Below are 57,671 nucleotides of genomic sequence, written 5' to 3'. Positions count from 1 at the left end.
CCAAATCCGTCTCGACGGGATTCATCGTTTACTGGCTTTCCATTGCAATCGGTTTAAGCACAAAGCTTGTGCACCCTGCAACCTCAAAAATGAAAAACTGCCCTGGCTATTTAGCCCCGGTTGCAGCGTTACCCTGCAGCGAGGAGGTATGACGAAGCGAAGCGTAAAAGCGTAAAACGGGAGGACATTTATTGATTTGCACAGGCACTGCGCTCCACATGTAAGCTGTGAATTTCCCTAAATAATATCATATGCAAAGACGATGACCAGGATTCGCATTTGCAATTCGGCTAAGTTGTATTTATGGCGATAAAATCGCCTTTCTCCTCCATTCTCGTTACAAACGAGGACGATGAATAAGTTTTTCAGCCTATCGCTCATTGTAAACTGAAAACTACCACATTTTAATATACGATGGTACTTTATAGATATTGTTCAACAATAAACCCAAAACAATTTCATGACTGCCGTTACTCACTTGATTTAGCTGTGAAGTGGTAAAATCGTAAGAATAAGTTAAATTAACCATTTTCCCGACATTGAAACCTGCCATTGCTGCAAACGAATCATCTTTACGATAACTCCCCCCTAACCAGATTTTGTCTTTAAAAGCCAGTTTCAGGTTTACATCAACAGAAACCGGTGCCGGCGATACATACTTTACCATTACCGATGGCACAGCGGCAATTTCATCATCTAAGAAAAACTTATATCCTGCGGTAGCAAAGTAATGTGGAGCTTCTTTGCCTAAATTATAACTATTATCACCTGTAAAGCTTAATTTCTGAGGTAAAATCTGCTGTACCGATAAACCAGCAAACAACCTGGCGCCATATAACCATAAACCGATGCTTAAATCGGGTTTCACCTGGTTAATCAATGCCCTGTTCATAATCGGATCTATCGGTGTATCGAAAGTAAGCGAATTTACATCTAACGAGATACTCGAAATACCTGCAGCAACACCTGCCGATAAATTGAAATTATTACTTAGCTGTAAATGATAAGCATAGGTAACATTGGCATCCAATCTTTTTATCGGCCCAGTTTTATCCAACACGGCCGTTACCCCCATTCCATGATGCGATGGCGACGACATGTAGTTTTGCATATAATTACGGTCCATCGGATTACCTGTTTGCTCAGGGAAAGAGGTTAGCGCATTACTCCACAATTGATTATCGCCCAAGGCCCAATGTGCCGATACAAATGAAGTTTGAGGCGCATCGGTAATACCCGACCATTGTTTACGGTAACCAGCTTTAAAATCGAGGTAATTTTCGATTCCTGAGAGCGCCGGATTTAGCAGATACTGATTAAAAATGTATTGGGTATACTGTGGCTTTTGTTGTGCAAAAGCCTTAAATGTTGCAAAAAGGGCAAATATGATGATGAGCTTCTTCAATTTATCTGATTATAGTGAGCGGTCCTGTTATTGTTTTACGTCCGTTACGCGGGTTAATGATATAATAATAAACACCTACCGGAAGCGGTTCATTTTGGTAATTCCCATCAAAAGGAATTTTATATCCAGTGCTAAAAAATACCTTATTCCCGTTTCTGTTAAAAATTTCGACAGTAGCGTTTGGATAAGATTCTAAGTATTTAATGATCCAGGTATCGTTTACATTATCGCCATTTGGTGTAAAGGTATTAGGTGGATTTAATACTTGCAAAACTTTTACCAATACTGTCGATGTTGTGGCACATCCGTCAGGCTGTGTGGTTGCTGTAAGCGTATATTCGGTATCGTTATCTGGTGATGCAATTGGATTTAATACATCTGTTTTATTCAAGCCTATAGCAGGCGACCATTTATATTTCAAATTAGTACCTTCTGCAGTTGCAGGGATCTCGATCTGTCCACCTGCCAGGATATAAATCAATGTACCTGCATCAGCGACAGGCGATTTGTACACCTCAATTGTATTGCTAATGGAACTAGAGCAGCCATTATCTCCTGTAAATGTATAAGTAATGATATGCGGCCCAAGTCCGGCAATTTTAGGATTAAAAGTACCATCTTCCTTTATACCATCTCCAGAATATTTGCCATCACCTCCCGTCACTTCTTCTTCAGCTTTTTGTTTGGCCTGTGTAATTAAAACAGTGCCATCGGCCTCGCAAACGGGAGCCATCTCATCAAACACCAATTGCGGAACCGGTTTTAACGTAAGCCTTTTATCTAAAAATTTAGCACAGTTTTCTCCGGAATAAGCAACAAGCCTGATGTTAAATGTTCGGTCGGTGGTGCCGCCAAAAGTATCATACTTTATCACAAAAACTTCGTTATTACCGGGATAAGGGATGGTTTTATAAATAGAAGTTTCTCTGCCAAAATCTCTATATATCTCAATTTTTGTAATATTACCCGTAAATACGGTAGACGTATTTTTAATCATGATGTCCTCACTTACGCAGCTATGATCGTTTAAAATTTCAAAATCTGCTGCTTTAACATCACCATTAACCGTAAATGGTTTTGACGTAAACCTTTCGCAACCATCCGGATTCTTCACAATCAGCGTTACATTATAATTACCCGTGGCTGCAGGCGTAAAAGCACCATCAATACCTGTTGTTGTAGCGATTACATTATTGTTATTATCCATGTATTGCCATAAAAAAGTTAATCCGGTTGTACTTCCATCTGCATTTTTGGAGGTATTTTTAAATCTGGCCACACCATCATTCAAACAAAAATCAGGAAGCTCGAAATCAGCCGATTGTGGATCAATTACAGTTACTGTTTTAGATTTCACTATACTCAAACATCCTTTATCGCTTTCGGTTGTTAGCGTAATGGTATAAGAACCAATAGCGGTGTATTGATGAGTAGGTTGCCGTTCAGTAGAAGAGGTACTTCCATCCCCGAAATCCCAGGTCCATTTCACAATAGTTCCGGGGTTTTCTATTGTTGATTTTTCAGTTAAAATAATTGGTTTGCCCACACATAAACCTTTCACATCAAAATCAGATAAAGGTTGTGGATTAATCAAAATTGGAAATGCTGAAGATGTTTCTGAACATTTCGAATCTGTTATGGCCGTTAAAACCACATTATATGTACCTGGGAGATCGTAAACATGAATAGGGTTCTGCTCAGGAGATGTTTTTCCGTCGCCAAAATCCCACAACCATTCTGTAATGCTCCGCGAATTTGAATTTGAAACACTTTTATCGGTAAATTGAACACCGCTGGCCTGACAACCTGTTTCAGGAACTACCCCAATGGCAGTAGGCTGATTATCAACCGAAAAATCAATAATCAATTCTTCTGTATTACCACAATTATCGGCGTTGGGCTTAGTTGCAATTACTTTAAATTGATAATCACCAGGATTTGGATAATTCAGGTCGTTAGGATACTTGTAGGTATAATACGTATTATTGTCATTTGGCCTGGTAAAGGTATTTATTGCCACAGGGCTATTATCCGTAAAGTTTGCCGCTCCCTGAATCTCCCAATCTAATTTAATGGCCTGGTATGGTAAATTTATCGTTAAACTGATGGGTTCTCCCAAACAACCGCTGCTAATAGGTTGTCCCGTAACCGTACTAGTGGGCTGAAAAGTAAAGTTCTGAATATTTGCTCCAGCTAGGTATGCATAAGACTCTACCGTTCCATAACCGTATGAAATTGCCGAAAAACCACCTGCTGCAGATAATCTGTGTTGAGGCTGAGTGTTAGTCACATCAATTATAGCATAACTAAATACATTATCAATAGCAGTGAAATTATTCACCGGGTTACCATCCAGCCTAAATGAGGCAATATCTGCTGTTTTAATAATTACATTCAGATAATATTTAGTGATCTGAGTAGGCAATTTTACCGATCCCAAATCTGATACCGATCCCAAATCTGAAAAAACCGTAATATTATTTAGTGTTTGCTCAACAGGATTAAGCACGGTTATTTCAGGATCGCCTGGAAATTGCGCTTGGTTTGTATTGGTTCCATTGTTTTGATTACAAGTTTGCGAAGTTTGGTATTGTGCCACAGCAATTGGTTTCGAACCAGAAATTACGTTTGCCGAAGTAGAAAAAAAGGTAACTACCGCTCCTTTGTTGTATGGATTTGAAAGCGGAGTTCCATTGGCATCTGTAGTACTCCCATTAACGGTTAAAACCGTATTATCGTCAGCCACAATGATCCTCATAATATCGGTATTACCATGAAGGGTATTATAAAAAGGTGCGGTTACAAAATTTCTCCCCCATGCAGAAACCGGAAAAACCTGCTGATACAGGTTATCGCCACCACTCGGATTGCGGCTATTACCTTCATTACAAAATGCTGCCCAGGTATTACCCGTAAATACGGCCACAGGATTACAGTTTAAGGCTTTAATGTGGCTTCCTGTTAAATCACCAACTGATTGATATTGATAAACATCGCCTCTATTTAACTTAATGGTAAAAGTTGTATTGGCGGTTCTTCCTCCATATCTTTCGTTTTGTTTAGGTGTAATTTCTACATCTGTATTATCAACTGTTGCTACAATTGTAAATTGAGAAAAGCCTTGTTGATTTCCATGGTTTTCATAACTAAAAGCATAGTATTCTTGTCCTAAAGTATTGGTAGGCAACACTAAAGTACCGCCCGTACGGGCATTATTAGAAATAATGCTATACAATGATATCGCTTTAGTGGTAACCACGTGAATGGCTTTATTGGGCTCTATTAAATTGGAGCTGCTCATTAACACGGTGTAGACTGTAGGATTGATTACAAATGGCAAACAGGTATTGGCCGGAATAGTAGCACCAACCGGAGATACCAAAATACCACCAATATAAACTTCATATCCGGTAGCCTGATCTGCAGATAGAAATAAAGTTAACCTCGACCTATCCCCATCGATATGGCCGGCATAAGGAATAAAAAAATCTTTTCCTTTATTTGATGTATTTTGAGCAAAAGATATGGATGTTGCAAAAAGCAAAAAAAACAAAACCAATAACCAATGCCTCTTCATTACCTATCAGTTTATTTTGAAAACGTTATACATGTTTGTTTGATTTGATATGCAATATACTATTAATCAAATCACAAGAAAAAAGAATTATTAGAATTTTAACAATTTTACGCAGAAAAAGAGCCTTTCGTGTAATAATCTTAAAGAGTAGTGTAAAAAAATTTCACATATAAATATAATTCGTATTGAAAAGCAGAAGTGGAAGCGATGAATACAGGCAGGCAAAATAAAAAATCCGCCTATTAAAAGTGGCTATAGGATAAAGGTTCAGTTACTACCCTGATCGGACTGATCGCCGCTCCCGTATTTTGCGGAGAAATCTTTGGCCTTCTCATCTGCAATACTATCGTTATGGTCTTCAGGCTCCAGATTTTGATCCAAGCGGTCGTTCCAATCATTTAATCCCTTTTCAGGGTGCTTTGCATTTTCTGCTGTAAAATCAGATTTTGATTTGGCTAGATCTTCTTTTTTATTTTCCATCTTGGCGTTTATTTTAATTAAAACAGCGCCATTAACAGAAAGTTTTATTTAGTGCAATTATTTAACAGGAGGCTCATCTTTGGCATCCTTAAATTCTTTCACACTTCTCCCTATCCCCCGCATCAACTCTGGCAATTTTTTGCCACCAAAAATAAGCAGGATCACTACTCCTATTAAAATAATTTCTATTGCAGACATGTCTTTATATTTTTCACAATATACGTTAATTCTTCTGAAACGGTTTGTTGGTTCGTTAGCCCTCGGCATATATTTAAACAGAAAGATCCTGAAACGAGTTCAGGATGACGAAACGAGAGCGATAACTGTACATAATAATTCATGACAAAATATAACCAAGCCTGGGTATGGTAAAACAAGTCCAGAAAGATCCTGAAACAAGTCCAGGAGGACGAAACGAGAGCGATAAACTGTACATAAAATTCGTGACAAAATATAACCAAGCCTGGGTATGGTAAAACAAGTCCAGAAAGATCCTGAAACAAGTTCAGGAGGACGAAACGAGAGCGATAAACTGTACATAATAATTCGTGACAAAATATAACCAAACCTGGGTATGGTAAAACAAGTCCAGAAAGACTCTGAAACAAGTTTAGGAGGACGAAACGAGAGCGATAAATAATAATTCGCGACAAAATATAACCAAGCCTGGCGTGGTAAAAACAAATTCAGAAGGGCGAAATGAAGAGGATAATCGACGTTAAACACCTACTCTTAATCGCTAAACCAGAAGCGCATTCAAAGTTCTTGTTTTTATCTTTGGCACCGCTCCATGACGCATAAATTCAGCGAAACCTTTCAACTGTTTGATCGACTTAATGGCTTCATATCCTTCATAAGAAGTTCTGATTTTGTTTAGCAACATGGTGTCTGTTTTAAACAGATCACTTTCAACCAATACCCCTTTATTCAGAAATTTCTTAATTAATTCGGCCATTTTGCCGTTGGCGTAAAGGTGAAGCGGTAATTTAAACACCTCGTTATTCAGTTTTTCAAAAGCTTCATTAATCCAAGCCACCTCAGTTTCTGCATTCACCGCTATTTTCCCATCTTTCAACACAATAGATGTTAAAAACTCGCGGGCGCGCTGACGGGAAATTACCCCACCATGAATACCATCACGTAAAGTGTAGTCTAAACGATCAGCACAGAGCGCTGGCAATGGCTGTTCTAAAATATTAAATGTACCATACAAAATCTGGTTAACATTATATCCATAATTTAACAGCACATCAGGCACTTCGGATCTGCATAAAACTTCGGCAAAAACCTTTTCATGATAATCTTCTTCTGTATTGTCGAAAACATAATCGCCCACATGAGAAAAAGCGGTATGCGAAATATCGTGTAGCAAGCCGGCAATTTGCTCCAACTCTGAGCCACCAAGCATCCTGATCAACATCGTAACTCCGATAGCATGCTCCAAACGTGAATGGCAGATATCTGGATTAACCAAAAATATAGCACCGCTTTGATGAATCCCACCTAACCTTTTTAAAGCATCAGTATTTAACAGATCAGAGAATACCATTGGCAGTTCCATTCTGCCGTATAAAAAATCGTTCACCTGGACCATATTGCTGTGTTTTAGTTAAAAGAAATATCAACAACAAAAATACTAAATATTTTAGTTTTAATTTTAAAAATTATCAACATTCAAACTTAATTAAACTAAAATAATTAGCCAAAAACTATCTTTCAAATATTTTGAAAGCTATTATTACAATTTCATGATCAACAAAAAACCTACTGTAAAAACAAGCCCATAAATTAAACGTTATACTTGTAAAAAACAGGTGTATGGCAACTGCTCAGCAAATTAGAAAAGCATATTTAGATTATGTTTTAACAAACAATGAAAAACCAAAATCGGTTTATGTTTTTGTAAAGAAGCTTAAAATTACCGAGGCCGATTTTTATCAGTTTTTCTCTTCTTTTGAAAGCATAGAAAAAACAATCTGGTTTGAACTTACTTTCGAAACCATTAACAAAATTAAAGAGCAGGAAGTTTGGCTCCAGTATACAGCCAGAGAAAAAATGCTTTCTTTCTTTTACAGTTACCTCGAAAACCTGAAGAACGAACGCAGTTTTGTGATTTACAGCTTAAAGAATCACCGTGGTAAATTTTCTACTCCTGATGTACTGGCTGGTGTAAAACCTATTTTCGAAAACTTTGCACAAGAAATTATTGAAGAGGGTTTAGGTAGCGGGGAGCTTGCCGAGCGCCGCTTTCTAAGCAAAAGGTATAAAGATGCCTTATGGATCCAGTTTGCTTTTATTGTTAATTTTTGGATCAATGATGATAGTGAAGGTTTCGAAAAAAGCGATGAGGCCATAGAAAAAGGCATTAATGTAACTTTCGATCTTTTTCAGCATTCGCCAATTGATAATTTATTGGAATACGGGAAGTTTTTAAGCAGGAATGGGAAGTTTGCAGATAAGATGAGGTTTTAACATACCAGATGAAAACACAAAAAAGTATTCCAACCACAAAAGTAGAACGTTCGGCAAAATTTGTTAAAACAGGTATTCAGATCGGGGGTAATTACATTAAACATTACTCGAAAAAGCTATTTAACCCTGATATGGACCGCGAGCAGCTTAACGAGGACAATGCAACCGACATATATAAATCGCTGAGCGAATTAAAGGGCAGTGCCTTAAAAATTGCACAGATGCTGAGTATGGATAAAAATATCCTGCCAAAATCGTATGTCGATAAATTTACCCAGTCTCAATACAATGCCCCGCCCCTTTCGGGTCCATTAATTGTTCGGACTTTCACGAAAAATTTCGGTAAAACACCCGAAAATATTTTCGATAGTTTCAACTTAAGCTCCAGCAATGCTGCATCTATTGGCCAGGTGCATCAAGCAATGCTTAATGGTAAAAAACTCGCCATTAAAATTCAATACCCTGGTGTTGGAGACAGTATTTCTTCTGATCTGAAACTGGTAAAACCTTTCGCTTTCCGTTTATTGGGCATGTCGGAAAGGGAATTGAATATCTATATAAAAGAAGTTGAAGAACGTTTGCTTGAAGAAACCGATTACGAACTGGAAGTTAAACGCTCTATAGAATTTTCAGAAGCCTGTAAAAACCTCGATCATGTTGTATTTCCAAAGTACTATCCAGAATTATCTGGAAAGCGAATTATCACTATGGATTGGATTGAAGGTTTGCATTTAAAAGAATTTTTACAAACGAATCCTTCTCAGGAATTACGGAATAAAATCGGACAGGCGCTGTGGGATTTCTATAATTTCCAGCAGCATGAGCTAAGGGCTGTGCACGCTGATCCACATCCTGGAAATTTTATGATTACGCCAGATGAAAAGCTTGGCGTAATTGATTTTGGATGTATAAAAGAAATGCCTGATGATTTCTATTACCCGTTTTTCGCCCTAATTTCTACTGATATCATTAATGATAAAAACAAAACGATAGATGCATTCAGGAAACTGGATATGATCCATGCCGACGATTCTCCTGAGCAGGTTGAGTTTTACCATAAATCGTACAGGGAGATGATCAGTCTGTTTGCCAAACCTTATATCAGTGAATCGTTCGACTTTAGCAAACCAGATTTTTTTGAGCAATTGTATATGTACGGCGAAAAAATCTCAAAAATGCCAGAATTTAAGCAAGCGCGTGGTGTAAAACATTTTATTTATGTTAACCGGACTAATTTTGGGCTGTATACGATATTACATGAATTAAAAGCAACGGTTAAAACAGATACTTATAAGCCAAATGTATAATGCATAGTTGTCATTTCAACCTCGAGGCTTCGAGAAGAAATTTATATTGCTTTGATATTAGCCCTTCCTTCCTGGAAGAATACTAACCACTAAGGAATTAAGAAAATTAAGTTTTTTTTAAGATGTTGTAGAGGAAGTTATCCTTTAGGAAAGGTCCGTCATTTCGAGTGTAGCCGAGAAATCTATTAGTAAAATTCTGAATAATATAACTTATAGATTTCTCTCCCGAAAGTTCGGGATTACGCTCCATCCGATAGCTATCGGATCGAAATGATGACCATTCGTTCGAATAAAATATTTTAAGAATTTTTCTTTACCACTTCAACCATGTGATCGATATCAAACGGTTTTTCGATAAAATCATCAGCTTTGCATTCTTCTGCCTGCTGAGGTAAATTATTTGATGTGGAAGTTAACACAGCCGATACATCTTCTGTTTCAGGGTCAGATTTAAGTTCTTTAATCACCTGCGATCCTCTCTTTTTCCCCTTAATGTGATCATCCACAATCACGACATCTGGTTCAATTTGGTCTATTTTATCTATAGGCTCGGTTGTCAATGATGCCGTAACATCAAATCCCTCCTCCTCCAATACATGGTCCATTATATCTAGGATATCTTTATTATCCTGAACAAGCACAACCTTTTTTTTCATAAATAAAACAGACTAAAATTCTCATTAAATATAAAGAAAAAGACGAGATCAATAAAAGATCTTTAAATATTTTACAAATGCTTGGTAAAAGTTTCAAGTTTTCGTCTTGAATTAATGCCTGTTCGTCGAGTATTACCTATCACTTGTATAAAAACGCAACATGGCCTGCAACGTTTTTTATTTCGCAGCGTCTTATCATCAAAACTATAACAAAAAGACTTAAACATTTAAATAACAACTAATTAACATTTAATTATTAAATAAAAATATTATGAAAACCTCAATCAAAACCCTAATCGCCTCTTCATTAACAGCAATCGTTATATCATCAGCGATATTTACTACAAGCGTTTCTGCAACAGAAAAAGAGCCAGATGCAATTTTAAAAATATCGGCTTTTAAAAGAATTTCTGTAAAAGGAAATGTAGAAGTAACCATTATCCAGCGAAATAACCCAGGCATTTCTTATACTGATGATAACACAGGAACAGCAAAAGTGATGCAGGACGGTGATAATTTAAAAATCACTTCAACCAGCACCGAAAAAGCAAAACTAACTGTTTATGTGAACGATTTTTACAGAATTGAAGCATCAGAAAATGCAGTTGTTAAAACTGAAGGAAAACTAAGAACCAAATATCTTCAGATCTTTTTAAAAGGAAATGCACATGCCGAAATCAATACCAGCTCAGAAGGTTTATATACTGTAATTGCTGATCAGGCAGATTTAAAATTAAGTGGTTCGACTGATCAACATACTTTGGTTATGGGTAAATCACAAAAATTAACCATCGATAGATTTGCAGCTTTAAAAACCAACATCAGCGCTGTAGAAACTTCTGCAATTGAAAAAGAAATTGCTGCAATCAAATAATAAAAAAACACACAAATGAAATAAAAAAGGCTTTCTGATCAGGATCAGAAAGCCTTTTTTTTGCACGGAAAATGTAAGATGGACGATGGATGCGCAAAATTAATGATATGCTAAACCTTCAGCAGCAAATCCGTCATCTCGACTGGAACGCAGTGGAATGTTCCAAAGGAACTCCTTCGGAGGAGAGATCTATCTAAATAGCTTTCGCTGAACACTTCGTGGTTCTCAACTACGTTGCTCTCCGCTCGAAATGACGACCTGTTACGGTTTATTAGTGCTGTAGTACCTTCGCGATTTCCTTCTCAATGGATTTAATCTCTTTAGGTTTAAGTTTTTTAGCAGCATCTGTTTTACCTGCTACTTTACTTTCCAGGTATTTTACGCCTACCCTTAAAGCTTTTAACCCTGAAACACCCTGAAGTTCATCTAGTTCAAGCTGCTCTAAATCGTCGTTTAAATAACCTTGAACCTGCATATATTTAATATACTCCATATATTCTTTGGCTTCTTCAGGATTGAAATAAACCATTGCGATTTTATGGGGCTGCGTTAAACGTTCGGTTGTACCTTTAACCAATACTTTATCAATACGTTTTTTAACTACTTCGTAACGGATGTTGTAAGCACCTTCTACATCAAATCGACGTTCGTCGTTCCTAAAGCTAATATCAATTGCATTAGAGTGGATAAAGATCAATTGTGTGGTTTCTAATGCACGGGGCATTTCGCCAATTAATCCTTTTGATAAACGCGCAATATCGACCATTGAAGTTAACTGCCAAAGGCGGATATTTTTTAGGTACAACAGATCAAATGGACGATCTGGTGCAATTTCCTGTCCGATGTAAATATCGTACTCCACTCCATCAGTTCTGAATTTGGCAAAATAACAAGGGTATGAAGCCTGTAAATTAGCCTGCGATTTCTCCAGGTACTGACTCACTTCTGTATTAATCAGCTGCATCGAAATTTCCAGTTGCCTGCGATTTGCAAAAGCAGCACCTGTTTCTGGAACGATAACTTCGAAATAACGATCTACAAACTCAGCTGTTATCGGGTAGTTTCCTTTAATAATCGATAAGAAAGGATAAACCTCTATTTCTAAAAACTCGTTCAGTTTGTTTTCTTCGTTTGATGAAGCAAAATCGCCGATGCGTTTAATCCAGTCTTTACAATTGAACAATAGTTTATCGGTAAGTTCTAAAGAAACGTGCTTACGGATGGCTTTTAAAGTCTCAATTAAACTATTTAACTGTACTTCCATGTCATCTTTTAAAGCTTTATTACGCTCTATGGTAGAATTACGGATATCGATTGCGCCAAACAGCGGATACATATGTTTAAAGGTGATCGTTTCGATTTCCTTTAATTTATGGTAACTGTTATTTTGCTGAAGAAAATGCCAAACAGCTTCGTTAAACTTCCATTGTACTGATGGTTGTAAAGCGGTAAATTTATCCATCAACACTTCGTCCATTTTCGCATCAAATTCTTCGATACTGTATTGGAAAAGCTGACCGATTAAAGGCATTGCCGGACGTAACCTCGATAAAAGTTTATCGTCAACCAATACTTCCTCGCTCGAATAAACTTCTAAAACACCGGCCAACTGCGTATTGTAGTATACAGGCAGTACTGAATAAGAGCAAACACCGGCAGCTTTTAAAACCCTTAAAAAAGGATCTTTATCAATCTGATCGTCATTGATTGAGCTTACAAAAATGGCCCTGGGATTTTCTTTATATTTATCAACCAATGAATAGAAAACTTCTTCTTCCAGATTGGATGTTTTTGCCGAATTAATCAGCATACTTTGTGAAAACTCCTGATTATCGAAAACGAGCTTATTGTTAACGGTTAAAAAAGGCATTAAACCAAATTCGAGTTTTCCGTTTCCACTAAGTGTTTTTAAAGCGTGAATTACATGCGTATAGGCTTCAGTTTGATAATTGTGATTAACAAGCGCATCGCGGATGCCATCTATAGCATGTTGCAGGGTTACATCTGTTATTGAGATGATGCTGAATCCTTCAAAGTGAAAATCTTGTAAAGGCAGGTGTTTTACCAGGTATTCCAGTTCGGTTTCGTCTTGAAAATGCTTGCCCAGTTCTTCAAAATTAAGTTCAGGTAAATCGCCCTTATGCATAATATCTACAAACTTAGTATCGGTTTGAATATTGTAGTATTGTGTCAGTTTTGTTTCCTGATTAATATGAGCATAAATAATCTCATTTTTCAGTACCGAATTAAAATTATAAAAACGGCCTAAAATAACATTGTAGATAAACTTAAGTTGTTTTTTCTCAATAGGCTCGTTGTCTTTCGTTACCTTATTTTTAGGATCATGATCCTTAAAAAAATTATAGAATGCATTGGTGCTGAAGAAAATCTGATCTGGAATTGGGGTACTTAAAGCCCAAAACAAATCATCTTCATTATCCATTAAAGGGGTTAGAATAGTAAAAATTAATTCTAAAGTATCTTTATATTGGGATAAATCTTCGGCGCTGATGTTGCCAAGCAGCACATCGTCTTTTTCAATTTTTTGAAGTAAAAACCTGTAAAACTCAGATTTTACCGATTTTTCTGTTTTCAATCTGCCTTTTAAATACTCCACAAGTGGGCGAAAAGACAGAGATGATTCTACCTGGCAATGTATACATTCATTCTTATGTAGTTGTATTACATTGGTATTCATTGTATAAGTTTTGCTATAGTGTAAATTTTATAGTTATCTATTTAATTATTAATTCATTGCAAAGATACATACTCGTTAAAGTAATGTTCGTCTGCTGAACGTAATACTTGGATATTACATCTATTAATATGTTACACAAATTTAGTACCTAAAATTAAGCGAGACGTATGGATACCAGCCATCAGACGAGTGCCCCATTACAAATCGCACAACTGTAAGTGATGCCGGAGCGAAATAAACGCCCCCTCCTACACCGTGGTGCCATAATGTAGAAGTTTCGTCACGTTTCCAAACCCTGCCTACATCATAAAAACCCAATAAGCCAATCTGTCCGGGTAAAACATAACTAACCAGATCGCCAAGTTTGGCCCTAAGCTCTAAGTTGTTATAAAAAGTATGTTCGCCGGCAAACCTAAACTGGCGGTAACCTAAGAGATTTCCCTGCCCGCCCAGATATAAGGCCTGATAAAAAGCTGGTTTACCAATGGTTATCCCTCCACCAAAACGATCTGCCAAAATGAAGTTTTTTCTGCCATCGAGGTTTTTGTACAAAGCAATACTTGCCGTAAACTGTCCGTAAGAATTGGAGTATTTGTTAACGCCTTTGTAGCCCAAAAGTTTAAAATCGACATAACTGCCCAAGGTTGGTAACAGATCATTATCGCGGGTATTGTTGGTGAAATTTACAAATGCACCTGCAAACATCTTTTCGTTTCGTACCGTTATCGAATCAGATGAATGTAAGAGTGATGGATTTTCGATAAAACGGCCATCGTTATCTTCCTGATTATATTTATAATATTGATATGACGGACCAACGCTGAAGGTAGATTTCGGACGGCGCCACCTGATTGACGCATCAACCTGATAAAGGTTGAAACGTGCACGGTAGTACCTAATGTTGTCTCCATCATTGAAAGGTGTTTCGTTGCCCAAGCCAAAGAAATTCTGTGTGTTATTTGGCGCGAAAGCATCAGCTTTTACAACAAAATCGCCTTTACCCAAAGCTTTTAACCACTCTCCTTTATAGTTAAACCTAAAAGCTTTCGTAGAAAACGAATGCAGAAATGAAACGGTCTGTGAATTGCCATAAGGCTGTTTCCTGAAACCAGGGTTAGTTTGCCTGAAGATTAAACCTAATAAAAGGCCATCATCTTGATTGTAACCGGCATTTAGCAACCACGAATTACGGCGGTACATATCTTTTGGGATATAGCTGAAATTCGAGGTATCATTAGAAATAATTTTTCTGATTTTATTGGCATCCTCTCCATTATAAGCTGCCTTATCGGTTCTACCGTATAACTTTACAGATCCGTTGCTGTTTGCAAAATCGTAAACTTTAGTGCCCTTGCCACCGATAATCCGCAATTTAATATTCGAGTTTTTATTGTTCAGAATCAAGCTGTCGTTACCGTTGTGCATGTACACCCTGATTTCTTTGGTTACTTTGGGATCGAATTTCCGATCGAAAAGTTCGTCTTTGATATTACCTTCTTTAGAAATTTTATTGATTTTTACGCGTAATCCATCGTTTTCAGCATCGGTAATCTGAATCAGTTCATTTTTATTGGTCACCTCAATATCCACAATACGGTTAAAGAAATGATAATACTGGTTCATTAACTTTGGCAAAGTGGCTATCCGGTTACGCATCTGGGCCAAAAAGGCATCATGATGTAATGAGTAACTTGGTTCAGGGAGTTTTTTTAGTGCTTTCTCGAAAACGGCATCGTTATAGTTTGCGCAGAAATCTTTCACAATTTTATCAAACTCCTCCTCGTCAATATTGGCGGTCCAACGGCTGCTGATTTCTCTTCCTTCCCATAAAAACCAATTGATATCTTTTATACCACGTTCGTAACCCTGCATCATAGGTAATAATGACGAAGATTGCGTGTAGCGCTGTAAAAGGCCGTCAGATCTGAAAAATACCTGGTCACGATCTCTTGGTACCGGCGAATATAGCGAACCATCTTTAGTTTTGGTTTCTTTCCAGCGCCACTGGTCTTCATGCCTGTCCCAATCGCCCAATAACACATCAAATGCCCTTGCTTTTACCCAGGCTGGTCCGTCTAATCTATTATCGTTATCGTCTGTTAGTTTTTTATCCATTTTAGGAGAACTGTCTGATTCTCCAGTGGGTTCTCTTTCTTCGAACAAACACAAAGTATTGGCAAATGCCGATTCAAATTCGCCTAAGTTGTCATCAGGAGAAACCCAGCCAATAATCGGGTTGCTGTGTGGGATACCGCCGGCCTTGGCAAGTTCGGGAACTACCAGTGCCGAAAACGGATGCTGCGCTGACATATTATCTTTTATAATATCTTTAGCAAAAGTTTCGCGCAGTGCGGCAGGCAAAAGCACTTCAGGGTATTTCTCCACGCTGCGCAATACATATTCTTTACCGTTTTTATCCTCTAACCGTAATGAACGAGATTGATTGCCCCCGCCGCGTTGTGTCGCTTTTAAACCACCCATCATTTGGGAAACCCTTAGTACCGGAACCTTTGTTTTTGCAGCATATTCTTTACGGTAATTTTCGCCAAAAATAGTCCGGTGAAAACGGCCAACGCTGTCATATTCGGGTTTAATGCGTACAAAAATACTATCTGCGGTAATCGGTTTATCTCTATTTCTTACTATTTGAGGGATGGTTTCGAACTTTTTAATGTAACTATAAACTCTTTTAACGCTCGTATCTGAATAAATGTAATATTCATAGCGCATATCGTTGTTTTTCAACTGATCGGCAACCACATAACCTTGCTGCATTTCGTGAAATAAAGATGTTTTTCCTTCTTTATTTGGCGATACTTTTGAACCAGATCCACTAATAATCTGCAGCTGTTTTCCTTTGATTAATTGTAAACCATGTTCATGCCCAGCAACATAGGTTACATTTGGGTAATCGCCAAATACTCCGGTTATTGATTTAATCATATCCTTATAGGCCGGATGGTTTAAATCTTCAGGACTTAACAAGGTTGAGCGTAATAACGGATAAACAGAGCCTAAAACAGGCAAAGGGACATATAGATTTTTATTTAACGATGTGAGTGGAAAAATGTGGTTCCTCAAATTGAAATAACCGCCATGTGGCCCGTAACTCTGAAATGGGTGGTGCGAGGCTAAAAGAATAACCTTGTCTTTATTCTCTTCTAGCAACTGTTCCATCTTTACTAAAACCTCATCTTTGGTACGGCATTCGCATTCGCCATTAGGGTTCGATTTATTGTATGGAAAAACCCACCATTCGCTATCGTAAGCAATAATGGTTAATTTATCAGTTAATTTAATGGCAACAGGATCAGGGCATCCGTTTTCTGGTATTAACCTCAGTAATGGATCGTTCTGTGCTTTAAGGAAATCATCCTGTGCTTTGATTTTGGCCAAACCTTTGGGGCCAGATTTATCCCAATCGTGGTTGCCGGGAACAAAATAAACCGCAGCCCCCATTTTACGCATAGGCTTGAACTGTGAGCGTAAGATCTTTTTGGTCTCCTCTTCTTCTATACTACCCGGCAGGCCCATTCCGGTTGGGTAAATATTATCACCCAAATATACAACAGTTGTTTTTTTGGGAAGGATCTGCTTTGCAGCATTTTTTAAATCCTGCATTTGAGCAGGGTTCATTTCGCCGGCATCGCCAAAAAGAATTACACGATATTTTACATCATCTTGCGCAAAGGCAATGAAGTTAATTAAAAATAAAAGGGTAAAAAGGGTAAATCTTTTTATCATAGACTAAGCGTTTGTATAAAGGTAGTGATTTTAAAATTTATTTTGTTCGGAAGAAAAGTCGTCATCTCGACTGAAGCGTAGCGAAATGGAGAGATCTATATTAGATTTCTCGACTGCGTTGCACTTCGCTCGAAATGACGACCTTTTGCGGGACTGCCACTTTATTATAATTCTATTGCTTAGCATCAACATGATAAAACAAATACGAATATTTACTTTTTCAATTTAAACATTAAAATGTTTCCTGCCGATAAAGTACCACCCTCGTTAGAAATATAAAGGTTGTTATCGCGATCAAATGCGATACCTTCTGGTTGGTTAAAGAAGTCTCCTTTTAGCGGATATGTTGCTTTAATTTTGAAGTTTGCATCGGTAACGACCAATAATTTATTCATTGACGAAAGCACATACCACTCGTTAGTTGAGGGATTTTTAGCCAAAGCAGACGGACGGAACTTAATTTTGGCTTCGCCAGATAAGTCAGCTATTTCTTTATAAGACAAAGCAAAAGTTCCACTTGCAGTAAATTTGCCATCGGCATATTTAAAGGCATAAATATCGGTCTGATCGCTTTTATTTTTCTTAATTTCTTTAGTTAAAACATACACGAGACCTGTTTTTTCGTCAGCGGCTAAGCCTTCGTATTCGGCTTTAGGAACTAAGTCTTTGGTTTTAACCACATTTGCAACTTCTGGTTTATTGATCTCGCTAATGGGAAAGCTATGCAGTTCGCCATTACTTTTTAACACGATTACGGTATTATTTAAGATAGCCAGATCTTCATAATCGCCTTTACCTCCAAATTTGGTGAACTTCGATTCTTTATCGGTTAAGCCCAGATGAAACAAATCGCCGTCTTCGTCCTGTATCGCAAATACTTCTTTAGGGTCGTCATTATGAAATACAATTCCAGAAATTTCGAAGAGATTTTGGGGCATATTATACTTTACCGGGTTTGCTAAATCGTAAGGAAGACTTGATTTTTCTGCTCCTCCTGTTGAAACAGTTTCTGTTGAATCGTTATTTTTATCATCGCGATTACCATTTACGCACGAAATGCATAAAAAGGCAACTGAAATTAGTAAGCTAGAGGCCAGGAAAGTTTTATTGTATTTCATAAGGGGTAAATTTAATGTCCATGGTCTGTGTCCCCACAGACCATCAATAAGTAAAATCATGTGGTCTGTGAGGACACAGACCACGGGTTATTTATTTTTTAATAATTGATAAATATCGTGTTGAGACTCTACAGGAGTCCCGCTACTTTTAACAGGAATATTATCCATGTTTTCATCTATACAAACGGCCTGAACGTTATCTTGTTTTTGAATTTCGATAATATCTATCATCTCTTGTTTAATCTGCTCGTTATAAATCGGGAAGCAAACTTCAATTCTTCGATAAATATTCCGGTTCATCCAATCGGCAGAGCCCAGGTATACATCGTTTTTACCTAAATTATGAAAAATAAAAACACGCCCATGTTCTAAATAACGGTCTACAATACGGGTAACCTTAATATTTTCGCTCATCCCTGTTACGCCAGGAATTAAGCGGCAAATGCTCCGGACAATCAGTTCGATCTTTACACCTGCCGATGATGCCTCGTAAAGTTTATTGATCAATACTTTTTCTTCCAGATTATTCATTTTAATGGTAATACCCGATGGTTTACCTTGTTTGGCATGTTCAATTTCGCGATCTATCAAATCAAGAAAAACTTGCTGTAAATTAAACTGTGCTACCAATAAATGGTTGAATTTAATCAGATCGGACGAGGTAGGCTTAACCCTTTTGGCCAGAAAAATAAAAAGCAGCTCCACTTCACGCAGCATTTCTTTATTAGCCGTCATTAAAATATGATCGGTATAAAAAGCGGCTGTACTTTCGTTAAAGTTTCCGGTAGAAAACAAACCAGAATAACGCATTCTATCGCCTACCTGGCGTTTTACCAGGGCTACTTTGGCATGAACTTTTAAAGCAGTTACGCTATAAATAATATCAACGCCTACCTCTTTCATTTTCTTGGCCCATTTGATGTTGTTGGCCTCATCAAAACGGGCTTTAAGCTCTACCAAAACGGTAACTTTTTTGCCATTTTTTGCAGCGCTGATTAAAGCATTAACAATTTTCGAATCGCTGGCTACACGATAAAGCGTAACATAGATTTCCCGAACATCAGCATCAATAGCAGCTTCGTTAAAAAAACGCAATACACTATCGTAACTCTGGTAAGGCGTATGTACGATAATATCGTTTTTATAAATGGCCTCAGTTAATGATCCATCTATGAGGTCGGTATTGCAGATTTTTGGCCAGTTTTGGTTGGATAATTTTGGCGAATTTACAGGGAAGCCCATGAAATCTTTCAGGTTATGGTACTGTCCGCCTTCCATCCTATTCGCCTTTTTAAGGTTGAAAAGCTTTTTGAGCAGTTCAAAAACGTTTGCCGGTATGCCTGGTTGATGGAGAAAACGTGTAGCTAAACCAGAATCGCGTTTGAGCAACTGCTTCTCTAATTGTTCGGATAAACTGCCCGAATATTCATCTTTCAGGTCAATTTCGGCATCTCTGGTAATTTTGAAACTATAACATCCGGTAACTTCGGCTTCAGGAAAAATACGGTCTAAATGAAAACGAACGATATCATCCAGAAAAACAATGAAGGTTTCATCACCTGATTCTACTTTATAAAAACGGGCTAACTGGTTGGAAGGAATATTTAAAATAACAACTTCTGCATCTTCTTTCTTTTTTAACGTAATCAGAAAGTACAGTTCATTATTTGAGGGAAAAAAATTGGTATCAGCATTTATGTAAACCGGCTGCAAAAAGGCCATTACCTGACTCAAAAAATATCGGGTTATATTTTTCTGAATTTCTGCAGGGAATGGCTGTCCGTAAATTAAGTTTATCTTATTCTCTTTAAGTAAGGGAATAAGATCTGATTTAAGTACTTTCCCGTAACGCTGTTGCTGTTCTGAAATAAGCTGATTTGCCGTATTGAGCAAATTATCATCAATCCGGATATCGGTATTTTCCTTATTGCTCAATTTCTCTAAAGCGAGTAACACTGGCATCCTTACACGATAAAACTCGTCGAGGTTGGAAGAGAATATCGACAAAAACTTAATGCGTTCTAAAAGTGGAACAGTATTTCGCTCGGCTTCCATTAAAATACGCTCGTTAAATTTTAACCAGCTTAAATCTCTATTAAAAAAAGAGGTTTCTACAATCTGTTCCATTAAAGTTTACCGTAAGCTGCGTAAGCAATTACAAAGGCAAATACTGCAGCAATTAAACCAAACATGAAAATATTATAAGCCAGGCGGATCAGTTTATATTTTCTGCCCAAAACTACGCCTTGCGAGTATACATCGGTGATTAAGGTCCCATATAAAAAGTCTTTGTCGTTCATCACCTTAATCATTCCATCGGTATAACTGGGCAAACTCATTTTATAAAAGTTACCAAAAAACAATAAGTTTACTTTTTTCTTATCCATATCTTCCTGCGTAAACTCTCCCTTGGGGATAGATGGGCGGGTTGATAAAATGGAAACCACCACACAGGTTAAACTCACTACCAATAAAATAAATGTGGGTATAATCAGGTTGCCATGGTCTTCCAATCGCCTTAGCAACAAACTCACGATCAAGGAAAGCATGATCGAATTTACGGTGATCAGAATATGGGCCTTGTTATCGGCCATGTCGCTCAACCTTTGGTTATTGGCAGAGGTAATCCTAAACATGGTTTCGATACCTTTATCAGGCCGATCGTCTTTACCTTTTTTCTTTTTATCTTTATCTTTCTCAATAACAGGGGCAAAATTTACAGGTTCTGCCAATTCGGTACTAATTTCTTCCTGCGCTGTTAATTTACTTTTCAGTTTGCTGATATTTTTCTGTTTTTGATCGCTCAACAACAGATTGGCATAATCGGTATGGTAATGATGCGATTCCATAAACTGGATATCTCTTTTACGCCAATCAAGCTTACTGATATCTTTTTTATAGATTAATTCATTTTCCTTGTGCATCAATTTCCCTTTTGCACGAAAATCGGGCAACCCCAAATGGAACAGATCCGCATCGCAAAGGATTTTATCGATTTCATTTTTAGGCTTCTGTGGAATTTTAGTCGCCAGTATTGCACCTTTAACATGGTCACGGATTTCTTGATTGACCTGATGTTTCGCTAAAAAATCATCAGCCAGTTCTGCTCCTTTTGCTTCGTGGTTTAGTGCATCTTCAAAATATCCTGTATCGTGAAAATAAGCCGCAACAGTTACGGAGAAAAAATCCTGTTCATTAAGCTGGTAATGATTGGCGATTTGCTGCGCAGCATTTACCACTTCTTGCGTATGTTCGAGGTTATGATAAACCAGGCGAGGATCGTTATGGGTATGGAAGTAATCGCCAACGTGCTTTTCTACATCTTCCTGCAATTTTTTATAGTTCATGAGCGTATTAGGGGTTGCGATAATTTATTGTAACGAAGGAAATGCATTTCTTGAAAATGTTTAAAGATGAAAACTGTAATATTTTTTTATGATTATAAAATTACGCTAATTTTTTAAAAACAACGCTGATCTCCCCTTAACAATAATAATGCCCAGTTTATTTTACAATTAGATTTAAAAATGCGAGAGTTTTAGCACTATAATCTCCTGCAGTCGCATTAATTTTTGTTAAAAAAAGATAATAATCTGGTATAAATGGCACATTCATTGGCTTCAGAAAAATCTAATTTGCAATATTAGCTTATGGTTGATAATACCATCTAAACTTTACCCAAATAAATAATGAAAAGAAAAAACACACTTTTTTTTTTACTCTCAATGGCAGTAGGTCTAAACAGCTTTGCACAGAAAACGATAGAAATTACTACAAAAAGTAATGTGCTGATCTTGGAAACAGATCGTGATAACACCTTATTATCGACCTACCTTGGCAAAAAACTAGACAATGCGAGCGAATACCCAAGCATACAAGCATTAGATAAATACAAACCCGGCTCTGATGACCTTTTAAATAAACGTGAAGCTTATATTGCTTCTGGCTCACTTAATTTATTAGAACCTGCCTTAACTGTAACCCATGCTGATGGAAATAAATCTACCGTTTTAACATTTTCGGATGTAAAAACCGAACAGCTAGATCAGAACAGAAAATTAACCAGCGTAATCCTCAAAGATTTAAAATACAATTTTCAGGTTACCTTAAAATACCTGGCCTATTTTAATGAAAATGTAATTGAGCAATGGGCTGAAATTGAACATAAAGAAAAAGGCACAGTAGTATTAAACAAATATGCTTCGGCAAATCTTACCCTGAGCGGAAAAAAATTCTTCCTTAAAAACCAGTATAGTGGTGCCACACGCGAAATGCGATCGGAAGAACAGCAATTGCTACATGGCATAAAAACAATCGATTCTAAATTAGGAACCAGAACAAACCTGCTTCATTCTTCTTCTTTTATGGTTTCGATAGACCAGCCTGCCACCGAGGATATGGGCGAAGTAATTGCCGGATCGTTAGCATGGACAGGAAACTTTAAATTAGATTTTGAAACTTTCGACGAATATTACCTCCGCGTAACTGCCGGGAATAATAATTTTTCGTCGAACTATACTTTAAAGGCTGGCGAAAATTTCGTTACCCCGCGCTTTATTTATACTTATTCATCGGCAGGAAAAGGTTTAGCCAGCAGAAATTTGCATGATTGGGCAAGAAATTATCAAATATTAGACGGAAAAGGCCAAAGATCTACCATCTTAAACAACTGGGAAACCACTTATTTCGATTTTAATGATGAAAAATTAAATGAATTAACAAAGGATACCAAAAAGTTAGGGGTTGATGTTTTTTTATTGGATGATGGCTGGTTTGGAAATAAATACCCACGCAATGGATCTACTTCCGGCCTCGGAGATTGGCAGTATAACAAGCAAAAATTAAAAAATGGCATCAGTACTTTGGGTAAAGAAGCCACAGCAAGTGGTGTAAAATTTGGTATCTGGATAGAACCCGAAATGGTTAACCCTAAAAGTGAACTTTATGAGAATCATCCCGATTGGATTATCAGACAGCCTGAAAGAAAAGAATATTACATGCGCAACCAGTTGGTGTTGGATTTAACCAACCCTAAGGTTCAGGATTTTATATATAAAACAGTAGATGATCTTTTTAAGGAAGTGCCAGAAATAGCCTTCATTAAATGGGATTGTAACTCCTTAATATACAACGCTAACTCTCCTACCTTAAAAAACCAGGATCATTTTTATCTTGAATATATCAGGGGACTGAATAGCGTATTGGATAGGATTAGAAAAAAATATCCTAAAACACCAATGATGCTGTGTGCCGGAGGCGGTTCGAGGGTAGACTATGCTGCGCTACAACATTTCACCGAATTTTGGCCTAGCGATAATACGAATCCCTACGACCGCATCTTTATTCAGTGGGAATATTCGTATTATTTCCCTTCTATTGCTGTAGATAACCACATTACCGATATGGGTAAACAGCCTATTAAATTTAAAACAGATGTGGCCATGATGGGGAAACTCGGTTATGATGTACGTGTAAATGAGTTAAGTAAAAATGATTTGCTTTTTAGTCAGAATGCCGTTAAAACCTATAATAGCTTTAAAGATATTATCTGGCATGGCCAGCAATACCGTTTACAGGATCCTTACGAAAATAAAATAGCTTCAATTGCCTACGTAAACGAAGCAAAAGACCAGGCTATTGTTTTTAACTATCATGTGGCCACCCTTTTCACCAATGGTGTGATATTACCGATTAAACTAAAAGGGTTAGATCCCGCCAAAAAGTATAAAATAGAAGAAATTAACCTTTACCCTGGTGCTAAATCGCCAATTGACAGTTCTAAAGTTTACTCTGGCGACTTTTTAATGAAGGTAGGCTTTAATCCGGAAGCCAATGCTTACAGAACCAGCGTGGTTTTAAAGGTACAGGCGGTATAAACTATTTAAAAAAACATAACCTTCTCATGTTAAGGGTGGCTTTTCGCCTCCCTTTTTTTATATAGCCCCATAATACATTTTTATGAAAAAAAATACGTCTTTAGCATTTGCAGCATTGTTTTTATTCGTGAAGCTGCCTTATCATTTAAAAACAAAAAAAGAACAATCGCCTGAGCGGCAGAACATTTTTTTTTGCCATTATGGATATTATATCAACTAGCGCTCCATTTTATCTTCCTTGGCTAAGTATTCACTAGGCATACAACCATAGTACTGTTTAAATGCAGTAGAAAAATAAGAAGGAGAATTGAATCCACACATATAGGTAATCTGTGCAATGGTATATCGTTTGCTCTGCATTAGTTCAACAGCCTTACTAAACCTGATCCTTTTAATAAAATCGGTTGCTGATTCTCCAGTAATTGCCTTAAATTTTAGATAAAGATTTGATCTGCTCATGCCAATTTCCCGACTGAATTTATCCACTGAAAAATCAGAATCCGAAAGGTACTTTTCTACAATCGCTATCGCTTCTTTCAAGAATTCTTCATCTAATGTATTAAATGCTAGATTTTGAGGAACGATTTCATTACTTCCGCCGTAATATTCTTTTAATCGTTTACGCGATTTTAACAAACTGGCTATTTTAGCGCCAAGCATATCTATAGAAAATGGTTTGGTAATGTAATCGTCGGCCCCCATTTCTAAACCCTTAATCTGCTGATTTACTTCTGTTTTAGCGGTTAACAGGATCACTGGAATATGGGAAGTATTAATATTTTGTTTCAGCCTTTTACAAAAATGCAAACCGTCTAGTTCGGGCATCATCACATCGCTTACAACCAAATCAAATTGCTCTTTTTCTAAAATATCCAATGCCATTTTACCATCAAAAGCAATCGTAACTTCATAAGTTTCTTTAAAATAATCTTGCAGGTAATCTAAAATTTCTTTGTTATCATCAACCAAGAGCAGTTTACTTCTTTGCCCGTCATTTAAATTGGATTCAGTTATCAAAGATTGCTCGGTATACATCAGGTTATTTTCGGCTATCGCCTCCTCTTCAGGCACTATCGAAAGCTCATAACGCATACTTTCGGTCTGTAGATCCTCTTTGTAAACAGCATCTGCCATTGGGATGGAAACTGTAAATTTACTGCCTTTTCCAAGTTCACTTTCTGCTTTAATTGATCCGTGATGAAGTTCTATCAGTCTTTTGGTAAAGGCTAAGCCGACACCCGAGCCTAAATTCATTTCCTGATTATTAACCTGATAAAAGCGATCAAAAACCTTTGCGATATCATCTTCTGAAATACCCACCCCCGTATCGGTTACGGTGATAATGGCGAAATTGTTCAGCGTGGATAATTCGACACTGATCTTATTATATGTACTGGTATATTTAAATGCATTTGATAAGAGGTTGAACAATATTTTCTCCATGGCATCATTATCAAAATAGAAAGATAATTTTGCTTCGCTTGAATGGTAGGTATATTGTATCTGGTTTTTATCAGATAGTGGTTTAAACGATTCGTAAACCTCATGGATAAAACTTACGATATCACTTTTGCTAACTTTTAGCTTTCTTATGCCTGTTTCCGTTTTTCTAAATTCAAATAATTGATCAACAAGGTTGTATAAACGTTTCGCGTTAATCAACATCATTTCGTGCCGTTTGTTAATCAATTTATCTTCTGAAGGCTTTTTAATCAACTCTTCTAATGGAGCCAGGATAAGCGTAAGCGGCGTTCTTAACTCGTGTGACACATTGGTAAAGAAATCCATTTTAACCTGATTGATATAGCGTACTTTTTCTTTATCAACCCGTTCTAGCTTAAGCTGATGTAAGGCCTTAATTCTTTCGGCAATAATTCTATATGCAATATAACCACCAACTACAAAGGCAACAAACATTAACAAATAAAACCAGGTAGCGTTATACCATGGTGGCAATATTATAATTTTTAAGGTTCTTACCGCACTGGTTTCGCCATTTGGTCCTACCGCTTTAATTAAAAAAGTATAACTGCCTGCCCTAAGGTTATTATAGGTTATTTTTAAATCTTCGGTATGTTGCCAGTCTTTATCAAAACCATCTAACTTGTACAGGTATTTGGTTCTATTTGCAGAAATATAATTGAAGGTATTGAAATGGATGGTAAATTGTTTATACTCTGCCGCAAATTCGAGTTGGCTGCTTTGATCGATATGGTTCTCGAGTATTTTGGTTTCATCGCCACTGGTTACACTGTTATTAAATACCTCGAGGCCTGTAAAAGTTAATTTCAAAGGTAAGGGTTGTTGTTTAATATTAGATGGGTAGAAATAAGAAAGCCCTTTAATTCCTCCGAATAATAACATGCCATCGCTGGCTTTGCAAAAAGCATAATCATTAAACTGGTTGTTCTGTAATCCATCAGTTTCATCAAAAGCTTGCGAAGTTTTCGTATCAGGGTTGTAACGGATGAGCCCCCTGTTGGTAGAAACCCAAATATTGCCTTCATTATCGGGTTGCAAACCATAAATGGTTCCTTTTATAAAGTCTTTCCGGTTTTTATAAGTCACAAACGATTGCTGGTTCTCATCATATAAAATTAGTCCTTCCCTCGAACCAATCCATATCCGCCCATTTTTATCTTCTGCAATACAACTAATTACATCATCACGCAGCTGATTATTGAGATCATTACCAAATAACATGTTATCCGGATAAAACAGGGTAACGCCATTGGTTGTACCAATCCATATCCGATGTTTACTATCTTCAAAAAGGTAGGTTATGTCATCTGAACTGGGCCTTTTCCCTGCCTTGTCTAAATGAATATGTGTAAAAGTCTGACTTTGAGGATTAAACTGATCTAAGCCAGAGCGTGTTCCGATCCAGATCCTGTTTTTATAATCTTTCAATATACTATAAACCAGATCGCCCGCTAGACTATTCGGATCGCTTTCGCTATGGCGGTACCGCTTTACGTTACCGGTATTCGGATTTAAGATATTTAATCCACCATTGTGCATCCCAACCAAAAGATTCTGATCATTATCAAAAGCAATGGCTTTAATGTTGTTTGCGCTTAAGCTGTTGGCATTGTTCTCGTTATTGGAAAAATAGCTAATGCTATTGGTGGCCCTGTTCCAATAATTTAAGCCTTTATCGTTCGTTCCGATCCAAAAATTACCTTTCGAATCTTCCTTAATGGCACTTACTACTTCATCATTTAACGATAGCCTACCTGTATTCTGGCTCAGCAGGTTAAATTTGATATCGTTTTTATGGTAATAGTTAATACCACCGTAATAGGTACCCAACCAAATGCCATTTTGTTTGTCTTTAAAAAAACAGCGCACCGAATTTTGGCTGATGGTATAAGGTTGAGAAATTTGGTGAAAATAATTTTCGAAAGTATTGGTATTGGGATCGAAAATAGACAAACCTCGAAAAGTACCCAACCATAAATTACCATCCGTATCTTTCCCTACGCACCTGATATTGTTATCGGCTATACTTTTAGTGCCTGGCGAATGAAGGAAAATATTTTTCTTTTCAGTTTCGAAATTATATTGAATAAGTCCTTTACCTTCGGTAGCTACCCAAAAAACATCTCCATCGATATACACATCGTTAATAGCGGGTTTATCGGTTCCCAAATCAATTTTTACCAGTTTATTTTTCGAACCCGTCATTTTAAAAAGGCCAACTTCGGTACCGATTAGAATGTTTTGTTTCCAGCTTCCAACATAAACAACTCTTTTAATGCCTGTATTAAAAGAATCGTAATTAACCTGTTTAAACTGCGATTCGCCCATAGCCAGTTTAAAAATACCTCCAACAACAGAAGTAGCCCAAATATTATGCTGTGGATCTTCAGTAATAGAGGAAACATACCATTCGCCCAAACTACGGGGCAGTTTATAATTGATAAAACTATCGGTAGCATAATTATAGCGGCTTACCCCTTGGTTGCCACCTATCCACAAAGTACCTGTATGATCTATAAAAAGCGTACGAGTATAATAAGACTGTATGCTTTTAGGATCTGATTTTATTGGCCGGTAAACCTTAAAGCCTTTACTGTCGTAACGGTTAAGCCCGTCTTGTGTTCCTATCCATACGAAACCTAGCGTATCTTGTTTAATGGCAAAAACAGTACTTTGTGATAAACCCTTTTCTACAGAAATATTTCTAAAATGCCGACCGTTTATCTGCGCACCAGCTTCATAGAAAATGCAAAAAGCAAAAATCACGATGAAAAATAACTTACTCAACAGCGCTAATTGTTTAGTGAACTTCTTGTTTTCTAAAATATCTTTCCGCAATATCATACCTCGTCTTTTATCTGGATTGGATTAAGCCCTTCAAGTTAATAATTTCTTAACAAAAGTTTAGTAACGAAAAGGTTAAACTGGCAAAAAACAAGTTTTAATGCATGTGCAACATAAACGTAACGCCAGCTATAATCAATTAAAAATCAGCAGAAATAAAACCCAAAACACAGCTAAAACCGTTACATTTCTTAGTTAAAACGCTCTGGCAAAAAAACACACAAAGTTTAGTTAAAATAAACAGCTACATCAGGTAATATCCTGGTTGACCTAGCTGTTAATGTTGAGCTGTTATTTTAATTCGGGATCGAACTTAACCACATCCGGCAGTTCATCCACTACTTCTTGTTTGTTCATTTTAGCACCCTCCATTTCCAATAATAAACTGCTGTTCTTAATTTGATTACGATATGCTTTATTGTGATACACAACAGGCAGGTTTCCGTAATTAAACAAGGACGCTAATTGTTGATCAAAAACCTGCAGGGCAGCTGCTTTATTTCCATCCAGTTGTGCCTGTATATCCCAGTTGCCAACTTTTAAACGACTCAGGCCATTGACAGATGAAATGGTTTTAATTATTTCCGGTTTACCGTCTTTAATTTGTATAATGGTTAAGTACCTGAATTTTTGGGCTGGTAAAGAAGTGATGCCTGCATGCCATTGGTTAGTGTATTCGATGAGTTTTCCATCAGCGTCAGTTAGTTTGTTCCAATTTATTGGCTGTTCGTAAAATTTATCATGTACATCCATTTTTAAGGCACTATTTGCAAATATACTGGCCGTTACGTTACCCATGTTGTTTGTTACGGTAAAGTTTTGGCGGTTCGCATTATCGCTTTTATCCGCTTTGATAACATCATATGGTGTGTGGAACTGCGTTGTCCATTTTACAGGCTTATTAGCTTCCAGTTCATCATAAAGCAAAATATAACCACCATCTAACTGCAACATGTGCCTGCGGTACAGGGTCACCCCACTTTCGCCGTAGCCATTGGCCTTATTAGGTTTTAGGTTGATTTGCTCAAACCGGTTTAACCAAAATTCGCTTTTAATATCGCCATAGGCATTGCTGGCATCGCCCAAAGCGTACTGAATATGATTGCCAGAAATGGCACGGGGTATCCAGCCATAACCTTCTTCACCCAGTTTTTGGTTCAGGCTATCGGCCAGAATGGTATTATAAGATTTTGTTGAACGGTAGTTAAGCAAGTTATGTTTATCACTGAAATTGCTGTAATATCCGGCACCGCCGAAAATAATTTTGCCTTTATAATTAATGGTGAAGGCATTTTGAGAGGCGTGGCCGTGGCCCGAAGAACCAAATGGATTGCTCAACAAGAAACTGCTTAAACTTTTATCGGGATTTGCCAAATCCTGGTACATCGCCACCACACCCACATCAGCAAATTTGCGGGTTTTGGGCAAATTTGCTGGCGAAGTTGCTTGCAATTTCCGATCAGGCTTATAATTCAGCAATCGATATAAAAGATATTCGTCAGTACCGGTAAAATATTTGGGGTTGCGTTTTTTAGCTTCATCAACGTACCAGTTTAAATAAGGGTTATCCATCCTGAAAGTTAGCGCATCGGTAAACCAGGCCTGCCCCCTGCCACCGGCTGGGTATTTCTCCCACATATCGCCGGTGGCCGTATTACCAGCACCCACCGGATTTGTGTACAGCATATAATACGGCAGGTTTTGCATCCATGGCAGGTTAAAATAATTTACGCCGCTAAAATCGCCAAACATTTGCGACAGATAAATAATAGACCTGAAGTTTACCATAAAATAGCCATTGGCCTCATGCCAGCCACCATCAGTAGTGCCTAAAACTGGGAACCTTGCCGTCCAAACTTCGTACAGATAAGTTAACCATTCTTTGGCTTCGGGTACATCGTTTATTACCGCTACGGTAGCAATGGCAAGATTGGCCATGGTAATTTGCCATACGTGGTTATCGCTGACATGAAGTTCGAAACGATTGGGCAGACGATCGTACACCAGTTTAGCACGTATGGTAATCGCCTTTTTGAACATTTCTTTTTCTTGTGGCGATAAAAAATCATAACCAGCATCGTAAAACCAGCCCAACGACTCTAACACTACTCCGTTGTTAAAATCGCTACCCGTGGCTGGGGCACTGGGGTCCATATTGATGATGTTCAAAGCCCTGCGTTTGGCATCCAGAATAAAACGTTTGTCTTTACTTAGTTGATAAGCGATACACAGATTACTGATCGGCTTGCCTACCAAATCGCCAAAACCGTGATACATACGCTCTACCAATATTTTTTTCTCCAAAGGACTTTTACCAGTGGTATCAATTACCCGCATCGGTTTTTCGGCAGGCAGGGGTACATTCATCAGCTTTGTGGCAAAAACGATAAATTTTTTGGCCTCAGGGTTTTGGAGGTTATTTTTATAAAAATCTTCGCCAATGCGATGCATGCCCCACAGTAAGGGATGCTGGCCTTCGTTACGCTTTAAAACCTCGCTTATTGGTGGCGATACCTCCTGATTGGCATATTTGGCATCAACCACAAAATTATAAACTGGCGACCAGTTCCATCTATTATTTCCTTTTAAAGCATAACCATATTTCCAGAACCATTTACCAGGTTTTAATGCCTGATGTAAAGGATAAACTGCCCAACGCTGTTCGTCACTGACAATTATATTATTTTTAAAATCTTTATCGGTGGCTAACATCACTTTATAGCGCACATTGCCAATGCCTGGATCTTCGGGCACTTCGCTCCCACTCTCCATTGGGGTAACCATATTTTTGCCATTGGTGCTCGGCCACAATAAAGCGGGTGCATTAGTAGGAACGGTAATTCCGTTTGCCGGATAAGGCCACTCGCGAACACGGGCGTGTAACTTCTCAGCGCTTAGTTTTATAATAGCTGAATGTTGCTGAGCTAAAATATTTTGTGAGAGTAATGATAAGATTAGGATAATTATTTTTTTCATCAGTTGTGGTGCTGAGTTTAATATTGCATTCTTTTTTATTTGGGCGTGTCCCTGCGGGTCAGGCTATTCGCTACAAGTCCTCGCTTCGTCATTCTTCCTCGCTCTGGGCTTTCCGCTGCTATCCCTCACGCAGACTAACCGCCTGCTGCAAACAGTTTACTATCAAATCTACAAGCCTGCAGTAAATTTATCACCGTTTGTTTTGCACCATTTTTTTAGATAGGTACGCATGTTCATCAGTTTCTTTTTGTATTGGGTATTAACTGCCAAATTGGTTATTTCTCCAGGGTCTTTGGTTAAATCGAACAATTGTTCTTTAATTTCTCCTTTATTATAAACAATGTATTTAAAATCTTTAGTAATTACCGCCCTGCCGCTAATGCCCAAAAGTTCTTCGTTATCGGCAAAATCAGTTTCAATTACCAAGGTGTCCCGTAAATTATTCGAGGGCTTTGTTAATTGTTTACCAAGATCAATACCTTTTAAACAACCCGGTTTTTGCACACTGGTTAAGCCACAAATGGTAGGAATTATATCGGTACCGTTACACACCAGCATATCGTCTGTTCGGCTTTTTATAGAACCATCCATTTTCGCTATAATGAAAGGTATTTTAGCCGATTCTTCGTACAAAATCTGCTTTTGGTTCCAGCTGTGGCCGGCATAACCATCGCCATGGTCGGCCGTGAAAATGATGATGGTATTTTTCTCTACATCATATTTTTTGAGTGATGCCATTACCATTTCGATGTACTTATCTACTTTTTCTACCAATCGGTTATAGGCCCATCGGTATTGGCGCCATTTCTCTGGCGTATAGTTTACTGAGGGGTAGGTACGTAAGCCGACCGTTTTTTGCTGCTCTCGAACAATTTCAGGTTCATTAGCTGGAATTTTCCAGTTGGCTGGTAATTGTGGACATTGATCAACAGGGGGAACATCTTCCAGCACATCCATTTTTAAAGCTTCACCCCTTGCCCATTCGCAAATATCGTGTGGATTTAAAAAAGAGGCCACTAACAAAAATGGCTTGTCTTTATTTTCTTTAATAAAACGGGCGCAGTAAGAAGGGGTAGCACCATCATTATAATCTAAAAAATTGGTATTCTCTATATATTCAAAGCCGTGTTGACTTACTTTGGTTGTAGGCACAGGCAAATGCCACTTGCCTACATAACCTGTTTTATAACCTCCATTTTGTAAGATTTTGCCCATCATCAGCAAGCTATCAGGCCATTGACCGTCTTTTTCGGCGGCATTACCTACAAAGCCCGTTTCGAAAGGCATTTTACCACTAAAAATAGCAGTGCGCGAGGGTGTGCACAATGGCTGTGCGCAGTAAGCTTTAGTAAAACGAACCCCGTTTTTTGCCAGCTTATCCATAGCTGGGGTATGCAGATCTTTATTACCGGCAATACTCATCGCATCAGCAGTTTGCTGATCGGTCATGATGATGAGGATATTGGGTTTATTGGTGCTTTGGGCGTTGGCTACTGCAGCTAAAAAAAACAACAGGCTAAGGATGTTATATTTCATTTCTCGGATTATTTCTGATAACGAATTTAGCTATCCATCTCCAAAGTGAGTTTAGGATATGGTTAAAACAAATGCAGTTTTGACGAAAGGCCAAGTGTAAGTATCATCATGGGTTCTTTAGTTGCGGTTAACCAAAATTCTTAGTTTTGATGCTTACTTTCTTTTTTATATATTAAATAACAACTTGCGTTAATTAATTGCAAAAGCCAATGCTGGTGATGTTTGGCCAACCAGTTCTTTAGGTATAGTAACCACTACCACATCACCCTCTTTTTTCCATTGTACCTTCTTACCATTAGCCAATAATTTTATTTTACCATTGATTTTGGGTACATTACCTTTCCAATTTAAAGTTGCGGGCACTGCTGTTCCTTCTTTTATACCTACAATAGCATATTTCGTTTTACCATCTTTCGCTTGCGTAAACCAGGTTAGGCCATCATTATAATTTTTGGTAATTCGGGTACCATAAATGGCAGCTCCGTTTGTTTTAAGCCACTCCCCTACCTCTGCTAAAGGTTTTTCTACCTCCTTAGGGAAAGTACCCTCTGGTGTTGGACCAAAACCCAACAGCATATTACCGCCTTTGGCCACAATTTCGGCTAAACTTTGTATCACCCATGTGCTCGATTTAGTTTTTTCATCACTTCTATAACTCCAGCTTTTGGTTAAGGTAATGCAAGTTTCCCAAGGTTCTTTCATTTGGCTTTTAGGGATAGATTGCTCTGGTGTTTTAAAGTTTTCGTAAGGGCCATGTACGGTTCTATCGGCTACTAAAATACCGGGTTGTGCTTCACGTGCCATTTTAGCAATTTTAGGCATGTCAACTTCCTGATTAAAGTTAGGATAATTTGCACGTCCCCTTTGATTAAGTCCCCACTCCTGGCGCGCTAATTCTGTCTTTGTAGCAGGGCGTACCCAACCACCATCAAACTAAAGCACATCTATTTTACCGTAGCTGTGCATCAACTCAGCAATTTGATTATAAGTAAAATCCTTATATTTTTGCCAGCGTTCCGGAAAGTTGTTTATATTGTAATTGGCGTTGCGGGTAGGCGTAGGTTGGCGGTCCCACCAAAAATATGGTGAATGCCAATCGGGTTTAGAAAAATACGCACCAATCATCATTCCCTCTTTACGGTAAGCATCAAAAATATATTTTGTCACATCGGCCTTAGGGTTATTCTTAAATGGCCCGTTGGTAATTTTATAATCGCTCTGCTTGGTATCGAACATATTAAAGCCATCATGATGTTTGGTGGTAAATACAATATATTTCATCCCGGCATTTTTCGAAATTTCGGCCCAACGTTCAGGGTTAAATTTAATAGGATTAAATTTATCGGCCTGTGCCCAATACCATTTTTTATAGTTCTCGTAACTCAGGGTGGTATCTCGTTTCGGCCATGGCTCGCCACAGATTGGCCAGCTTTCAGGTATTCCGTTAACCGAATAAACACCCCAATGGAGGATTACCCCGAATTTCAAATCTTGCCATTGGTCTAATTTTTTTCGCACCAACGGATCTGTTGGGTATTCGTATTGTGCTGAAGGATCGTAAATGTCTTCCTGAGCATCAACCATTACTGGAATTACTAGTGCGAGAAACAGTATGATTTCTTTTAACATTGTATAAATTAAAATCCTGGATTTTGTCTGGTTATTTTTTTATTTACATCCATTTCGTTTGATGGAAAAGGATATAGTTCGTGTTTCCCTTTTTTGAAATTTGTTGCAGCTTCGTAAGCATACTGTGTACGAATAGCTTTAACGGCATCCTGCGTGGCTTTAATTTTATCGCCCAATAAATTCCATCTGATTAAATCGGCACGGCGCATTCCCTCAAAACATAATTCCCAGGCCCTTTCATTCTGTATTCTCTGTAAAAAAGCATCTTTGCTCAATCCGGTAGGTAAATCAACATCAACGTTGTTTTTCTTTGGCAAAAGCGTTGCAGTAGCAGTAGCTCCTGTACCTTTTCCTTTAACATCGGTAATGGTAATGGTTGGTGCCGATGTATAACCACCACCCTGGTTAAGCACCGTTATTGCAGTAACTTTATCCCCAACTACTGTTGGTACTGCGTAAGCATCTGTACCTCCGCCTCCGCTAATGGTGATAGTGGTATTACTTAGCGCAGTGGTACTGAGTGAGTATCCTGTTCCACCAGTGGCGAGTGTAATGTTAATTCTGCTTCCAGCGGTATTAGTGCCGTAAGCCCTTCTTCTTACTGTATTTATGGCATCGTAAGCTTCAGCTGTAGGCCCATTGTTCAGTTCATTTTCAATTTCGGCTTTCATCAACAGCACGTCGGCATAGCGCATGGCTACATAATTAATATTGGTGTATGTTTTTTCCAATGTCGAATTGTTCTGATATTCCCTGCTCCATTTTCCCGGGCCCCACCGTTCATCGTCTCTATTGGTTAACAATGGTAATTTATTCCCGTTAGCATCTAAAATATATCTTGCTATAGAAAAATCGCGCCTTAAATCTCCGTCTGCAAAGCTGCTATAAAACGAAGAGGGTACAAAAACGCGGTTTAATGTACTGCCAAAAACTCCCGCATTGGTAGGTGGGGCATTAAAAGTACCCCAGCTAGAATTACTGGTATTAGTAACTGTAGGTGTATAAAAAGACATTTCGAACAAACTTTCTTTTGGTTCGAATACTTGCTGTGATTGGTTTTTGAAAACCTGGCTATAGCTATCATTCAGTTTATACAAACCTGAAGTTAGCACATCGTTTACGTGTGTTTGCGCTAGCTGATAGTATTTGGTATAATCAGTTGCCCTTTGCATCGTTCCATCTGGTCTTAAAGAATATCCACCTGCAAACAGGGCTACACGAGCCAACATCGCCTTCGCGCCAAACTTATTTATTCTTTCATTGGTAGCAATGGTTGCCGGCAAAACCGCAATGGCCTCCTGCATATCTTTAATTACCTGCTCGTAAATCGTAAATCTATCGGTTAGTGGCAAACTCAGGTCATCACCGGGGGCTGAGCTTTTGGTTTTAAAAGGCACATCACCCCACAAGCGTACCAGTTCTGAATAAAAAAATCCGCGGAGAAATTTAGCCTCGCCAAGCATACGGTTTAAATCGGTTTTTTCTGCTGCATTACCATTGGTATATTGGGTCATTTGTGGTATCCGCTCAATAACTAAATTGGCCCGGTCTATACCGCTATATAAGGTAGTCCACGTACTGTAAAAATATGAATTGCCCGCCAGGTAATAATAGTGTGAAACCTCTCTAAAATCGTTTGTGGTAGTTCCTGCACTTAAAAATTCTACGTCAGTATCGGCATCATAAACCAATGGAACATACCAGGCGTAGGTATTTGGGCTTTTTAGTGTTTCGTAAACACCCAAGGTTGCCGCATAAGCCTCTGGCAATGATTTGAAAAAGTTATCGGTCGTAAATGAAGAGTAAGGGTCGGTTTCGACTGTTTTTTTACAAGAAACAAGTGTTGCTAGTATGATTAAGCCAACAAAAGTTGCGTTTTTCATATATATAAACTTAGCTTTCATATTGATTTTTTTATAACGATAAATTTAAACCAGCAATAAAAGACTTCCCTCTTGGGTAAGCACTAAAATCGACTCCTGGGGTTAAAGGGTTATTAATTACACTTACTTCTGGATCGTAGCCAGCGTATTTGGTAAATACATGTAGATTATATGCTGTAAAATAAATACGGGCATTGCTGATTTTTACTGCACTTAACCATTTTTTCGGCAAGGTATAACCTAAGCTGATGTTATTTAACCTTAAAAAGGACCCGTCTTCGATTGCAAAACGTGTTAACCGGCCTGTAGTGGTACCACCTATGGATGCAATGGTATTTTTTCCCTGATTTAATGCAGCAAGTTCTACCGGACTGGTTGTTAATTGCCCCGTAGCATTCACATTTGTCCACCTGTTTGCCTGAAAAGCCAGGTTACTGTTAAAATCGCCTGAAATACCCAGGTTATTTTGCACATTGGCATTATAAATATCGTTGCCATAAGTGAAATCTAAAAACACACTTAAATCAACCCCTTTATAACTAAAAGTATTATTGATACCTCCTGTAAATTTAGGGTTTGCATTGCCAATAGCCGTTCGGTCGAAATCATTGATCAGGCCATCTGGTGTACCACTAGGACCACTGATATCTTTGTATTTGGCATAACCGGGTTGCGCTACGTTACCATTATTAACCACTCCTGGTTTTAATGTATAAGCATTGCTGGTTGGGTTATAGTTAAAATCGCTAACCTGATATAAACCATCGCTAATGTAACCATACATGATGCCTACTGGCTGTCCTACCTGTAGTATATAATCGTTAAATGCAGAATTATAACTGCTAGCCAGCAAAGAACTTTCTCCACTGCTTAACTTAAGTACTTTTGTTCTGTTAAACGCAATATTGAAATTGGTGTTCCATAAAAAATTGCTGTTTTTAATGTTAATGGTACTTAGCGTAAGCTCTACCCCTTTGCTAGAGGTTTCGCCTACATTTTGTAGCTGATTGCTAAAGCCCGAACTTGCAGGAATCCTGGTATTATAAAGCAAATCTTTTGATCTGTTATCATATAGTTCGGCGGTTAACATAATCCTTTGTTTAAACAAGCCAATGTCTAAGCCGACATTGCGTTGTACCACTGTTTCCCATTTTAAAAAAGGATTTTCAAGATTGGTACGGTACGCTGAAGAATAAACCTGGTTCATCAGTGGATAATTACCAGTAATAAATGTAGCTAGCGCAGCATAATTGGCAATACGGTTATTACCCGAACTACCATAACTTAAGCGAAGTTTTAAATCGGAAATCTCTTTAATGTTTTTGATGAAAGCTTCTTCTGAAATTTTCCACGAGAGTGCTGCTGAAGGGAAATACCCAAAAACGTTTTCTTTACCAAATTTGGAAGAACCATCTCTCCTGATAGAACCACTTACAAAATACTTTCCTTTATAAGAATAATTTGCCTTGGCAAAAAGAGAAAACAACTTATCATCTTCTGTATATGAAGATGGGAATGTAGCAATGGTACCTGCACCTAAATTATCAAAACCATTGTTAAAAACCGGAACACCGTTGGTGGTGGCAGCAAAATTTTCACCATAATTATAGATGTATTCCTGCCCTACCGATACGTCCATTTTATGGTCTTTTGCAAAAACATTAGCATAGGTGATTACGTTGTTATAATTTAAACGTTTGGTTAAAGCATCACTTATACCACCAAATGCCCCTCCGGTACGTATGGCCTGGATATTATTGGCATCTATAAAAGTTTTTATCTTGTTGGTCTGGTTGGTAAAGCTAACCAAACCATTGTAGCTTAAGTTTTTAGCAAAATTATATTTAACGGTTACACTTGCGTTTAAACTTTTTATCGATTGCTCTACTTTACGCGTGTTTAGTGCAAGCACCGGGCTTTGAAATGCAGGACTACCCTGGTTATCCAATGCATCTACCGCATCATTCAGCAGGTCTAGATCATTTCCATTTTTACTGGTGATTGGTCTGTATTGTAATAACGTTTGTAAAAAACTCAAACGGGCATTCCCACCGGTTTGTGTACCACCTGTGCCATAAATAAACTGATTGGAATAATTAACAATTCCGGTAACTACTGCCTTTTTACCAATGTTATTAGTTACACTTAATTTGGCAATATCCTTGTCTGCACCGCTGTTTAGTACTATACCCTCGTTTTTGTTCTTAGAATAAAACACATTGTATCTCATTTCGCCTGTACCCCCGTTAATACCTATCTTATGGTATTGGCTAATTGCTGTTTCGCCCATAACACGATCTTGCCAATCAATCCCTGGCCTATCGCCATATTTAACCTGTAGAGAATCGAACGGACCATAAGTGTTTAAAAAAGTTGCCTGCCTGCCAGCATTTGGTAATGCGTTTTCATAAACATACTTAACATAATCGTAGGTATTTAGTACCGGCAGAAAACGGCTGATAGATTTAGCACCAAAATATCCATCATAATTTATAGTGGTTTTACCGTTTTTTATCTTTTTGGTGGTTACCAAAACCACCCCGTTAGCTCCACGGGCGCCGTAAATTGCTGTTGCCGATGCATCTTTTAATACATCGATAGATTCTACATCGGTTGGATCTAAGAAAGCCAGTCCTTCGGTTTGTGGCACTCCATCAACTACATATAATGGTTCATTACTTTGGGTAATAGAGGTACCTCCCCTGATTTTAATCGATGGTACTTCGCCCGGATCGCCACTGCCCATTGTAACCTGCATACCTGCAATACGCCCCTGTAGGGCCTGTGCAACATTTTGTACAGGTACCTTTGCAAGCTCGGCACCACTAATTGAAGATATGGAGCCTGTTAAATCGCCACGTTTTACTTCTTGACCATAGCCTACAACCACAACTTCGTTCAGGTTATTGGCATCGTCCTGCAATTTTGCGTCGATGGTAGTTCTCTTATTTACCTTTATCTCTACACTTTTAGTCCCCAAAAAGGTAAATACCAGGGTGGCATCGCTTTTAACCTTAATCTGGTATCTGCCATTGGTACCGGATACTACAGTATTTTTGGTTCCTTTTTCATAAATTGTTGCCCCAGGCATGGGCTGGTTTGTTTCGTCTCTTACTAAACCTGATACAGTAATTATATCCTGTGCAAAAAGCGTTTTACAGGTGCTGAATAGCAATAATAAGATTATAATTCGTTTCATATGATTTCTCCCTTATCGGTGAATTAAGTTGTTATTAGGTTAGTTGAAATCCCGTTTTAATAAACAGGTTGGCTGCTGTTTTAACTGTTGCAGTTAAAAGATATTCATCAAAAGACTCCGCTGCCGGTCCGGCGGTTAAATTGATATTTCCTCCGATGCCAATTAATTCTATACCTGCCTGGATAGTTTTCGTTTCTCTGTTCAACAAACCCGTATCAATATCATAAATAGGGTTTAATACCCCGATCATCGAATCGTTCCCTGTAATTGGAGTAACATTAGAACCATCGGCATCGTTTCTCCTGATACTTACCCATGGACGCATGTATTTCAGTGTTGCAAGCTGTAATTTATTCACCATCTGGCGCAATTGGGCCGAATGGCGGGCTTCTATTGTTTGTATGCGTACAATGGTGGCCAACACTGTAGTCCCCATTAATGTAATCAATTGGCCTTTATAAGCACGTTCGCTTAAATCTTCCAGCGCTACAGCGGTTCTTAAAAATGTACCGTAGTTGGTGGTTACGTTAGCATTAACCCGAGTATAGTCGAAATTGGCATAGGGCATTAAGGTCCTGGGTGTACCACCCAAATCGGTAATGGCTTTGGTTAATACATTAATATGTGCTTGCTCCTGATCGCGTAAGGTGGCAATAATGGGCTTATCGGCAACCGGTATTAAAGTTGGGGTAGCGGTTAGTGCATTATTATAAAATTGAAACTGCATATAACCTAAAGCCAAAACCAGATTAAGCGAATCGATTGCTGCTGTATTTGGTGTAGTTTGGCTGTATGCTTTTTGGAACATTGTACTTAATGTTAAAGGTATTGCTGCTAACGAAATTTTCTTGCCAACATTTAATAAGTGTTGCAATGCGCTGCGCCTTTGGCTCAATTGCTCGTAAACCGCTCCATTTACACTTTCCATTTCCTCAATGATATTTAAAATATTCATATTCGTGCGGTTTAAAGATTAATGATATTAAGTTTGGTTTTGATATATTTTGAAACCTGTTCTAAAACTTTGCCTGGTGCGAGCATAACATCAAGTGCATTAGTGGCATCGGCACCTAATGGAACAAGTTCCGTAAGATCCGCAAAACTCAGTGCGCTTACCTGACTGCGCACATAAGCCGCATGGCGTGCCTCTACTGTAGCCACCTGGCTTAAAAGAATCAGGTTGTAATCGTTTTTACATCTAACAATTGCATCGTTATAAGCAGCGACGCCCAAATCTTCTAATGTTTTGGCAGCATTTAAAACAGCAGTGGCATCGGTAAAATCGATACCCGAAAAATCCATTTCAAGCACGCCAATCGCTGCAATCCCTAAAAATCTCTTAAAAAATTCGCAGTGGGCAATTTCATGAAGTTTAATATCGTTAAAAAACAAAATCTGTGTAGGTGTAAAACTAGCTGGTAAACTTGCTGTCGCTTTAACATAAAAGGCAGTTTCAATCTGCTCCAATGCATATATATAGTTTAACAGCCCAGTGTCGTCTTTAAAATCTATGGTATTATCCGTATTAATATAAGGCGTAGTGGCAGGTATTTTTTCTTTTTTACAACTGATCAATCCCATTGTTAAAGCCGTAGAGGCACCTGCAAATTGCAAAAACTGCCTTCGCTGCATGTTGCTGATCGAAAAAGAATCTTTTTCAGCTATCGCTTCAGAATTATTTTTAGTCATTTTGTTAGTTGATTTATAATGTTCGGTTAGTCTCTTCTTATCAATACTTGGGTAGGTTAATCCCCATTTATTTTATTTGGTTATTTTTAAATCTTTTCAGGTTTGCTTAGTCTGTAAGCTTGTTAAGAAATTATAGGTGGGGATTCTTTTCCACAGGTCGATTCCCATTCATCTTACTGTAACGAATTTAGCATTAGGGATATAAAAAGAGTTTCAAATTTGGCTAAAATACTATCAAATTTGGCTAAACATGCCTTAAACGGCTTATTTTGGCCTTTTATAAGGTTGTTTTGAGCAAAATAAAGGCAAAACAAACAAGATAAATGCTTAAAAATTTTGGTCGATTTATATTTTCCTGTAAGCGGTATCCTACATTATTCCACAGAAAAAAAGGATATTCTAAAAAATTAGAATATCCTTTCTGTTTAAATTCAATAATTTTGTTTCCTGCTAATCCTCGAAAAACAATGCAGATTTAGATTTGTACTATCCTTTTTCTCACGAACTATTTCACTGCATAATCAAAAGCTTTAAACTTTTGAAAAACATTTGCTGCACAGCCCAGTAAACCTGCTTTATTGCCCAACTTAGCAGCAACCACCAATTCGTTACCAGGTGCAATAGGTACTGCTAAAGTTTTTATTCTTCTTTCTATCTCGCGAACATAGAAGGCACCAGATTCGCTTATGCCTCCGCCAATTACAATTTTTTGCGGACTAAATACATTTATAAAACTAATAATGCCTGTAGCCAGATAATCGAAATGCGATTCCATAGCTTCAACGGCATATTCTTCTCTAGCCAGGTATTTTTCGACCATATATTTACCATCAATCTCTTCTGGTGGATTAGGATGGATAGACTGATAATGGTTAAGCAGGGCCGTTACTGATGCGTAAGCCTCTAAGCAACCACGTCCTCCACAGGCACAGGCAACCCCACGGTGCTGTACCACAATATGTCCTAACTCTGTACCTCTATTTCTAAATCCTCCGTAAAGCTTGTTATCAATCATCACAGCACCGCCTATTCCCGTGCCTACAGTAAGAAAAACCACATCGCTACAATCTTTGGCCGCACCATAAGTCATCTCTCCTAACCCCATTAAATTGGCATCGTTATCCATTACAATATTATAACGCGTTACTTCTTGCAGGATTTCGCCTAAAGCCAGTTGTTTAAATCCGGGTAAATTATCGGCACCGGCAATAATCTTGTTGTTATAAATAATCCCAGGAAAACCTATACCTACTCCCAGAATAGGGTTTTTAAATTTTTTAGCACAGGTATTGATCGCTTCTACAATAAGTGCAATAATGGCGCCCTGTGTTTTTGCATTTTTTAGTGATACAATAATGGAATATAAAATTTCGCCATTTTGGTTTACTACTCCACATTTTAGTGAAGACCCACCAACATCAATTCCGATAGCATACGATTGTTCCATGTTGAAATTATTTAAAGTAACCATATACCGAACCTAGTTTAAATCTCATTTGCATTTCTTTGGACATGTTTTTTCAATATCATTTTATTATTCTAATCTAATATAGGCTAAAAATAGAATTCGATAAGCTTCTGCCCGTTAGATTTCAGCTTAAAACCTTTTAATATTGATTAAAAAAGGAAATAAACTGCTAAGGCTATCCATTTTTGCCCTAAAAGAATCAAAACCGCAATGCCTGTTAGGCATTAACGACAAACGAAAGCTTAACCACAGATAAAAAGGATAAGCATAGATTCCATATTAATATTTGTGCTTATCTGTGTCCATCTGTGGTAAAAAGCTAAACGAACAACACTCCAGACAATAGTCTATTAAAATGTGCTTTTAACCAAAATCAAAATATTTCTGATAATAATCAAAAGTGTTTTTGTTTCAACCCCCATAACTTCACTTTACAAAACAATTATCAAAGAATCAAACCACAACATGATGAAAAAAGCTTTTTGCTTAGTATTGCTAACAGCCACATTTACACTTAACTGTTATGCCAGGCCAATACAACACAACCCGCCGCAAACCTGGTTAAAGAAAGTAAGTGATGTAATTGCATTTCAATTAAATAAAGCGGCAGCTACCTATAGGCCAGGGCAAAACCCACGTTCTATTAACCCTAATGGTACAGTAAGAACAGCAGGTGTAACCGATTGGACCACGGGATTTTTTCCGGGCAGTTTGTGGTATGGCTATGAACTTACAGGCGATAAAAACCTGGCCGAAGAAGCTAAAAAATTCACACTCGCACTTGATACCGTCCGCAACATTACCAATTCGCACGATTTAGGTTTTATGCTTTATTGTTCTTATGGAAATGCTTATCGTATTACCGGAAATAAAACCTATTTACCTGTATTGGCCGATGGCGCACAACACTTGTACAACCGTTTCAACTCAAAAGTAGGTGTAATCAGATCGTGGGATTTTCCCTGGTGGCACTATCCGGTAATTATAGATAATATGATGAACCTTGAATATTTGTACTGGGCTGGTAAAGAATTTAAAAAACCAGGTTATATAAATGCAGCCAGCACCCATGCCACTACAACCATGAAAAATCATTTCAGGAAAGATTTCAGCTCGTACCATGTAGTTGATTATGATCCTGCAACGGGTAAGGTATTGGCCAAAAGAACTCACCAGGGTGTTACCGACGAGTCGGCCTGGGCACGTGGCCAGGGCTGGGGACTATATGGCTTTACCATGTGTTATGCCAATACTAAAAACCCTGTTTTTTTAACACAGGCAGAAAACATAGCTAAATTTATCATGAACCATCCACGTATGCCGAAAGATAAAGTTCCGGTTTGGGATTTAGACGTACATAATGCGATGGATACTGCAGAACGGGCACCTAGAGATGCCTCTGCAGCGGCAATAATTGCATCGGCTTTATTGGATTTAAGTACACAGGTAAAAGATGGAAAAAAATATGTTGATTATGCGGAAGATATTTTAAAATCGCTTTCTTCTGATGCGTATTTAGCCAAACCCGGCGAAAACCAATATTTTTTGTTGAAACATAGCGTAGGTGCATTTTTATACAATTCGGAGATTGATACACCGCTAGATTATGCCGACTATTATTATCTGGAAGCCTTAAAACGTTATGTAGCCATTAAAAATATAGATTTAAAAGATTTACTGAAATCTTAATTTATAACCCATGAAACTAAAATATATCATAAGCTTATTCGTATTGGTTTCTGCCTCATTAAATACAAATGCCCAGGAAGTGGCCATTACTAAAGAAAGCTTCGACGAAATTAATCTTGCTTATCCGGGTTTAGAAAAAGTAAACAAACTCTTTAATACCGGCGAATATAACGGTGCAGCCAAAGCACTGTTAACCTATTACCGTAACCGGAAAACGGTAAAACACCCTGATTTTAATGTTGGCGATGAAGCCCGCTTTAGGGGGAAAGATATTGGTAAAGCCAACCAGATAAAGGCCGACAATGCCCTGGAACACAAATTTCAGCCACAAAAAGGTTATGGCTATTATGATTATGGCACTGATATTAACTGGGATTTTTGGCCGGTAAAAGACAATGAAGTACGTTGGCAGTTACACCGTGTTACCTGGTGGCAGCCCATGGGTATGGCCTACCGCAGCAGTGGCGATGAAAAGTATGCTAAAGAATGGATTTTTCAGTTTAGAGATTGGGCCAAGAAAAACCCTTTAGGTAAATCGAAAGAAAACGACAGTTTTGCCTGGCGTCCATTAGAAGTATCAGAACGCACCCAAAGCTTGCCGGGTACCTTTAATTTATTTGTAGGCTCGCCGAACTTTACGCCGGCCTTTTTATTGGAGTTTTTAAACCTTTTTAACCAGCAAACCGATTACATTCTAAAAAACTACAGCAAAGAGGGCAATCATTTATTGTTCGAAGCACAGCGTGTTTTAGGTGCTGGCAGCATTTTTCCTGAACTTAAGGAAGCGGCGAACTGGCGCAAAAGTGGTATCGAGGTGCTTAACCGAGAAATTAAAAAACAGGTATATCCAGACGGAATGCAATGGGAACTTTCGCCAACTTACCATGTAGCCAGTATTGATATTTTCCTTAAAGCCTACAACTCGGCTAAATTGGCGGGTGCAGAAAAAGAATTTCCAGAAAGTTATATCAAAACAGTAGAAAATATGGTTGTAGCTACGGCCAATATGTCGTTCCCTGATTATAACAACCCAATGTTCGGCGATTCGTGGCCGGTCGAAAAAGCCTCAAGGATAAAGGCATTTGCGGCCTGGTCTAAGACTTTCCCAGATAATGAGGAGATAAAATATTTCGCTACTGATGGCGCAAGTGGTGCTTTACCCAACTATTTATCGTATGGGCTAACAACTGCCGGCTTTTACACTTTCAGAAATGGGTGGAGCGATAAATCAACCGTAATGATCTTAAAAGCCAGTCCTCCGGGAGAATTTCATGCCCAACCCGATAACGGAACCTTCGAACTGTGGATTAAAGGCAGAAATTTCACTCCTGATGCAGGATGTTATTTATATAGTGGCGATGCAGAAGTTACCAAAAAACGGAACTGGTACCGCCAAACCAGGGTACACAGTACACTAACTTTAGATAACCAGAACATGGTAATTACCAAAGCGCATCAGGATAAATGGGAAACCAGCCCACCCCAACCCTCCCCTGGAGGAGAGGGAGAAGGAAAACTAGATATACTAACCTATACCAACCCTAGTTATGCCGATTTGAATCACCAGCGCAGTGTACTATTTATTAACCAAAAGTATTTTTTGATTATTGACAAAGCCATTGGTAAAGCTACCGGAAACCTAGGCGTCCATTTCCAACTAAAAGAGGATAGTAAACCTGTTTTTGATCAGGTTAAGAATAAGGTATATACTACTTACAATGATGGGAATAATCTATTGTTCCAATCGTTAAATGTGGATAAAGTTACGCTTAAGAAAGAGGAAGGTAAAGTTTCCTATGTCTATAACCAGGAAATGCCTCGCCCGGCTTTTGTATTCGAAAAGGCAAAAAAAGACGCCAATACACAACAATTTGTTTCGGTACTCTATCCTTTTGATGGAGATAAGGCTCCAGAAATTACCCTAAAAGAAAACGCTGGCAATAATTTTGAAAAAGGCGAAATTAACCTTGCGCTAACCATTGATGGTAAAAAGACTGAGATTAAAACAACTATTAAATAATAAACAGAGCGGTAATGATTAAAACATTACCGCTTTTTATTTACCTACTAAAACAGTTTACATGATATCATAAACATAATCAACCTTCAACTAACCAAAAAAAGAACCACATGAAAAAAAAATCAGTTTATCTACAAAAGTATATGGCAATAGCCATATTATTTTTGGCTAGCGCCTGCAGTAAAATTGAAAATGGCCTGACCAGCCGAACCGAGACCGCAAAATTCTCTATTTCGAAAATGGCTACCGGCCCACAAGCAAATCTGGGCTATGGCGATACAATATTAAACGTAAATTACGAAAATGGAGCACTTAACTCTGGTATCACGGGCATAAACCCTACCAATGCCACTGCATCAGATGCCGCTTATATTGTATCACCCGGTGCATCACCATCAAACCATGCAATAGCGCATAAAGTAGTATATGGCGATTCGGGCTATAATTCAGACGGCAACTGGAGAAGTGAGAGCGATGCTCAACAATTTCTTCCAGCCCGTTATTTCCCTGGCGATGAACGCCGCTACGAGTTTAGTGTGATGTTAAAAGATTGGCCGGTTTGGAATACCGGAGATCCAACTAACGAAAGTAACCTTTTTCAGCTTAAAGTATCAGGCGGGGAAAATGTTCCTCTGATGATACGTGCACAAAGAAATGCGGTGAGGATTAGGTATCAGGACGTATCGACGAAAGACATCATAACTGACTTGCAGCCATATGTAAACCAATGGCTCCAATTTAGAATAGACGTACTCTGGGCCACTTCTACTACCGGCTATATGAGAACTTATATGAAACTCCCAGGACAAAGCGACTATGTTTTGGCAGATGAAAAAACAAACTATGCTACCTTTACCGGCAACGTTAGTGATGGAAACATAGGCTACATTAAATGGGGATTATATGTAGTACCGCCTAATAGTACCCGTACCGTTTATCATGACGATATCAGGATCATCAACCTTAATCAGCCACCCACTGCAACAGGCCTGATCTGGGGCAACAGTATTCCAGATGCTAATCCGGCTTATCTGGATGGCCCTTATACAATTGTATCAAACATTACCAATCCTACAGCTTATAATAATACCAGTCATGTTTATATCCATCCCAACATAAAATACCAGGCCCCACAAAACATTGTATATATTAACAGTACCAGTCCTGCGCCAAATGCAGTTGATAATGTTGTGGGCACACCACGGTCTGATTTTTCACGTTCAACGCTATCGGCAGCGGGTATATCCAGCGGTGCACCAGGCCCGGGTGGGCGATACCTGGTAAATGGATGGGTAAATGCCATATCTGCAACAACACCATCAGCCTTTGATGCAACAGAATATTACGAGCTGCACTTAGAACCAGTAAGTGGCTACTATTTTAACTTTAGCGACATTAAATTTACAGTACTAAGGGGCGGTACCACACACCCGAACACATTTGTGCTCCGCTCCAGCATTGATAATTTTGCCAGCAATATATCAGCCCCTGTTACAATCAGCGGCACCACTACGCCAACCATGATCTCATTCAATGCATCGGCACTTACCAATATCAATACCGCTGTTACCTTTAGGTTATATGCATATGGCGCCACTGCAACCAGCGGGAGTACCAGTGTTGGTGTTAACGATTTTCAAGTGAATGGGCAGGTTTTACCTATCCCTTAAATCACCAAAAGGAATAGATCTCAATGTAATTAACCAATAAAAAACCGGGTAATGAAAATCCATTATCCGGTTTAATCTTTTGCTACCTTATTATACAGATCTTCTCCTTGTAAATCTATTTAAATACATTTTTTGGTATTGTTCCTGTCCATGCATCTGGCAATTTAGTGAGTCCGAAAATTTTTGCCAATACTAAACTCGTATTTTTATTGCTATTAAAAGAGGTAATTAATCCAACTTTTTTAATCTGTGGGCCAGTAATTGCCCAAGGCACCTGCATTTCTGCCATCGAGATACCACCGTGACCTTTATTTACACCTCCGTGATCGGTAATTAACAAGAAATGAGTGTCTTTATAAATGCCAGCGGTTTTTAATTTTTCCAGTAAAGTACCTATTGCAAAGTCAGCCTCTTCAATAGCCTTAATATATTGCGGGGTCATCCAACCAAAACCATGCCCTGCATGATCGGTGTGTACGCTGTACAAAAAGGTAAGTGTAGGGTTCTGTTTGTTTTTTACCATAAAATCATAAGCTTTCTGGTAGTTCTCTTTATACTCATCTTTTTCTTCAAAAGATACTTCATCCAGGTATTTCTGATTAATTGGGTTAATCAGTTCTTTCCAATTATAATAATAAGCCGTTTTAACATTAGGAACCCCGTCTTTTAATACTTTAAATATAGATGGATAATAGCCGTCTGCATCTGTTTCTATTGGCTGCAGAGTGTGTTTCTGCAGCGTCCAATCGTTGGCTGTAATTCCATGCTCCTCCGGTCCGGAACCCGTTACATGGCTTGTCCAATTTGGTAAGGTAACCGATGGCATTACAGGCCTTGTAGTTAACGAGAGTACACCATCGGCGAATAACTTATCAAGATTTGGATGTTTAGCCATTTTAAACCCTTCGGCGCTAAAGCCATCAAGGCCGATAATTAATACGTGCGGAGCTTTACGCTGGGCCATTGCCGGTAATGATAGTAGAGATATTACCATCATGTTGAAAAAAACTGTTCTCATAAAAACCTTAATAATCTATCGTTATAAACGATGCATAATTACTAAACATTTGTTTAACTAAATTAAACAAATGGTAAAAAAGTTGTTATCAACACCATATCGACTAATCAATTTAAACTAAGGCAACTAATATTGCAGCTTAAGAAATTTTGTTCTTGGAAAACCTACAAATATCTTTTTCTCCAGGTCTGCATCATATATACGTTTATTTCCCATTGATCGGCAACTGGAAGGTTGGTAAACGGAATGGTTGGCATATAACTGGGCGGGCCAAATTCCGTTAACATGGTAAGGACTTTACCTTGTTGTTTCTTTATGGCAACAACTTTGTCCCACCAGGTAAAATGTGCTTCAACTGCCTGCTTCCATTCCGGAGCTCTTGGATCGCTTACTTGCGGCCCTTCTGCATGGCCAACCCTGGAATGAACATGATCGGTACGTGAAATGGCAAGTGCCACAGTTTCCGGTTGATCTTCGAGTAAACTTTCGCTCACATTGCACCAATGAGAAATATCGAGCGTTAGTCTTAGATCAGGGTTTTGCTGTAAATATTGTAGTGATGCCGGAGCCGAATAAAGCATACGCGACCGATGGGTTTCATGATAAATTGGAACCCCTGTTTCTTTAGCATACTGAACAGTAAAATCAATGAATTTTTTATTGTCCTGATATTGAAAAAAATCCTTTCCGGAGTGAACATTTATATACAAAGGTTTTTGATATCGATGCTCAATGGCTTCTTTAAGCACTTTTTTAAAAGTTGCAAAGTGCGGTGCTGGAAGGGCTTCATCTCCGCGGCAAAGAAAACCAACTTCTAATTGATATTTTTTTAACGCTCTAAATAACTCCTCTGCAATTTCTGCCGACCAAAGGATCTCTATTCCATCATAGCCTGAATCTTTTGCTTTTTTACAAAAATCGGTTACCGAGCCATTAAAACCCCAATACGGCGCCATGATTTTTAGGGCGAAGCCATTTGTCCATTTTTCAGTTCCGGAAGAAGGTGTGCTAAATGTTTCCATTGGTGTTAAAAATAAAGCAGATGTGAGGGCCATGCTACCGCCTATAAAATCGCGCCGGTTATATTTCATTTTGATATATGTTTTATGGATTCAAGTTACACATTTTTAGTTTTTAAAGAATTTAGCCCATATTAAAAGGTGATTTCATTTATAAATTAATGGAATAAAAATCCAAAATACTGTCAGAGGCATAAAAAAGCCCTTCAGAATACGCTGAAGGGCTGTATTAGCAACAAGATGTTTTCCCAATGATTTCTACCATAGCTCGCGTAATTGCGAACTTAAAACAGCTGTTATCGAATTTGATAAACGACCTGATGTGCCTCCCACTGTGCGGGCACTTCGAGTTTGTGCGCCAATTTATTAAGTATTCCAGCAGGTACAATAGCAGATCTATTTTTATTCTGAACGTGCAAATGTTGGTAAGGCACTTCAATATAAACAATACTTACTTTTGCCTTGTAAATACTAAACAGATCGATTAACTGCATGCGCATCTGGCTTGTTGTATTGGTCGCATTCCAAACAAACGATTGCTGTTTACGCAAATAAACCCTGGCTTGCTCTTTTGCTTCTTGTATTACCCTTCCATTACCTGCTTTATCTGTTGGAGATATGCCCCTTTCCTTACGGATACTGTCTAAAGAGACTATTGGCCAATCTGCGTAATGTGTTTTAATATAGGTGTCTTTTCCGGCCCCAGGCAAACCACTCATCAAAACAACTTCCGTTACTGGTTCATCAAATGGGATGTAATCTAAATAAGCATCATCATGTTGCATAAAATACATTTGTGCAGCGTCTGATTTAAACCTATATGGATTTTCCCAACATTTGTTTTCCCTGCAAAATTCTTCGAAACAAGCTATTCGATATAACATTTCTTCCTGATCATCACAAATACGACCAAGCATATCTGCTTTTGCCAATAAACATAACCATTGCAGATTAACTTCCATGCTTGCTTTAACTAAAACTTTCACAGGATCGGTTTTTTCGAACAACCAAATTGGCAAACCATGATGCCTCACCAAGCCTACAATTTGCTCACGGATGGCAAAAGGCGTTGGTTCAACCTGATACAGAAATTGCCTAGCAAACTGAGCTCCCTTACGCGCATGTCCTTTTGAGGTAATGCTTCCGTCTGCTTCAAAAACAGTAGTACTGTATTTTTCAACATCGTGCAATAAAGCAGCTGCCCATAAAATTTCCTGATCTTGTTCAGATAAATCTTTAAAAGCAGGTTCATTTTGTAAAGCGGTTAACACCATTTGCGTATGTATGGCCACGTTACCTTCTGCATGATAGCGTGAGTCTTGTTGAACACCTGCCATTCGCTTTACCCAGTCAAAGCGAATTTCAAGATCAGCCCATTGTTTATTTTCACTTAATGCCCACATGCTTACCTCCTTCATTTAGCAGTGATGCACGTTTCCAGCTTCTAGTCCAATGCTCATTAGTTTTAACATGGCCTTTGCGTACGTATTTGAACACATTTTGGGCAAAATCATCAACGGCATAAGCATCGGCATTCCTGCTAACAATTCCTTCCATAGTAACCTGTGTTTTATCGTAAACATCGTAGGGATCAAATTTACCCGGGGCCTTCACCAGCTCGAGTATTTCTTTTTCGAATTGCTGTTGATTTTCTGGTTTTTGTTCTATTTTAATCACAGGAACGGTTGGCAAATCTAACATATTTGCATAAAACTGCGTTTCTTCCCAACTGAGCCAATGGTCGCCCTCGCGGATACCGAATACATAAAAATGATGTTCCAGGTTCCGGTATTCAATAGAATGGATGGCATATAAATTTTCCAGGAAGATTTCTAAATCTCCCAAATCATGTTTTGCAAATTGCCAAAAACGCCTAAGACTTTCGGTCCATGGTGATGTTGTTGGTGCCGCATGTGAGCGGGCAAACACGCCGTATTTAGATAGGCAATTATTCTCGCCATCGAGTTTTTCGGTGTGTATAAGTGTAGGGATTTTTTGTAAATATTCCCAATAGTCGTGCTGGATCCTGTCATCGCTGGTTGTTCCCGGCGAAAACGGATAGTGATAAGTACGACCATATTTTTGTGAAATAGCCATATTGTAATAAGTAAAGTAAAAAATAAATAGTAATTACTCCCTCCCCGGGTGGGAAAGGTCATTCAACATTTATATGCAAATGATATTACATGACACAAGACTTAAATAGTTCGTTTGGCAACAAAAGTAATAAAACTAATTTAGTTTCTTTTAACTAAAGAAATGTTATTTAAGAAGTTAACAAAAAAATCCATTTTTCTTTAGCGAAAAATGGATTTATGTTCTTTCAGTATTTAAACTTATGAACCAGAGAAATAAAGAAGTGTCTTAAAACAATTTAAATCCTACAGATAGATTAAACAAACCTGTTTTTTCATTCAGGCCTTTATTAATTTTGGTAAGGCCTCTGCTGTATCTGGCGTCGATACTGATATTGCCAATATCTACCCCAGCATTGATCACTCCACCGAAATTAAGCTTTTTATAATCAAACCCAACTGGCCCTTTTGCTTCGTTAAGGGTATAATTAACATCAGGCCCGGCAGATACCCTGAAATTTAAGGCCTCCGTATCGATAAGCTTATATCCAACCATAAGCGGTAAGTTAAGTTGGTTAAATTTAGGGCTATAAGTGTTAGCTGCATAAACATATGAACTCTTAAAGCTAACATAGTTCAATTCTGGCTGAAAATATAGCGATTTCCCAACCCGTGCAAATACCCCAAAATTATAACCTACCTTTCCTTTTTTATCTGTTATGGCCTTTAAACTTGTTGGCAATGTTCCATAGTTTACACCAGCTTTTACACCAAATACCAGGTCTGCATCTTGTGCTTTTGCCACTCCCGCTGTAATAACCATAACAGCAACTAATAAATAAAACTTGTTCATTTTCATACTTTTTTGTTTTTAAATAATTGAATATTTATTGTGTTTTGAAAGTATGACAACAACATTTGTATTTACCCCTACGCCCAATGTCATTAATTTTTAAGGAGAAAACGAAAAAAATTGTCATCCTGAGCCTGTCGAAGGACAAATATTTTTCCGTTTTCGACCATAGAAAAGTCTTCGACAAGCTCAGACTGACAATGGCATAGTACTTAACTTAACCACATTGCCTACGCCATAAAAAAAATAAAATAAGCATATGATGGAATGAAGTTAATCTAGTCTATTTTGTGCCTTTATCGTTATGCAAACTACCTTTACAGATCAATACGAAACAAAATGAGGTCTGGAGTATTTTTTTTCGATTATTGATTAGCTGAATTTTATTACCTTGTAATCGAAAGGCGAACAAGAATTCAAAACCTATAGACTAGTGTAGTCCAATCTACTTTATGATCACTATTTTCGAAAAAATACCCTCTTATTCAAAACATGAGCAGTTTGTTCAGGGATTTATTTATGCCATTGATGAAAGGATTATTTCTAAAGGAGAAGCGCTGCCTTCTATCAATGTTTTGATTAAAAAACTTGGTTTTGCCCGCGAAACGGTAATAAAAGACTTATAGGTGGAGGCATTACCACTTATTCGGCCGATTTTTCGTTAATGGGTAAAAAAGTCGCAAAGGCGGTGCTAAAAAAAGAAAAAATACAGGAAATCATTCCAACAATACTCATCAGAAGAAATTCTATATAAGCTAAAGCACATGAATACTACGGCATTCGTTACTTTTATAGTGGTAACCTTTCTGGTTGCATTAATTTCGTGGATTAAAACCCGAAAGCATAAAATTACAACCTCAGCAGGGCTTTTTCTGGCTAACCGTACCTTAAGCTTTACCGCTGTAGGAAGTGCATTATTTTTCACCAACATCAGTGCGGCCGAATTTGTCGGCAGTAGCGAATCGGTATACATCAACAATATGACGGTAATGGCATGGGGTGTAAGTTCTGTATTTGCCATGTTATTGGTTTCAGAATTTGTGATCCCGGTTTATTTGAAGGGCGCCATGTCTACTACCCCCGATTTCCTGGAAAGTAGGTACGATCCGCAAACCAAGAAACTCGTATCCTTTCTTTTTCTGATCAGTTACCTCGTTAACCTCTTGCCTATAGTACTCTATAGTGGTGCTGTGGCGTTAAATGGCTTGTTTCACTTTTCCGATATCTGGAAAATCAGTTATGGCAGCAGCATCTGGATTTTGGTTTGGTGCATCGGGCTTGTGGGCAGTTTATATTCTATACTGGGCGGCTTAAAAGCCATCGTTATTTCTGACCTGGTATTGGGTGCCTGCATGTTTACCGGAGCATTATTACTGGCTTATTTTGGCGTGAGACATGTTGGAAATGGTGACCTGCAAAATGGCATACACACCATTCTTACCTCAAAAACCGAACACTTTAATTCTATAGGAAAAACAGGCGATGCCATTCCATTTTCGACCATTTTTACCGGCATGATTTTGATGAACCTCTTTTATTGGGGCACCGAACAGGTAATTGTGCAACAAGCGCTGGCTTCATCTGATCTCAAAACCAGTCAGAAAGGAATTGCACTGGCCTGCGCAGGAAAACTCCTTGGGCCCCTATTATTTATGTTACCAGGGATTATTGCCGTTCACCTATACAGCAATATGCAGAATACCACCGAAGTTTTTTCGAGGGTGGTAAGCGATGTATCGCCCCCTGTGCTCAGCGGTTTTATAGCTGCTGTTATTTTTGGCGCTGCCATTACCTCATTTTCCCCAGGACTAAACAGCGCAAGTACATTGTTTATCCTCAACATTTACAAACCAGCCCAAGAAAAGAAAGGTATCGTGGTTACCGAGGCCAGGATGTTAAAAAGCTCGAAAAGATTTGAAATGTTTGCCTCCTTATTGGCCATGTTTATTGCACCCTTATTTATATTTTCCAATGATAGCTTTTATACCTTCATGCAAAAGATAAATGCGGCATTCAGTATTCCCATCTTTACCATTATGTTTGTTGGCTTTGCAACCAAAAAAGTTCCGCCAATTGCCGCGAAAATAGGTCTGGGATTCTGCTTTGTTGCCTATATCCTTACGCAAATGGTTTTTGATACCGGCATCCACTTCCTGCATGTACTGGCTATTCTTTTTGTTGTTACCACCGCCATTATGCTCATTATAGGAAGATTATATCCATTGAAAACTCCCTATGTGGCCCAGAACAAACAGGTTGTTGATTTAAAGCCCTGGAAAAATCGTTATTGGGTTAATGGATTATTATTGTTGATTATGGTTTTATTGTTTTTATTATTCTCCCCTGCATACCTCGCTAATTGATGATCGGGCCCCTCTCATATTTTCGTTTGTATTCCATAGGCGATAGCCCCGTAATGCGTTTAAAGATTTTCCTGAATGCTTTCAAATCGTTATATCCTGTATCTTCCATAATAAATGGCAGATCTTTATGGTTCATTTCGATGGCTTTTTTGGCTGATTCTATCCTTACCCTTTGCAGATATTCGAAGGGTGTGTTATGGGTAGCGGTATTAAAATGGAAATAAAATATACAGGCGGCCGCTTTGGCAAAATCGCTTAATATCAGGTAAGCGCACAAAAAAACCCTCCAAAATTACTTTAGAGGGGTTTAAGCTGTGAGATTAGCTGGAGTGATGTCTTTCAAAAAAATATTTTCCTTTAATTAAGCATCTGGTATTTCTGGTTCGACGAGCTTAGCTAACTTTTCAAGTGATTCCTGCCAGCCCAGATAACACATCTCTACAGGTATAGCTGAGGGAATTCCTTCCTGAGTAATTTTAATTTCTGTACCAACTAATGTCTTTTTCAACCAAACTGAAGTAATCATTTCACCAGGCAGATTTGGATCATCAAACTGATCGGTATACTTTAAAAACTCATTTGGTGTTACTTCAAGGTATTTTCCGCCAAATGAATGGCCATTGGAGGTAGAAAAATTATGAAACGACATTTTAAAAGAACCTCCTAATGCTACTGTCATTTCGTGAACAGTACAAAGAAAGCCGTATGGAGGTAACCATGAAGCAATTGCCAAAGGTTCGGTAAATGCACGGTATACTTTTTCTGGCGACGCTTTTAAAACTCTGTGCAATGAAACGGTGTTGTTTGACATAAAATTCTTTTTTTAATTTCCTACTCTTAAGGCTTTTCGGTTTCGCCCGTTTTTGGAATGGTAGCTGCTCCATTAATTTGTTTTTTTAAATATTAATTCCTTACTGTACAAAGATGGCAGGTAAATTCGAGTTTGCCGGTGGTGATATGCGACAATGTTGAAGGGGCTTTACGGCTAGGTGAAATGTCTTAAGCGAAAACACTTTTTATTAAATCATCCACCACTGCTAAATGATCAGGCAAGCTCTTTTGAAAAACAAAACCATAAGTGTTCGTTTAAAAAAACACTGTAACTATTTGATTACATATAATTTGTTTATATATTAGATTCATCTGATCATTACACATTAACCTAAACTAACTTAAACATGAAAAACACCAAATTTTTATCATTAGGCATACTATGCGCTTTATTTCTCGGCGTATCTTCATGCAAAAAGAACAATACTTCTGAACAAACTGACAATAAAGCCGAAATATCAGCAAATACTTTACAACAAATAAAAAGCCTGGGATTTAGTGTCGAAAATGCACGTAAAGTTGATAACGGTTACCTGGTTGAAGGAGACATCCTTTTAACAGACGCCAACTTAAATGAAAAATCTTTAAGTCCTAATTTAAACATTGCTGAAACCGAACAATACCGCACAACAAATCTTGTTAAAGCACTACCACGTGTGATTACCATTTCGGTTACCAATTTACCACAGGTATATAGTGATGCTGTTGACCTCATGATTTCAAGATACAATTCGTTAGGCCTGCGCATGACTTTTCAAAGGGCAAGTACAGGCACTACAGGTAACATTGACGTATTTGGATTTAACGAAGGACCAAGTGGGGGTTATATCACTTTAGGTTCGTCTGGTTTTCCTACTTCAAGCGGAGAACCATTTAACCAGGTTAAAATGAATACGAATGTTAATGCCTATGGAACTAATCCTAATTTATTGTACGTAGCTTCTGTTTTACAACATGAAGTTGGACATTGTATAGGATTTCGCCATACTGACTATATGAACAGAGCATATAGCTGTGGAGGAAGACGTTCTAATGAAGGAGCAGCGGGAGTTGGTGCGATACAAATCCCAGGAACACCTTCAAAAGCAGATGCAGAATCTTTTATGCTTGCTTGTTCTAACGGCGGTGACCGCAGCTTTAACGCAAATGACGTGATTGCTATGAATTACCTTTATAAATAAACCAAATACAGATCAAATAAAAAATACAGATCAGATAAA

36 protein-coding genes and 1 pseudogene are annotated in these 57,671 nt (G+C 38.2%); 10 read left to right on the top strand and 27 right to left on the bottom strand.

Annotated elements, in window-relative coordinates; genetic code table 11:
- Window positions 1-394: 394 nt before the first annotated feature.
- The 5 genes from AC07VK_RS02970 to AC07VK_RS02950 all read right to left on the bottom strand — a co-directional run bounded on the left by AC07VK_RS02970 (window position 395) and on the right by AC07VK_RS02950 (window position 7,056).
- Entirely contained in the window at window positions 395-1,405 is a 1,011-nt protein-coding gene (locus AC07VK_RS02970) for a PorP/SprF family type IX secretion system membrane protein (RefSeq protein WP_492953199.1), read from the bottom strand.
- Between the two features lies 1 nt (window position 1,406).
- A complete protein-coding gene (locus tag AC07VK_RS02965; RefSeq protein ID WP_492958230.1) occupies window positions 1,407-4,982 on the bottom strand; it encodes a PKD domain-containing protein in 3,576 nt (1,191 codons plus the stop codon).
- Window positions 4,983-5,249: 267 nt separating this feature from the next.
- Window positions 5,250-5,462 carry a hypothetical protein gene (locus AC07VK_RS02960; protein WP_492953197.1) on the bottom strand — a complete coding sequence of 71 codons (213 nt, stop codon included), beginning with the start codon at window positions 5,460-5,462 and terminating at the stop codon, window positions 5,250-5,252.
- A gap of 57 nt (window positions 5,463-5,519) precedes the next feature.
- Complete coding sequence (locus tag AC07VK_RS02955; RefSeq protein ID WP_083505447.1) at window positions 5,520-5,660, bottom strand: Sec-independent protein translocase subunit TatA/TatB; 141 nt, start codon at window positions 5,658-5,660, stop codon at window positions 5,520-5,522.
- Between the two features lie 541 nt (window positions 5,661-6,201).
- A complete protein-coding gene (locus AC07VK_RS02950) occupies window positions 6,202-7,056 on the bottom strand; it encodes an HD domain-containing protein (protein ID WP_492953196.1) in 855 nt (284 codons plus the stop codon).
- Window positions 7,057-7,280: 224 nt separating this feature from the next.
- On the opposite strand from AC07VK_RS02950, the gene AC07VK_RS02945 reads away from it, so the two are divergent.
- Window positions 7,281-7,934 (top strand): TetR family transcriptional regulator C-terminal domain-containing protein, encoded by a 654-nt coding sequence (locus AC07VK_RS02945; protein ID WP_492958228.1) that lies wholly within the window; start codon window positions 7,281-7,283, stop codon window positions 7,932-7,934.
- An 8-nt stretch (window positions 7,935-7,942) separates the two neighbouring features.
- Window positions 7,943-9,241 carry an ABC1 kinase family protein gene (locus tag AC07VK_RS02940; protein ID WP_492958226.1) on the top strand — a complete coding sequence of 433 codons (1,299 nt, stop codon included), beginning with the start codon at window positions 7,943-7,945 and terminating at the stop codon, window positions 9,239-9,241.
- 299 nt (window positions 9,242-9,540) lie between these two features.
- On the opposite strand, the gene AC07VK_RS02935 is transcribed toward AC07VK_RS02940, so the two are convergent.
- Entirely contained in the window at window positions 9,541-9,897 is a 357-nt protein-coding gene (locus tag AC07VK_RS02935; RefSeq protein WP_492953194.1) for a response regulator, read from the bottom strand.
- Window positions 9,898-10,168: 271 nt separating this feature from the next.
- Here AC07VK_RS02935 and AC07VK_RS02930 point away from each other — a divergent pair, with 271 nt between their 5' ends.
- A complete protein-coding gene (locus tag AC07VK_RS02930) occupies window positions 10,169-10,771 on the top strand; it encodes a GIN domain-containing protein (RefSeq protein ID WP_492958224.1) in 603 nt (200 codons plus the stop codon).
- A 271-nt stretch (window positions 10,772-11,042) separates the two neighbouring features.
- Here AC07VK_RS02930 and AC07VK_RS02925 read toward each other — a convergent pair whose 3' ends face one another.
- From AC07VK_RS02925 to AC07VK_RS02905, 5 genes are all read right to left on the bottom strand, one after another.
- Window positions 11,043-13,367, bottom strand: coding sequence for a GAF domain-containing protein (locus AC07VK_RS02925; protein WP_492953192.1), 2,325 nt, complete (start codon window positions 13,365-13,367; stop codon window positions 11,043-11,045).
- A gap of 243 nt (window positions 13,368-13,610) precedes the next feature.
- On the bottom strand, window positions 13,611-17,213 hold the full coding sequence (locus AC07VK_RS02920; RefSeq protein ID WP_492958222.1) for a BamA/TamA family outer membrane protein: 3,603 nt from the start codon (window positions 17,211-17,213) through the stop codon (window positions 13,611-13,613).
- A gap of 212 nt (window positions 17,214-17,425) precedes the next feature.
- Window positions 17,426-18,331, bottom strand: a complete 906-nt coding sequence (locus AC07VK_RS02915) for an SdiA-regulated domain-containing protein (protein ID WP_492958220.1) — start codon at window positions 18,329-18,331, stop codon at window positions 17,426-17,428.
- A gap of 87 nt (window positions 18,332-18,418) precedes the next feature.
- Complete coding sequence (ppk1, locus tag AC07VK_RS02910; protein WP_492958218.1) at window positions 18,419-20,458, bottom strand: polyphosphate kinase 1; 2,040 nt, start codon at window positions 20,456-20,458, stop codon at window positions 18,419-18,421.
- Window positions 20,458-21,678, bottom strand: a complete 1,221-nt coding sequence (locus AC07VK_RS02905; RefSeq protein ID WP_492958216.1) for a Pycsar system effector family protein — start codon at window positions 21,676-21,678, stop codon at window positions 20,458-20,460. The genes ppk1 and AC07VK_RS02905 overlap by 1 nt, the downstream gene beginning before the upstream one ends.
- A 342-nt stretch (window positions 21,679-22,020) precedes the next feature.
- Here AC07VK_RS02905 and AC07VK_RS02900 point away from each other — a divergent pair, with 342 nt between their 5' ends.
- Entirely contained in the window at window positions 22,021-24,207 is a 2,187-nt protein-coding gene (locus AC07VK_RS02900; RefSeq protein WP_492958214.1) for an alpha-galactosidase, read from the top strand.
- Between the two features lie 216 nt (window positions 24,208-24,423).
- On the opposite strand, the gene AC07VK_RS02895 is transcribed toward AC07VK_RS02900, so the two are convergent.
- From AC07VK_RS02895 to AC07VK_RS02855, 9 genes and pseudogenes are all read right to left on the bottom strand, one after another.
- On the bottom strand, window positions 24,424-28,533 hold the full coding sequence (locus AC07VK_RS02895; RefSeq protein WP_492958212.1) for a two-component regulator propeller domain-containing protein: 4,110 nt from the start codon (window positions 28,531-28,533) through the stop codon (window positions 24,424-24,426).
- A gap of 291 nt (window positions 28,534-28,824) precedes the next feature.
- Complete coding sequence (locus AC07VK_RS02890; RefSeq protein WP_492958210.1) at window positions 28,825-31,509, bottom strand: DUF4962 domain-containing protein; 2,685 nt, start codon at window positions 31,507-31,509, stop codon at window positions 28,825-28,827.
- A gap of 168 nt (window positions 31,510-31,677) precedes the next feature.
- Window positions 31,678-33,045, bottom strand: a complete 1,368-nt coding sequence (locus tag AC07VK_RS02885) for a sulfatase family protein (protein WP_492958208.1) — start codon at window positions 33,043-33,045, stop codon at window positions 31,678-31,680.
- A 189-nt stretch (window positions 33,046-33,234) separates the two neighbouring features.
- A pseudogene (locus AC07VK_RS02880) lies at window positions 33,235-34,629 on the bottom strand (alpha-L-fucosidase).
- Window positions 34,630-34,682: 53 nt separating this feature from the next.
- Entirely contained in the window at window positions 34,683-36,557 is a 1,875-nt protein-coding gene (locus AC07VK_RS02875) for a RagB/SusD family nutrient uptake outer membrane protein (RefSeq protein ID WP_492958206.1), read from the bottom strand.
- A 31-nt stretch (window positions 36,558-36,588) separates the two neighbouring features.
- Window positions 36,589-39,756: a SusC/RagA family TonB-linked outer membrane protein gene (locus AC07VK_RS02870; protein WP_492958204.1), complete on the bottom strand. Its 3,168-nt coding sequence runs from the start codon at window positions 39,754-39,756 to the stop codon at window positions 36,589-36,591.
- A gap of 34 nt (window positions 39,757-39,790) precedes the next feature.
- Window positions 39,791-40,711, bottom strand: coding sequence for a ferritin-like domain-containing protein (locus AC07VK_RS02865; RefSeq protein WP_492953181.1), 921 nt, complete (start codon window positions 40,709-40,711; stop codon window positions 39,791-39,793).
- 11 nt (window positions 40,712-40,722) lie between these two features.
- A complete protein-coding gene (locus AC07VK_RS02860; protein WP_492953180.1) occupies window positions 40,723-41,445 on the bottom strand; it encodes a ferritin-like domain-containing protein in 723 nt (240 codons plus the stop codon).
- Between the two features lie 505 nt (window positions 41,446-41,950).
- Window positions 41,951-42,892, bottom strand: a complete 942-nt coding sequence (locus tag AC07VK_RS02855; protein WP_492953179.1) for an ROK family protein — start codon at window positions 42,890-42,892, stop codon at window positions 41,951-41,953.
- A 489-nt stretch (window positions 42,893-43,381) separates the two neighbouring features.
- Between AC07VK_RS02855 and AC07VK_RS02850 the strand changes: the two genes are divergently transcribed.
- The 3 genes from AC07VK_RS02850 to AC07VK_RS02840 all read left to right on the top strand — a co-directional run bounded on the left by AC07VK_RS02850 (window position 43,382) and on the right by AC07VK_RS02840 (window position 48,292).
- Window positions 43,382-44,602 carry a glycoside hydrolase family 88 protein gene (locus AC07VK_RS02850; RefSeq protein WP_492959840.1) on the top strand — a complete coding sequence of 407 codons (1,221 nt, stop codon included), beginning with the start codon at window positions 43,382-43,384 and terminating at the stop codon, window positions 44,600-44,602.
- A 10-nt stretch (window positions 44,603-44,612) separates the two neighbouring features.
- Window positions 44,613-46,622: a heparin-sulfate lyase HepC gene (hepC, locus tag AC07VK_RS02845; RefSeq protein WP_492958202.1), complete on the top strand. Its 2,010-nt coding sequence runs from the start codon at window positions 44,613-44,615 to the stop codon at window positions 46,620-46,622.
- Window positions 46,623-46,732: 110 nt separating this feature from the next.
- Window positions 46,733-48,292 (top strand): heparin lyase I family protein, encoded by a 1,560-nt coding sequence (locus tag AC07VK_RS02840; protein ID WP_492958200.1) that lies wholly within the window; start codon window positions 46,733-46,735, stop codon window positions 48,290-48,292.
- Window positions 48,293-48,407: 115 nt separating this feature from the next.
- On the opposite strand, the gene AC07VK_RS02835 is transcribed toward AC07VK_RS02840, so the two are convergent.
- The 5 genes from AC07VK_RS02835 to AC07VK_RS02815 form a co-directional block, all read right to left on the bottom strand.
- Window positions 48,408-49,310, bottom strand: a complete 903-nt coding sequence (locus AC07VK_RS02835) for an alkaline phosphatase family protein (protein ID WP_492958198.1) — start codon at window positions 49,308-49,310, stop codon at window positions 48,408-48,410.
- Between the two features lie 164 nt (window positions 49,311-49,474).
- Window positions 49,475-50,401 (bottom strand): sugar phosphate isomerase/epimerase family protein, encoded by a 927-nt coding sequence (locus AC07VK_RS02830; RefSeq protein WP_492958196.1) that lies wholly within the window; start codon window positions 50,399-50,401, stop codon window positions 49,475-49,477.
- Between the two features lie 224 nt (window positions 50,402-50,625).
- Entirely contained in the window at window positions 50,626-51,732 is a 1,107-nt protein-coding gene (locus AC07VK_RS02825; protein ID WP_492958194.1) for an AAA family ATPase, read from the bottom strand.
- A complete protein-coding gene (locus AC07VK_RS02820) occupies window positions 51,716-52,426 on the bottom strand; it encodes an RNA ligase family protein (protein WP_492958192.1) in 711 nt (236 codons plus the stop codon). The genes AC07VK_RS02825 and AC07VK_RS02820 overlap by 17 nt, the downstream gene beginning before the upstream one ends.
- A gap of 267 nt (window positions 52,427-52,693) precedes the next feature.
- Window positions 52,694-53,257: a porin family protein gene (locus AC07VK_RS02815; RefSeq protein ID WP_492958190.1), complete on the bottom strand. Its 564-nt coding sequence runs from the start codon at window positions 53,255-53,257 to the stop codon at window positions 52,694-52,696.
- A 452-nt stretch (window positions 53,258-53,709) separates the two neighbouring features.
- On the opposite strand from AC07VK_RS02815, the gene AC07VK_RS02810 reads away from it, so the two are divergent.
- Both AC07VK_RS02810 and AC07VK_RS02805 read left to right on the top strand, forming a co-directional pair.
- A complete protein-coding gene (locus tag AC07VK_RS02810; RefSeq protein ID WP_492958188.1) occupies window positions 53,710-53,883 on the top strand; it encodes a hypothetical protein in 174 nt (57 codons plus the stop codon).
- Between the two features lie 138 nt (window positions 53,884-54,021).
- A complete protein-coding gene (locus tag AC07VK_RS02805) occupies window positions 54,022-55,620 on the top strand; it encodes a solute:sodium symporter family transporter (RefSeq protein ID WP_492958186.1) in 1,599 nt (532 codons plus the stop codon).
- Here AC07VK_RS02805 and AC07VK_RS02800 read toward each other — a convergent pair.
- A complete protein-coding gene (locus AC07VK_RS02800; RefSeq protein ID WP_492958184.1) occupies window positions 55,613-55,897 on the bottom strand; it encodes a helix-turn-helix domain-containing protein in 285 nt (94 codons plus the stop codon). The two genes, AC07VK_RS02805 and AC07VK_RS02800, sit on opposite strands and share 8 nt — an antisense overlap.
- A gap of 84 nt (window positions 55,898-55,981) precedes the next feature.
- Entirely contained in the window at window positions 55,982-56,431 is a 450-nt protein-coding gene (locus tag AC07VK_RS02795) for an SRPBCC family protein (RefSeq protein WP_029276549.1), read from the bottom strand.
- A gap of 367 nt (window positions 56,432-56,798) precedes the next feature.
- Between AC07VK_RS02795 and AC07VK_RS02790 the strand changes: the two genes are divergently transcribed.
- Window positions 56,799-57,632: a M57 family metalloprotease gene (locus AC07VK_RS02790; protein WP_492953167.1), complete on the top strand. Its 834-nt coding sequence runs from the start codon at window positions 56,799-56,801 to the stop codon at window positions 57,630-57,632.
- The last annotated feature ends 39 nt before the right edge of the window (window positions 57,633-57,671 follow it).

The organism is Pedobacter sp. GW821-FHT01D05 (assembly GCF_059422505.1).
Note: the sequence above shows the minus strand (reverse complement) of the source record. Positions and strands in the feature narration are given on the sequence as shown.

Bases quoted from the DNA above. Each gene is read 5' to 3' on its own strand.
- AC07VK_RS02965 (WP_492958230.1), bottom strand. From the start codon at position 4,982: ATGAAGAGGCATTGGTTATTGGTTTTGTTTTTTTTGCTTTTTGCAACA.
- AC07VK_RS02960 (WP_492953197.1), bottom strand. From the start codon at position 5,462: ATGGAAAATAAAAAAGAAGATCTAGCCAAATCAAAATCTGATTTTACA.
- AC07VK_RS02955 (WP_083505447.1), bottom strand. From the start codon at position 5,660: ATGTCTGCAATAGAAATTATTTTAATAGGAGTAGTGATCCTGCTTATT.
- AC07VK_RS02950 (WP_492953196.1), bottom strand. From the start codon at position 7,056: ATGGTCCAGGTGAACGATTTTTTATACGGCAGAATGGAACTGCCAATG.
- AC07VK_RS02945 (WP_492958228.1), top strand. From the start codon at position 7,281: ATGGCAACTGCTCAGCAAATTAGAAAAGCATATTTAGATTATGTTTTA.
- AC07VK_RS02940 (WP_492958226.1), top strand. From the start codon at position 7,943: ATGAAAACACAAAAAAGTATTCCAACCACAAAAGTAGAACGTTCGGCA.
- AC07VK_RS02935 (WP_492953194.1), bottom strand. From the start codon at position 9,897: ATGAAAAAAAAGGTTGTGCTTGTTCAGGATAATAAAGATATCCTAGAT.
- AC07VK_RS02930 (WP_492958224.1), top strand. From the start codon at position 10,169: ATGAAAACCTCAATCAAAACCCTAATCGCCTCTTCATTAACAGCAATC.
- AC07VK_RS02920 (WP_492958222.1), bottom strand. From the start codon at position 17,213: ATGATAAAAAGATTTACCCTTTTTACCCTTTTATTTTTAATTAACTTC.
- AC07VK_RS02915 (WP_492958220.1), bottom strand. From the start codon at position 18,331: ATGAAATACAATAAAACTTTCCTGGCCTCTAGCTTACTAATTTCAGTT.
- ppk1 (WP_492958218.1), bottom strand. From the start codon at position 20,458: ATGGAACAGATTGTAGAAACCTCTTTTTTTAATAGAGATTTAAGCTGG.
- AC07VK_RS02905 (WP_492958216.1), bottom strand. From the start codon at position 21,678: ATGAACTATAAAAAATTGCAGGAAGATGTAGAAAAGCACGTTGGCGAT.
- AC07VK_RS02900 (WP_492958214.1), top strand. From the start codon at position 22,021: ATGAAAAGAAAAAACACACTTTTTTTTTTACTCTCAATGGCAGTAGGT.
- AC07VK_RS02895 (WP_492958212.1), bottom strand. From the start codon at position 28,533: ATGATATTGCGGAAAGATATTTTAGAAAACAAGAAGTTCACTAAACAA.
- AC07VK_RS02890 (WP_492958210.1), bottom strand. From the start codon at position 31,509: ATGAAAAAAATAATTATCCTAATCTTATCATTACTCTCACAAAATATT.
- AC07VK_RS02885 (WP_492958208.1), bottom strand. From the start codon at position 33,045: ATGAAATATAACATCCTTAGCCTGTTGTTTTTTTTAGCTGCAGTAGCC.
- AC07VK_RS02875 (WP_492958206.1), bottom strand. From the start codon at position 36,557: ATGAAAAACGCAACTTTTGTTGGCTTAATCATACTAGCAACACTTGTT.
- AC07VK_RS02870 (WP_492958204.1), bottom strand. From the start codon at position 39,756: ATGAAACGAATTATAATCTTATTATTGCTATTCAGCACCTGTAAAACG.
- AC07VK_RS02865 (WP_492953181.1), bottom strand. From the start codon at position 40,711: ATGAATATTTTAAATATCATTGAGGAAATGGAAAGTGTAAATGGAGCG.
- AC07VK_RS02860 (WP_492953180.1), bottom strand. From the start codon at position 41,445: ATGACTAAAAATAATTCTGAAGCGATAGCTGAAAAAGATTCTTTTTCG.
- AC07VK_RS02855 (WP_492953179.1), bottom strand. From the start codon at position 42,892: ATGGAACAATCGTATGCTATCGGAATTGATGTTGGTGGGTCTTCACTA.
- AC07VK_RS02850 (WP_492959840.1), top strand. From the start codon at position 43,382: ATGAAAAAAGCTTTTTGCTTAGTATTGCTAACAGCCACATTTACACTT.
- hepC (WP_492958202.1), top strand. From the start codon at position 44,613: ATGAAACTAAAATATATCATAAGCTTATTCGTATTGGTTTCTGCCTCA.
- AC07VK_RS02840 (WP_492958200.1), top strand. From the start codon at position 46,733: ATGAAAAAAAAATCAGTTTATCTACAAAAGTATATGGCAATAGCCATA.
- AC07VK_RS02835 (WP_492958198.1), bottom strand. From the start codon at position 49,310: ATGAGAACAGTTTTTTTCAACATGATGGTAATATCTCTACTATCATTA.
- AC07VK_RS02830 (WP_492958196.1), bottom strand. From the start codon at position 50,401: ATGAAATATAACCGGCGCGATTTTATAGGCGGTAGCATGGCCCTCACA.
- AC07VK_RS02825 (WP_492958194.1), bottom strand. From the start codon at position 51,732: ATGTGGGCATTAAGTGAAAATAAACAATGGGCTGATCTTGAAATTCGC.
- AC07VK_RS02820 (WP_492958192.1), bottom strand. From the start codon at position 52,426: ATGGCTATTTCACAAAAATATGGTCGTACTTATCACTATCCGTTTTCG.
- AC07VK_RS02815 (WP_492958190.1), bottom strand. From the start codon at position 53,257: ATGAACAAGTTTTATTTATTAGTTGCTGTTATGGTTATTACAGCGGGA.
- AC07VK_RS02810 (WP_492958188.1), top strand. From the start codon at position 53,710: ATGATCACTATTTTCGAAAAAATACCCTCTTATTCAAAACATGAGCAG.
- AC07VK_RS02805 (WP_492958186.1), top strand. From the start codon at position 54,022: ATGAATACTACGGCATTCGTTACTTTTATAGTGGTAACCTTTCTGGTT.
- AC07VK_RS02795 (WP_029276549.1), bottom strand. From the start codon at position 56,431: ATGTCAAACAACACCGTTTCATTGCACAGAGTTTTAAAAGCGTCGCCA.
- AC07VK_RS02790 (WP_492953167.1), top strand. From the start codon at position 56,799: ATGAAAAACACCAAATTTTTATCATTAGGCATACTATGCGCTTTATTT.